The organism is Bifidobacterium pongonis (genome assembly GCF_019331805.1).
Classification (GTDB): domain Bacteria; phylum Actinomycetota; class Actinomycetes; order Actinomycetales; family Bifidobacteriaceae; genus Bifidobacterium; species Bifidobacterium pongonis.
In genome coordinates this window covers 1-57236 of sequence record NZ_JAHBBE010000014.1, presented here as the reverse complement: position 1 = coordinate 57236, position 57236 = coordinate 1, and the positions used below count along the sequence as shown (strand labels likewise).

General features: G+C 63.5%; 43 protein-coding genes, 3 tRNA genes, 1 other RNA gene and 1 pseudogene. 6 read left to right on the top strand and 42 right to left on the bottom strand.

The genetic code is table 11. The annotated features are described in order from the left end of the window. From KIH75_RS04925 to KIH75_RS04850, 16 genes and pseudogenes are all read right to left on the bottom strand, one after another. Positions 1-239: pseudogene (locus KIH75_RS04925) on the bottom strand (DNA polymerase III subunit delta'); the annotation flags it as partial. Positions 240-252: 13 nt separating this feature from the next. Continuing rightward, positions 253-891, bottom strand: a complete 639-nt coding sequence (tmk, locus tag KIH75_RS04920; RefSeq protein ID WP_219055660.1) for a dTMP kinase — start codon at positions 889-891, stop codon at positions 253-255. A 14-nt stretch (positions 892-905) separates the two neighbouring features. Next, entirely contained in the window at positions 906-3917 is a 3012-nt protein-coding gene (gene topA / locus KIH75_RS04915; RefSeq protein WP_219055659.1) for a type I DNA topoisomerase, read from the bottom strand. A 109-nt stretch (positions 3918-4026) separates the two neighbouring features. Continuing rightward, positions 4027-5043 (bottom strand): phosphatase PAP2 family protein, encoded by a 1017-nt coding sequence (locus KIH75_RS04910; RefSeq protein WP_236028054.1) that lies wholly within the window; start codon positions 5041-5043, stop codon positions 4027-4029. A gap of 291 nt (positions 5044-5334) precedes the next feature. Continuing rightward, positions 5335-5431: signal recognition particle sRNA small type (gene ffs / locus KIH75_RS04905), an RNA gene on the bottom strand. 76 nt (positions 5432-5507) lie between these two features. Next, the gene (dapC, locus tag KIH75_RS04900; protein WP_219055657.1) at positions 5508-6698 is read right to left on the bottom strand and encodes a succinyldiaminopimelate transaminase; all 1191 of its coding nucleotides are present in this window, start codon (positions 6696-6698) and stop codon (positions 5508-5510) included. Between the two features lie 68 nt (positions 6699-6766). Then, entirely contained in the window at positions 6767-7084 is a 318-nt protein-coding gene (fdxA, locus tag KIH75_RS04895; RefSeq protein WP_033508887.1) for a ferredoxin, read from the bottom strand. Between the two features lie 33 nt (positions 7085-7117). Beyond that, positions 7118-8692: an APC family permease gene (locus KIH75_RS04890; RefSeq protein WP_219055656.1), complete on the bottom strand. Its 1575-nt coding sequence runs from the start codon at positions 8690-8692 to the stop codon at positions 7118-7120. A gap of 170 nt (positions 8693-8862) precedes the next feature. Beyond that, complete coding sequence (locus tag KIH75_RS04885) at positions 8863-10047, bottom strand: UDP-N-acetylmuramate dehydrogenase (protein ID WP_219055655.1); 1185 nt, start codon at positions 10045-10047, stop codon at positions 8863-8865. Between the two features lie 63 nt (positions 10048-10110). After that, complete coding sequence (rpmG, locus tag KIH75_RS04880) at positions 10111-10278, bottom strand: 50S ribosomal protein L33 (protein WP_033508889.1); 168 nt, start codon at positions 10276-10278, stop codon at positions 10111-10113. A 55-nt stretch (positions 10279-10333) separates the two neighbouring features. Next, positions 10334-10407 (bottom strand) — tRNA-Met (locus KIH75_RS04875). Positions 10408-10411: 4 nt separating this feature from the next. Beyond that, positions 10412-10483, bottom strand: a tRNA-Thr gene (locus tag KIH75_RS04870). Position 10484: 1 nt separating this feature from the next. Beyond that, positions 10485-10566: transfer RNA gene (locus KIH75_RS04865), tRNA-Tyr, on the bottom strand. Positions 10567-10761: 195 nt separating this feature from the next. Beyond that, positions 10762-11055, bottom strand: a complete 294-nt coding sequence (gene groES / locus KIH75_RS04860) for a co-chaperone GroES (protein WP_003827611.1) — start codon at positions 11053-11055, stop codon at positions 10762-10764. Positions 11056-11271: 216 nt separating this feature from the next. Next, a complete protein-coding gene (locus KIH75_RS04855) occupies positions 11272-12270 on the bottom strand; it encodes a hypothetical protein (protein WP_219055654.1) in 999 nt (332 codons plus the stop codon). A 229-nt stretch (positions 12271-12499) separates the two neighbouring features. Beyond that, positions 12500-13180 (bottom strand): GNAT family N-acetyltransferase, encoded by a 681-nt coding sequence (locus KIH75_RS04850; RefSeq protein WP_420829177.1) that lies wholly within the window; start codon positions 13178-13180, stop codon positions 12500-12502. A 136-nt stretch (positions 13181-13316) separates the two neighbouring features. On the opposite strand from KIH75_RS04850, the gene KIH75_RS04845 reads away from it, so the two are divergent. From KIH75_RS04845 to KIH75_RS04830, 4 genes are all read left to right on the top strand, one after another. Beyond that, on the top strand, positions 13317-13988 hold the full coding sequence (locus tag KIH75_RS04845) for a 5-formyltetrahydrofolate cyclo-ligase (protein ID WP_219055653.1): 672 nt from the start codon (positions 13317-13319) through the stop codon (positions 13986-13988). Between the two features lie 49 nt (positions 13989-14037). Continuing rightward, on the top strand, positions 14038-14217 hold the full coding sequence (locus KIH75_RS04840) for an FmdB family zinc ribbon protein (RefSeq protein ID WP_219055652.1): 180 nt from the start codon (positions 14038-14040) through the stop codon (positions 14215-14217). 188 nt (positions 14218-14405) lie between these two features. Beyond that, positions 14406-15074 carry an SAF domain-containing protein gene (locus tag KIH75_RS04835; protein WP_219055651.1) on the top strand — a complete coding sequence of 223 codons (669 nt, stop codon included), beginning with the start codon at positions 14406-14408 and terminating at the stop codon, positions 15072-15074. A gap of 112 nt (positions 15075-15186) precedes the next feature. Continuing rightward, complete coding sequence (locus tag KIH75_RS04830) at positions 15187-18453, top strand: metallopeptidase domain-containing protein (protein WP_219055650.1); 3267 nt, start codon at positions 15187-15189, stop codon at positions 18451-18453. 189 nt (positions 18454-18642) lie between these two features. Here KIH75_RS04830 and KIH75_RS04825 read toward each other — a convergent pair whose 3' ends face one another. From KIH75_RS04825 to KIH75_RS04800, 6 genes are all read right to left on the bottom strand, one after another. Next, positions 18643-18879, bottom strand: a complete 237-nt coding sequence (locus tag KIH75_RS04825) for a hypothetical protein (RefSeq protein WP_219055649.1) — start codon at positions 18877-18879, stop codon at positions 18643-18645. Continuing rightward, a complete protein-coding gene (locus KIH75_RS04820; RefSeq protein WP_219055648.1) occupies positions 18876-22475 on the bottom strand; it encodes a helicase in 3600 nt (1199 codons plus the stop codon). The genes KIH75_RS04825 and KIH75_RS04820 overlap by 4 nt, the downstream gene beginning before the upstream one ends. Before the next feature lie 8 nt (positions 22476-22483). Further along, on the bottom strand, positions 22484-24151 hold the full coding sequence (locus KIH75_RS04815) for a variant leucine-rich repeat-containing protein (RefSeq protein ID WP_219055647.1): 1668 nt from the start codon (positions 24149-24151) through the stop codon (positions 22484-22486). Between the two features lie 177 nt (positions 24152-24328). Beyond that, positions 24329-24709, bottom strand: a complete 381-nt coding sequence (gene rplL, locus KIH75_RS04810; protein WP_219055646.1) for a 50S ribosomal protein L7/L12 — start codon at positions 24707-24709, stop codon at positions 24329-24331. A 108-nt stretch (positions 24710-24817) separates the two neighbouring features. Next, a complete protein-coding gene (gene rplJ, locus KIH75_RS04805) occupies positions 24818-25339 on the bottom strand; it encodes a 50S ribosomal protein L10 (protein WP_219055645.1) in 522 nt (173 codons plus the stop codon). A 282-nt stretch (positions 25340-25621) separates the two neighbouring features. After that, entirely contained in the window at positions 25622-26263 is a 642-nt protein-coding gene (locus tag KIH75_RS04800; RefSeq protein WP_219055644.1) for a hypothetical protein, read from the bottom strand. A gap of 292 nt (positions 26264-26555) precedes the next feature. Between KIH75_RS04800 and KIH75_RS04795 the strand changes: the two genes are divergently transcribed. Further along, entirely contained in the window at positions 26556-27482 is a 927-nt protein-coding gene (locus KIH75_RS04795; protein ID WP_219055643.1) for a metal ABC transporter solute-binding protein, Zn/Mn family, read from the top strand. A 190-nt stretch (positions 27483-27672) separates the two neighbouring features. Here the strand turns inward: KIH75_RS04795 and KIH75_RS04790 are convergent, their stop codons facing one another. The 17 genes from KIH75_RS04790 to pdxS all read right to left on the bottom strand — a co-directional run bounded on the left by KIH75_RS04790 (position 27673) and on the right by pdxS (position 50630). Then, entirely contained in the window at positions 27673-29061 is a 1389-nt protein-coding gene (locus KIH75_RS04790) for an NCS2 family permease (protein ID WP_219055642.1), read from the bottom strand. Between the two features lie 869 nt (positions 29062-29930). After that, on the bottom strand, positions 29931-30710 hold the full coding sequence (pstB, locus tag KIH75_RS04785) for a phosphate ABC transporter ATP-binding protein PstB (protein WP_003827576.1): 780 nt from the start codon (positions 30708-30710) through the stop codon (positions 29931-29933). Between the two features lie 41 nt (positions 30711-30751). Continuing rightward, the gene (gene pstA, locus KIH75_RS04780; protein WP_420829176.1) at positions 30752-31744 is read right to left on the bottom strand and encodes a phosphate ABC transporter permease PstA; all 993 of its coding nucleotides are present in this window, start codon (positions 31742-31744) and stop codon (positions 30752-30754) included. Beyond that, the gene (gene pstC / locus KIH75_RS04775; RefSeq protein ID WP_219055641.1) at positions 31741-32691 is read right to left on the bottom strand and encodes a phosphate ABC transporter permease subunit PstC; all 951 of its coding nucleotides are present in this window, start codon (positions 32689-32691) and stop codon (positions 31741-31743) included. The genes pstA and pstC overlap by 4 nt, the downstream gene beginning before the upstream one ends. Positions 32692-32806: 115 nt before the next feature. Beyond that, positions 32807-33928 (bottom strand): phosphate ABC transporter substrate-binding protein PstS, encoded by a 1122-nt coding sequence (gene pstS / locus KIH75_RS04770; RefSeq protein ID WP_219055640.1) that lies wholly within the window; start codon positions 33926-33928, stop codon positions 32807-32809. A gap of 245 nt (positions 33929-34173) precedes the next feature. Then, positions 34174-34878: a response regulator transcription factor gene (locus KIH75_RS04765; RefSeq protein WP_219055639.1), complete on the bottom strand. Its 705-nt coding sequence runs from the start codon at positions 34876-34878 to the stop codon at positions 34174-34176. A 64-nt stretch (positions 34879-34942) separates the two neighbouring features. Further along, entirely contained in the window at positions 34943-36226 is a 1284-nt protein-coding gene (locus KIH75_RS04760) for a sensor histidine kinase (RefSeq protein ID WP_219055638.1), read from the bottom strand. Positions 36227-36361: 135 nt separating this feature from the next. Then, positions 36362-37072: a 5'-methylthioadenosine/S-adenosylhomocysteine nucleosidase gene (gene mtnN / locus KIH75_RS04755; RefSeq protein WP_219055637.1), complete on the bottom strand. Its 711-nt coding sequence runs from the start codon at positions 37070-37072 to the stop codon at positions 36362-36364. Between the two features lie 163 nt (positions 37073-37235). Further along, positions 37236-38465: a 3-deoxy-7-phosphoheptulonate synthase gene (locus KIH75_RS04750; RefSeq protein ID WP_219055636.1), complete on the bottom strand. Its 1230-nt coding sequence runs from the start codon at positions 38463-38465 to the stop codon at positions 37236-37238. 82 nt (positions 38466-38547) lie between these two features. Beyond that, positions 38548-39927: an Nramp family divalent metal transporter gene (locus KIH75_RS04745; RefSeq protein WP_236028051.1), complete on the bottom strand. Its 1380-nt coding sequence runs from the start codon at positions 39925-39927 to the stop codon at positions 38548-38550. 92 nt (positions 39928-40019) lie between these two features. Next, positions 40020-40760 (bottom strand): HNH endonuclease family protein, encoded by a 741-nt coding sequence (locus KIH75_RS04740; protein WP_219055635.1) that lies wholly within the window; start codon positions 40758-40760, stop codon positions 40020-40022. Positions 40761-40831: 71 nt separating this feature from the next. Beyond that, complete coding sequence (locus KIH75_RS04735; protein ID WP_219055634.1) at positions 40832-41701, bottom strand: aldo/keto reductase; 870 nt, start codon at positions 41699-41701, stop codon at positions 40832-40834. Positions 41702-41865: 164 nt separating this feature from the next. Then, positions 41866-42918, bottom strand: coding sequence for a LacI family DNA-binding transcriptional regulator (locus KIH75_RS04730; protein ID WP_219055633.1), 1053 nt, complete (start codon positions 42916-42918; stop codon positions 41866-41868). Positions 42919-42975: 57 nt separating this feature from the next. Then, on the bottom strand, positions 42976-45093 hold the full coding sequence (locus KIH75_RS04725; RefSeq protein WP_219055632.1) for a beta-galactosidase: 2118 nt from the start codon (positions 45091-45093) through the stop codon (positions 42976-42978). 225 nt (positions 45094-45318) lie between these two features. Beyond that, complete coding sequence (locus KIH75_RS04720) at positions 45319-48909, bottom strand: thiol reductant ABC exporter subunit CydD/CydC (RefSeq protein WP_219055663.1); 3591 nt, start codon at positions 48907-48909, stop codon at positions 45319-45321. Positions 48910-49049: 140 nt separating this feature from the next. Next, positions 49050-49670: a pyridoxal 5'-phosphate synthase glutaminase subunit PdxT gene (gene pdxT, locus KIH75_RS04715; RefSeq protein WP_219055631.1), complete on the bottom strand. Its 621-nt coding sequence runs from the start codon at positions 49668-49670 to the stop codon at positions 49050-49052. A gap of 84 nt (positions 49671-49754) precedes the next feature. Continuing rightward, positions 49755-50630 carry a pyridoxal 5'-phosphate synthase lyase subunit PdxS gene (pdxS, locus tag KIH75_RS04710; RefSeq protein ID WP_219055630.1) on the bottom strand — a complete coding sequence of 292 codons (876 nt, stop codon included), beginning with the start codon at positions 50628-50630 and terminating at the stop codon, positions 49755-49757. Between the two features lie 324 nt (positions 50631-50954). Between pdxS and KIH75_RS04705 the strand changes: the two genes are divergently transcribed. Continuing rightward, entirely contained in the window at positions 50955-52778 is a 1824-nt protein-coding gene (locus tag KIH75_RS04705; RefSeq protein WP_219055629.1) for an AMP-dependent synthetase/ligase, read from the top strand. A 251-nt stretch (positions 52779-53029) separates the two neighbouring features. On the opposite strand, the gene KIH75_RS04700 is transcribed toward KIH75_RS04705, so the two are convergent. The 3 genes from KIH75_RS04700 to KIH75_RS04690 all read right to left on the bottom strand — a co-directional run bounded on the left by KIH75_RS04700 (position 53030) and on the right by KIH75_RS04690 (position 56803). After that, the gene (locus tag KIH75_RS04700; protein WP_219055628.1) at positions 53030-54574 is read right to left on the bottom strand and encodes a PspA/IM30 family protein; all 1545 of its coding nucleotides are present in this window, start codon (positions 54572-54574) and stop codon (positions 53030-53032) included. A 215-nt stretch (positions 54575-54789) separates the two neighbouring features. Beyond that, the gene (locus KIH75_RS04695) at positions 54790-56256 is read right to left on the bottom strand and encodes a tyrosine-protein kinase domain-containing protein (protein WP_219055662.1); all 1467 of its coding nucleotides are present in this window, start codon (positions 56254-56256) and stop codon (positions 54790-54792) included. 112 nt (positions 56257-56368) lie between these two features. Next, on the bottom strand, positions 56369-56803 hold the full coding sequence (locus tag KIH75_RS04690) for a hypothetical protein (RefSeq protein ID WP_219055661.1): 435 nt from the start codon (positions 56801-56803) through the stop codon (positions 56369-56371). Between the last annotated feature and the right edge of the window lie 433 nt (positions 56804-57236).

Genomic DNA, 57236 nt, shown 5'->3' with positions numbered 1-57236 from the left:
CTCACGTCGGGGTGCGTTCCTGCGAGCACCTGGGAGGTGACGCGGGTCGGCTCGTCGCCAAGGCCATGATCGGGGCTTTCCAGCGCGGCCGCGAACGCGCGTGCCAGATTGGAGCGGCCGGAACCCGGAGGTCCGCAGATCAGCCATGATTGCGCAAGCTTGGACGGGTCGCCCGTCGCGATTGCGGACAACATGTCGCATACCGGCTTCTGCCCGATGATCTCATCCCAAACGCTCATGAATCCGCCCTTCTCACGGGTTGTGCGGCTCCGCCAGCAGACGCTCCACATCCGCGCGGATGGTCCGCCCGATGCCCTCCACCGTACCCGAAGCGTCGATCACCCGGAAACGGCCAGGTTCGGCGTCGGCAAGATCGCGGAAAGCATGGCGCGTACGGTTCTGGAAATCATCGCCCGCCGATTCCATGCGATCCTCGGCTCGGCCGAGACGCTTGTGCGACAGCGCGGGGTCCATGTCCAGCAGGAAGGTGCGGTCGGGCAGCAGCTCGTTCGTCGCCCACATGCTCAACGAGCGGATCTCCTCGGCGGTGAGCTCGCGCCCGCCCGCCTGGTAGGCCAGCGAGGAGTCGATATAGCGGTCGCTGATCACGACCGCGCCGCGTTCCAACGCCGGGCGGATCACTTCGGCCACATGCTGGGCGCGATCGGCCGCGAACAGCAGCGCCTCGGCACGCGGGGCGATGTCGGCGGAACCGTCGGGCACGCCCTGCAATAGCAGCCTGCGGATGGCCCCGCCGAGCGGCGTGCCGCCCGGTTCACGGGTCACGACGGTTTCACGCCCCATCGATTCGAGCCAGTCGCGCAGCCGTTCGACCTGCGTGGTCTTGCCCACGCCGTCAACGCCTTCGAAGGTGATGAATACGCCTCGCATATGCCCGAAATCCGTCACTTCCTCGCCGAACCCTTGGGTACCACGGCCGGGCGCTCATAGCCTTCGTTCTCGACCAGCCAAGTGATGTCGGATTTCACCGTGGACGGTGTCGAACCGAGTTCCACGGCGATACGCGTGTTCGCCCACCCCTGATCGGCCAGCTCCTTCACCTTGGCGCGACGTTCGGCACGCTTCGCCTCGACGCCGTTCGCCGTTCCCGTCTTCTTGGACGTGGACTTGGCCGAAGATCTCTTGGCTGAACCCTTGGCGGCGGTCTTCTTGGTGCCACGGCGCCCGCCGCGCTTCTTCGCCGGTCCCATCGCACGCTTCTCCGCAAGGATGCGGTAGGCGTCCTCGGGGCTGATCGTCGCGGGATCGTACTGCCTCGGCAGGGTACGGTTCGTTTCGCCGTCGGTCAGGTACATGCCGAACCGGCCTTCGCGGATCACCACGGGCTTGCCGCTTTCCGGATCGGTACCGAGCTCACGGACGGGCGGCTTGGCGGCACCGCGGCCACGGCCACGGTACTTCGGCTGCGCGAACAGGCTCTTGGCCGTCTCGATGTCGACGGTGAAGATCTCGTCCTCGGAGTTCAGCGAGCGCGTCTCGGTGGACCCGTCCGCCTTCGTCTTGGTCAGATACGGGCCGTAGCGGCCGTTGTTCGCGGCGACCGTGGACGTGGTGATCTCGCCGGTTTCGGCGTTCGTTTCCTCGTAGGAGCCGACTTCGCGCGGCAGGCTCAGCAGGCGCAGCGCGTCGTCCAACGTGATGGATTCGGGGCTCATCGTCTTGAACAGGCTGGCCATCTTCGGGCGCGGGGCGTCGGACTTCTTCGACCCCTTGGCCGGTGCGGCCTTCGTTTCGGTTTCCGCGCCTTCAACGGGCAGCAGGGCCACGTACGGGCCGAACCTGCCGTTGCGCACTTCGACCATGCCGCCGGTCTTCGGGTCGCGGCCCAGTTCACGCGGGCCGCCCGCATGGTTCTCGATGAGATCGCGGGCCACCTCGACGGTGAGTTCGTCGGGCGCGATGGTGTCGGGCAGCGCGGCGCGCTTCGGATTGCCGTTCTCGTCGAGATGCGCCGTGTCCTCAAGGTACGGGCCGTACCTGCCGACGCGCACATGCAGTCCGTCGCCGATTTCGATGGTGTTGATGGCTCGCGCGTCGATTTCGCCCAGCTGCGCCACCTGACGCTGCAGACCCTCATGCACTTCGTCGGCGTTCGTCGCGGCGGCGTCGCCATCACCGAAGTAGAAGCGGGTGAGCCATTCGCGGCCGGTCTGCTTGCCGTGCGCGATCTCGTCGAGCCCGGCTTCCATATCGGCAGTGAACTGGTAGTCGACCAGCTTGGGGAACTTCGTCTCCAACAGCTTGACCACCGCGAACGCCAGCCAGCTGGGGATGAGCGCACGGCCGCGTTCGTACACGTAGCCGCGGTCGATGATGGTGGAGATGATCGACGCGTACGTGGACGGACGGCCGATCTCCTTCTTCTCCAAATCCTTGACGAGCGAAGCTTCGGTGTATCGTGCCGGAGGCTGCGTCTCATGGCCGTCGGCCTGAACGTCCGTGGCATCCAGCTGCTGACCGGTATGCATCGGCGGCAGGGATGCGGACGCTTCGCCCTTCGCGCCGTCGTTCCTTGAGGCGCGGCCCTCGCCGGTGGCCTTCATGAAGCCGGGGAAGTCGATGACCGTACCGGAAGCCTGGAAAATGGCCTCGCCCTCATCGCCTGCGGGCGCGGAGATCTTCACCGTGGCGGTGGAACCGGTGGCGTCGGCCATCTGGGAGGCCAACGTGCGCTGCCAGATCAGCGTGTACAGCTTCAGCTGGTCGCTCGGCAGTTTGGTCGCGAGCTCGTCGGGATCGTGGAAGCGCGAACCTGCCGGGCGGATGCATTCGTGCGCCTCCTGCGCACCGGCCGTCTTGGTGACGTACTGCTTGGGCGCGTCGGACAGGTAGGACTTGCCGAAATGCTCTTCGATGGCGGTGCGGGCCGCGGCGATTGCCTCGCTGGAAAGCACGACGGAATCGGTTCGCATATACGTGATGTAACCGTTCTCGTACAGCCCCTGCGCGGCACGCATCGTGGCACGCGAGCTCATGCCGAGACGGTTGCCCGCGGTCTGCTGCAGCGTGGACGTGGTGAACGGGGGCAGGGCGTGGCGGCGGTACGGCTTCGATTCCGTCGACATCACGGTGAATTGCGCGTGCTTCAGCGTTTCCGCCACGGCCGCGGCGCTCGCCTCGTCCAACTGGCGGACCTCATTCGTCTCGGCGGATGCGATGAGCTTGCCTTCAGGGCTGAAATCCTTGGAACCGGCCAGTCGCTTGCCGCCCAACGACACCATGCGCGCGTCGAAGTCGACGTCGGAACCTTGCGCGTCCGGCGCGACGAGCTTGGCGACGACATCCCAGTACGAGGCACGAATGAAGGCCATGCGTTCGCGCTCGCGCTCGACGATGAGTCGCGTGGCGACGGACTGCACACGGCCCGCGGACAGGCCGGGGCCGACCTTGCGCCACAGCACCGGCGACAGCTCGTAGCCGTACAGGCGGTCGAGGATTCGACGGGTCTCCTGGGCATCGACCATGTCGGCGTCGACGTCGCGGGTCTGTTCGAGGGACTGTTTGATGGCGTTCTTGGTGATCTCGTGGAATACCATGCGCTTGACGGGCACTTTCGGCTTGAGCGTCTCCACCAAGTGCCATGCGATGGCTTCACCCTCGCGATCCTCATCGGTGGCGAGGTAGAGTTCGTCGGCCTTCTTCAGGGCGGATTTCAATTCGGTGACGGTTTTGCGCTTCTCGTTGCCGACGATGTAGTACGGCTTGAACCCATCTTCGACATCCACACCGAACTTGCCGTATTTCTCTTTGTCCGCCGCGGGTATCTGACTGGGCTGCGCGAGGTCACGAATATGCCCCACCGACGCCATGACGGTATAGCCGTCCCCCAGGTACCCGCCGATCTTGCGCGCCTTGGTAGGAGACTCTACGATCACAAGCTTGCTGCCGTCTGCCATTCCCTCTCCTTATTATTCTGCTTTCGTGAAGCCATAATACTCACGACATGTGGTCAGCCCGCGCACCATGCTTCCCGCGACGTTCGGCCCATGCCGTTCGTTCCGCGTGTCAGCCGCGGCTCCTCGGCGGCGCCGGGGGCTCGCCCACCAGGCCCGTCCGGCTCAACGGGGATGCGGTGAGCTGGCGGAGCGCCAACACCATGCCATGCACCACGGCGTTCATGCCGGCGATGAGCAAGATGGCGGAGTATACGGCGTCGGTTTTGGCCCAGGCCGCGCTGATGGTCAGGCCCGGAATCACCTGCCAGATGATGTACCCGGCGAACAGGCAGGCGAACAGACCAGCGGTGATGGCGATGCTGACGATGACCTGCACACCGGCGGAGGAACGACGCGTACCCAGGGCATCCATGCCGGATGTGCGCGTGAACGCGAGCATGATCAGGGCGACGCCGCCCACGATCAGCATGGACATCACCGCGTCGGTCGGACGGTGCCATTTACCGCAGACCACCGCCAATCCGACGAACAGCCCCCACGCCATGGCGACCAGCGACGCCACCCAACGCCATGCCACGGGAACGGCGCAGACCAGCATCACGCCGCACACCATACCCATGATGGTATGCCCGGAAGGCGCGGAATTATGCGCGTTGTCGATGACGGTTTTGATGATGAACGGGCGCGGCAGCACGTATTTCAGCAGGGATGCGCATCCGCAGATCGCCGCGAACACCACCATCTGCCCGACCAGCCACCAGCGCCTGCGCACCGCCGCGATGGCCAGCGCGGCCACCGTGATGATCACGGAGACGATAAGCACCATGAGATGCGTGCCGACGCCCAGCACGGACGAAACCCAGCCGGGAACGATCGTGGCGAACGCGCTTTCGACCATATCGTCGTAGGATTGGCCGGATTCCGTGCGCACGCCCAGCCACCATGCCACGGCGGCGAGAATCAGCATCAGCACGCCGAATACCGCGCACAGCACCCTGCTGGAGGTGCGCGGGCGGACGTTCAACGGATCGACGTACCCGATGGCTTCCAGTTCCTCGGGCTCGTCGTCCAGCCCGCCTTCGTCCTCGAAGTCGGACAGCGACAGCCCTGGCGCCGATGCCTGCATTCCGGGGGCGGGAACCGCGGGTCCGGTCTGCCCGAAACCGCCAAGCATGTTCAGGGGCGCTTGGGGATCTCGGATTTCTGGCTGCATTGGGGTATGTTCGTCGGTCATGGTTTTAAGAGTAGTGCATTAGCGGAACAGTGCACGCACCCGATTGCGGGGACGACTGTGCGACACAGTGTGAGATGGCTGCTGGACGGCATCGCGCGACATTGCGGGACATTACAGGACATTAACAGGAATGCATACGAACGCACGGGCACGTATGCGTGATTCGCCTATACGCTTTCAGACAAAAGAAAACCCCTACGCACCCGCCAGAGGCCACTTACCCTTGCTGCATTCCTGCCCTGGGGGAGTTCGGTGACGTAACGCCGCGTAGAGGCTCAACCTAGTTTACACCATGACCGGACTTCGGCGATTCGTGGCCCGGCCGGCCGGCCGATCGCCGCCCGATCGGCGTGCGATCAGCGCTTGGCCGAGGCGAGACGCGCACATGCGCCGTTGATGGCCTCGTCGCTGGCCGTGGCGGAGAAACGCAGGTATTCCGGGGCTCCGTAGAATTCGCCGGGGCTGGGCACGATGCCCAGTTCGGCGAGCTCGGCCATATCCGCCCAGCAGTCGCCGTTCAGCGCCTTGACCCACACGTACAGCGCGCCGTCAGGCATGGACGCCTGGTAACCGTACGCCCGCAGCGCCTCCACCAGGCGCGAAAGACGCTCATGATAGCGTTTGCGCTGCACATGCACGGCCTCCACGTCACGCAGGCCCGCCGCCATGGCCGCCTGCACCGGGCCGGGGATGATCTGGCCGATCTGCTTGCGGTAGTCGCTCATGCGACGCACCAGATGATGGTCACCGGCGATGAACGCGGTGCGGTAACCGGCCATATTGCTCTGTTTGCTCAACGAATACAGCACGAGGATATTGTCGGCGGTGCCTTCGCAGACCGACGGTTGCAGGGCGCACGGCGTGCAGGACAGTCCGCGTTCGGTCTCCCGGCCGCTCTCCCCCGCGCACTCGTGCAGGACTTCGGAACCTGCCTGACGCCAGTCCATCAGCGCATAGCATTCGTCGGACAGCACCACGGCCCCGATGCGACGCGCCGCCGCGACGATGCCCGCGAGCCAATCGGCGCCCAGCACCTCACCAGTGGGATTGCACGGCGAATTGACCCAGACGGCCTTGACGCCGGGAACATCCACCCAGGAGTCGACGTCCGCGACGTCGTCGACCTTCAGTACGGTGGCTCCGGCCAGCTGCGTGCCAATCTCGTAGGTCGGGTAGCTGACCTTGGGCTGCACGACCACGTCGCCGGGTCCGAGCCGCAGCAGGCTCGCCATAAGCGCCACGGCCTCCTTGGAACCGACCGTGGGCACCACGCCGGCGTTCACCGCGCCCAAATCCACGCCGCGCAGATCACGGAACCACGCATGGATCGCGTCGCGCAGGTCGGCGCTGCCGACGGTGACGGGGTACCCGTGCGCGTTCGGCGCGTCGGATGCCTCGGCGAGCGCCCGCTTCACGCTTGCCGGAACCGGGTCGACGGGAGAGCCGACGGACAGGTTGATCATGCCGCCGTCCGCTTCGGCGGCGGTCGCTTTGTACGCGGCGATGCGGGACCAGTCGTAGGGCGAGGAGAATTCGTGAAAACCCATGTGTTTCCTTCCTTGGGTAGCAGAACGCCTTTCCCGAAGGAAAGGCGTTTACGATTCGTGGAGCCGAATCACTGGTTCTGCGGGGGCAGAGCCGCGACCTGCTCGGGATCCTTGCCGATGGCTTCGCCGCCGGCGCCGCCACGGTCGCCGACCTCGGCGAAGAAGCTCACCGCGGCATCCTTGTACCAGGCCCACTCGTCCGGCAGATCATCCTCGTAGAAGATGGCCTCGGTGGGGCACACAGGTTCGCATGCGCCGCAATCGACGCATTCGTTCGGATTGATGTACAGCGAACGGGAACCCTCGTAAATGCAGTCGACCGGGCACTCGTCCACGCATGCCTTGTCCTTGACATCCACGCAAGGCTGGGCGATAACGTATGGCATGGCTACCTCCTTGGAAAAACGCTATTTTCTAGGTTACTCCCCGGCTTGGGCAAGTTCCGGCGCCTTCGCGCCCCCGTTGCCGGTTTCGTCGCTTCCTGCGGCCCCGGCGTCCGCGCCGTCGACCGCAGCCAGCTCGCCGGTGCCGAGACGCGCATGGCGGTAGCCGTACCCGAAGTAGATGACGAAGCCGACGAGCAGCCAGACCACGAAACGGATCCAGGTGAGCACGCTCAGATTCACCATAAGCCAAAGATTCGCCACCGCGATGAGGATCGGAACCCACGGATTGCCCGGCATCTTGAACGTGCGCTTGAGGTCGGGGCGCTTGCGGCGCATGATCGGCACGGAGATGGCGACCAGGGTGAAGGCGGACAGCGTGCCGATGTTCACCATATCGGCGAGCACGTCCACGTCGGAACATGCCGCGATCAGACCCATGACCACGCCCACGCCGATCTGCAGGCCCACCGGGGTGCCCTTGCTGCCGGTCCGGCTCATCGCGCGCGGCAGCAGGCCGTCACGACTCATGGCGAACACGACGCGGGTGACGCCCAGCAGCAGCACCATGACCACGGTGGCCAAGCCGATCACAATACCGAAGCTGATGATCTTGGCCGCCCAGTTCGCGCCCACCATCTCGAACGCGGTGGCCAGCGACGGGCTGTCCTGCTTGGCGAGATCCTTGTAGGAGACCATGCCTGTGGTGACGATGGCGACGAGGGTGTACAGCACGATGATCATGCCCATGCCCACGCCGATGCCCAGCGGCACGTTCCTGCGCGGGTTGATGGCCTCCTCGGAAGTGGTGGCGACGACGTCGAAGCCGAGGAACGCGAAGAACACGAGCGCCGCGCCCGAAAGGATGCCGGTCACGCCGTAGATGGTCGGGGTCATGCCGGTGACCCACTGCCACAGCGGCTGGTTCATGACGGCGCTGACACCGGAGGTGCCGTCGGTTGCGGCAGGTTCGCTCGGGGGGATGAACGGGGTGAAATTATCGGCCTTGATGTAGAAGAAGCCGACGACGACCACGAACAGCACGATCGCGATCTTGAGGATGGTCAGCGCGCCGTCGACGCGGGCGCCGATCTTGGTGCCGAATACGAGCAGTACGGTGAAGAACGCGACGATGACCAGCGGCGCGAGATCGATGTGGAACGATCCGATGGCGATATTGGTGTTGATGTTCCACCCCACCAATCGGAAGAAGTCGTTCAGGTACACGCCCCAGTATTTCGAGACGACCGAACCGGCCATGAGCATTTCCAGGATGAGATCCCATCCGATGATCCATGCCACGACCTCGCCCACCGTGGTGTAGGTGAAGGTGTATGCGGAACCGGCCACGGGGATCATCGAGGCGAATTCGGCGTAGCACATGACCGCCGCGCCGCACACGATGCCCGCGATGAGGAAGCTGATGATCACGGCCGGACCGGCATGGAACGCCGCGGCCTGAGCGCCGATGGAGAAGATGCCCGCGCCCACGGCAACGGCCACGCCCATGATGGCCAGATCCCACCAGGTGAGGTCGCGTTTCAGGCTATGCCCCGACTCCTCGGTTTCCGCGAGCGTCTGCTCGACGGACTTCTTACGAAATATGTTCACTGCCGGCCTCTTTTCCGAAACTCTTTCCCTCATCGTTCCGATGCGAACGGATAGTGACTGTAGCACCACCGCGTAACCCGGTGGCGGCTGCGTTCGCAACATTGCGCCGCGGCCCGCCACCCGGTCCGTTACCCCGGTCCGTTATCCCGGTCCGTTACCCCGGTCCGTCGTCAGCGCAGCGAGAAGCCCACGACCACCGGTTCGGGGACCAACCGCACGCCGAAGGCGCGTTCCACGCCGTCCTGCACGGTTCTCGCCAACGTTTCGATGTCGTGCGAGCCCGCTCCTCCCCTATTGGTCAGGGCGAGCGTGTGCAGCGTGGAAAGGCCTGCCTTGGCGCTTGGCGTGACCTTGAAGCCCTTGTGGAACCCGGCGTGGTCGATGAGCCATGCGGCGGAGGTTTTGATCCCGGACGTTCCGTCCGGCAGCGTCGCGTCGAAGCGCGGCGCGTCGTCCGGCAGGGTGGCCGCCTGTTCGGCGGTCAGGATCGGGTTCATGAAGAAGCTGCCGCAGCTGTGCCTGTCGGCATCGGCGGCGCTTCCCTGGGCCTGCAGGGCGACGCCGACGAGTTCGTCGCGCTTGGCGCCGCGCATGGCGGGTTCGGTGTAACGTGTGGCATCCTCCAACATGCCCTTGGCGGCACGCACCTTCAACACGGCGTTGCGGATATCCTTGGTGGCCATGCGATCGCCGACCTCGACACCCAGTGCCTTGGCGAGTTGGCCGTACCCGACCACGCCGGTGGGGCTGTGCTTGAGCGCGAAGGTGACGGACAGGACCACGTAGCGCGGCGTGGGGAAGAAAGCGTCCGCCGGCACCGCGGGCGCCCGGTACATGCTTTCCTTCAGGGCGCTCATACGGTAGCCGAATCGCAGATCATCGGCATGCAGTTCCTTGGTGGTTTTCTCGGCGCGATCCCACACCTCCACCGATTCGACGCTGGAGCCGACCTCCTGGCCGTATGCGCCGATGTTCTGCACCACGGACGCGCCGACGGTGCCGGGGATACCGGACAAGCCTTCGACGCCTTCCAAACCGAGATTGACGCAGAAATCGACGAAATCATCCCAATTGCAGCCGGCTTCGGCGTTGACGTGCACGGTGCGGTCGTCGCCTTCGACGGGAGCCGCCTCGTCCGGAACGGTGATCGTACGGCGCGCATCACGCACCACAACGCCGTGGAACGCCTCATCCGAGACGAGAACGTTGGATCCGCCGCCGATCACGAACAACGGCAGGCCTTTGGAATCGGCGTCCTCCACGGCTTCGATGACGCCGACACGCGTGGTGGGTTCGATGAAACGGTCGATTTCGCCGCCGACCGCGATGGTGGTGATGTCTGCAAAAGAAGTCATGTCTGCCAGCATACAAAAAGACCCGACCGAATCGGTCGGGTCTTTGAAAAGCATTGTGTGTACTCAGCGGGTTTCGCGGTGCACGGTCTGCTTGCCGCAGCGAGCGCAGAACTTCTTCAGTTCAAGGCGATCAGGAGTGTTACGACGGTTCTTGGTCGTAATGTAATTACGCTCCTTGCACTCGGTGCATGCCAGCGTGATGCCGGGACGGATGTCGGCGCTCTTAGCCATGTTCATTCACCTCTGTAGTCATTAGTAGCGCCCGTCGGTTAACGGGCGCAATTTGTAGCGAGGAAGAGGCTCGAACTCTTGACCTTACGATTATGAGTCGTACGCTCTAGCCAGCTGAGCTACCCCGCCAGAGAGCCCCGAGTGAGAATTGGACTCACGACCTCTTCCTTACCAAGGAAGTGCTCTACCACTGAGCTATCGGGGCGTGGCGGATAGTGGATTCGAACCACTGAAGCACGAAGCGGCTGATTTACAGTCAGCTCCCTTTGACCGCTTGGGAAATCCGCCAGGTCTTGCTCCCTGTCTTGGCTGAACCTCAACAGGCAACTCGAATAATATGCCATGTCTCGCAGACTTTCGCAACTTGGCGCGTCTTTACGGCGTGTTGCAAGCAATTCCGCGGCCTGAGCGGGTGTGCGAATGCGCCCTTCAACGGAAAAACCCCGCAAAAAACTGCGGGGTTTTCTCGAAAAAATCCTTATCTCAGCCGAGGATGGCCAGGATATCGCGAGCGGCGACGATCAGGTAATCCTCGCCCTCGTAGTGCACCTCGGTGCCGCCGTACTTGGAGTACAGCACCTTGTCGCCGACCTTGACGTCCACCGGGATACGCTCACCGGCATCGTTGCGGCGGCCCGGGCCGACGGCCAGGACTTCACCCTGCTGCGGCTTCTCCTTGGCGTTGTCCGGGATGAACAGACCGGACGCGGTCTGGGTCTCGGCCTCAGCCTGCTTGACGATAATCTTGTCTTCCAACGGTGTGAGCTTAATCGACACTGTGGGTCACCTCGTATTCGTTAGTAGTTCAGTGTTTCTGCGCCAGGAAACGGACCCAAGAGGCTGACGATCACCTGAGTGGTTTCAAGCACTGGAACATATCGTAGCGCGATTTTTAGCACTCTGCCAACTCGAGTGCTAACGCTGTGAGAGAAATTCCGTGCACACCGCCGGCGACTGCCCGCCTAACGGCCCAACAGGCTCCCGGCCTACCGGTCACTTGGCGGCGACGCGACGCGCGAGGATCTCCTCAAGACCATTGCCCAGGGAATCGGACGTGGCGGCGGGAACGGCGACCTGCGCCTCCTGCTCGGCCTTATGGAAGGAATCGATGGCGGAGGTACGGTTCTCGGCGGATTCCGCATCATCCGACTTATCCGCGGCATCCGAATCAGCCTTCTTCGCCTCGGCGGCGGGAACGGTCTCCATCTTCGCCTCTGCGGCCAGCGCCTTGCGCTCCGCGGTATCCACGGGCTCGGCCTTGGCCACCTGACGGGCGGACTTGATCTCCAAGCTCTGCGGATCCTCGGTCGCTTCGGCATCGTTCACGTCGGATTCGCGCGGCGCACCCAGCGAGAAGGAGATGAGGTCCTGGGACCCGGCCTCGCGGGTCACTTCGGATTCGGAACGGGGCTCGGGCAGCGGCTTCTCCGCCGCTTCGGCGACGGGCACCACCTGGGACTGGACCTGCTGCTCCACATGCTGTTCCGGCGCCTGCTGCTCCGGATTCCTCTGCGCGGCATGTTCCTGCAACGCCTTGCGCTGCTCCATCTGCGCCTTGCGCAGGACCTGACGAATCTCGCGCTGCTCCATCTCATAGGTCGGAGGCTCGTTCTCAGCGGTCTTCGACTCCTGGTTCTCCGCGGCACGCTGCGATTCATGATCCGCAAGAGCCTTCTGCTTCGCCTTGCGCTCGGCTACGGCCTTATTGCCGGCCGCACGCTTACGGGCGAGCGACAATTCATGTTCCCATTCACGGGCCTGCTTGGAAGCGTGGGCACCCAGCGCCAGCACGACGCCCAGCACGGCCGCGGGGATCAGAGCATACAACGGGCTGAACCGCAGTACGATCGCGCAAACCAGCACCACCGCCGTAATCAACGCCAACGTGACGACGATGATGCGACGGCGCCTGATCGCCGCCCGACGCAGACTGCGCACCTGAGCGATACGTTCCGCCGTCGGCACGCCCGGCTGCCTCGTGTTCGGCTGCATCCCAACCCCTTCCATATGTGTCCGGCCATCGCTGAACCGTGTTCCGCTGTGCTCATCCACAAGATGCAACGAAGTCGAAAACTTGTCCGCACGATGTTCCAGCACCTGCTTCATGCTGGTGGACGTTCGTAAGGGCAGCCAGACCGCGATTCCCAAGAGTACGATTACCGCCACGATGACCGTGCTCAGCGAATCGTATTCCATAACCTTTAAGAATAGGACAACGCCGTCACAATATCCGCGTTTCCCATTCGGCATGTCGTGATATGAGACGTGATTCAAAGCCATCGCCCAGGTCTTCGGCGAGCAGACTGAAGGTCCGATGCGTGCGCCAACTCCCGTCCACGTACATGTAGTTGGCTTTCTCCCCCTCATCACGCGCACCCACCTTGCGCACCACGGCGAGGGAACGCTGGTTTTCGGGAAGAATGGCGATTTCCAGCCGATGCAGCTGCGGACCGTCCGGACTGCCGATGGCCCAATCCGCCAGCATGGCGAGCGCCATCGGGGCGATGCCGTGACCGGCGTAATCCTCCGACACCCAGTAGCCGACCACGCCGCTGCGCATCGCGCCGTAATTGATTGCGCCGAGCGAAATCTGGCCGATCATACGCTTGTGATATTCGATGAGGAACACCACGCCGCCACCGCACGCCTCGTCGCGGCGCTGCCGACGCACCCACTGTTCGAACGTCATGCCGGCACCGTGCATCGGATCGCCCGCGGCCCACGGTCTGAGCCACTCGGTGTTATGCCAGCGCACGCTGTTCCATTCGTCGGCATCGTCCATATCCATGGTGCGTAGGGAAATCGGTACACCGCCCATAGGCGCGTGCAGTTCGATCGGCACGTGGATGGCGTTCGGCGACGTCGCCCCGAAAACGCCGCGCAGGGTCTGCAGTATTGACACGCCCCTATTGTGCCATCGTTCGCACGACAAACGGCGTCGGCGGTCGGAAGACGAACGGCGGGGACTGCGGGAAGGGCGGAGCGGAAAGACCTAGGAAGATCTGGGAAGACCTCGCACCGCCGGTATGCTGACAGGCATGGGAACGAACGAAACGAAACGGATGTTGCGCAGGAACGCCATCGCGCGACGCACAACGACCGATGCCGCGCAACGGTTGCACGCCGGTGAAGCCCTCGCGCGGCATATCGGCGAGCTGCCGCTGCCCGACCATCCATGCACCGTGGCCGCCTACGTCTCCATGGGTTCGGAGGTCGAGACGAGGCCGCTGCTGCATGCGCTCGCCGAACGCGGGCACCGCATACTGCTGCCGCGGCTCGGCACGGGGCTTGACATCGGCTGGGGCGAGTTCGGCGATACGCCGCTTGAGGATTATGGCGAACGCCGACCGCAGGAGCCCGCTGGGGCTACGCTGAACGCGAACATCCTGGGCTGCGCGGCATTGGTGCTGCTGCCCGCCCTGCTCGTCGACGCCTCGGGAACCCGCTTGGGCAGGGGCGGCGGCTGGTACGACCGCGCACTGGCGCATTGCACGCCCGGAACGCCGCTCGTCGCCGTGTGCTGGCCTTGGGAAACGGGCGTTGCGCAGCTCCCGCACGAATCGCACGATGTTCCCGTGACCGCCACGCTCACCCCGCTCGGCTATGCGCCCATCGCCGCTCCCGCCGCTGTTCCCGCCGTTCGCGCCGCTGTTCCCACCGCCGGAGAGAACGGCGGAATCGATGGCGGCACGTGTCAGGACAACGACTAGGATATGAACGGTTGCAACCCGAGTAAGACGTCTTTCCAGGAGGAGTGACATGCCTACCTATCATTACCGCTGCAAGAACTGCGGCTACGACTTCACGAAGTACCAGTCCTTCACCGACGATCCGATCACCGTCTGCCCCGAATGCAGTGAGGAGCAGGTCCGCAAGGTGTATTCCGCCGTGCCGATCGAGTTCAAGGGCTCCGGCTTCTACCACACCGACAAGAGCTGAGCGCGGCTCCGGCCTGTTATTCGGTTCGTTCGCGGCTTTACGGTTATAGGGTTTTGCGGTTTTGCGGCCGTATCGCTTATGGGCCACTTGTAGGCCTGCTGTGAACGAACGGTGAAGAAACGGGAGGGAGTAATCCACAACGGTCGTTCGGGCTTGCGCCCGCGCCGCCCCTCCCCGACCATGGCGGTATGAAGAACGTCAACGCACCGCCATGGTCCCCTCTTACCGCCCCCACGCTGGGGGCTCGCAGGCGACGCGCAAAGCTCGCGCGGATCGCCACCATACTCTGTATCTGCATGGCCGTATTCGGCTTTCTGCACGCATTGGACGCCATCACAGGCACGGACACGGTCGTTACGGCCGTCTCATCCATCGCACGCGGCACGACCATCCGTCAAGGCGACGTCGCCCTGACCCGCGTTCCCGCATCCCCCATCGTCAACGGGGCGCTCCACAGCGCCGCCGAAGCGGAAGGCAGCATCGCCCAATCGCATATCGAAGCCGGCCAACTGCTGTATGGCAGCAGCGTGGCCAAGGCACCCACGGTCATGCCGGGGCATACCGTGCTTGAAATCGCCGTGGCGAACAACGTCGAAGCGCTGATACCGGGAGACACCGTGTCGCTCGTGTCCTCATCAGGCTGCGAGCCGGCGAGCGGGACCGATGCGGGTTCGGCGGAACCCGCCGCCTGTACGCTGGCGGAACGCGCGACCGTGATGGAGGTTGGGCGAAACGACGATGAACAGATCGGGCGCGAGCGCGGCCGGGAGACACTGTCGCTCATCGTGGAGCCCGACATCGCGATGCGGGTGATGACGGCCGCGGAAACGGGGGTGATCGTCGCGGTGCACGAGTAGCGAAACGTGGCCCATGTGCCGCATGGGCTACCATGGTGCCGTATCCAACCCGGAGCGCCTTCCAGCAATGATGATTCGAGGGGATGCAGGGAAACCGAAAAGGGGGAATTCCATGGGAACAGGGAATAGTACGGGCGCCGCACGCCTTAAGCGCATCGCGGCGATGATCGCGACCACGGCGATGCTGGTATGCGGGTGTGCTCTGACAAGCGTGCCCGCCAGAGCGCAGGATGGCACGGACGGCACCACGTCGAATGATGCGGCCGCCGCCGCGCAGGCGACACAGTTGGCGCAGGAGGCCGCGGAACAGAGCGCGGCGGAACAGGGCGGCGATAATCAGGCCGCGGCAAACGGCACCAGCCAAAGCACAACCGGGCAGACGGCAACGGACCAGTCGAGCGTATCGATGCTGACGAACGACGCGCCGCTCAACACGTCGCTCGACCCGCAGGATCCCAACGAGAAAAGCCCCGAACCCATCGGCATGGGCCAGCGCGTCGGGCTCGGACGCACCGGCGTGGCCAAGGTGGTCGCCCTCCGCGTGGACTTCCCGGATCAGCAATTCGCACAAGGCGACAGCCTGGAGGCGCTGCAGTCGCTTATCGACGGCACGAATCAGGGTTCCGCCCCCTACGACAACCTCAACTCCTACTATCAGCGCTCCTCCTACGGCAAGCTCAGCTTCACCGGTCAGGCATTCGACTACCATGCCACGCGCAACCGCAGCGAGTACGGCAGTGCCGAAGAAGTGATATTGGAGGCATTGCGTGCCCTCGATGCCACCGTCGATTTCAGCCAGTTCGACGGCAACGATGACGGACGCATCGATCTGGTGTACATGCATTTCGCCGGGCCGAACACCGGTTGGCACGGCATGTGGTGGAGCTACGAGACCAACGCCAGCGAAGGTCTGACATTCGACGGCAAGGAATTGTGCAACATCGCCACGTTGCACCAGCCTTCGAACACGACAGAGGGGGCGAAAACCATCATCCACGAGACCGGCCATGCGCTCGGCCTTGCCGACTATTACGCCAGTCCCACGTCGACAACAACCCCCAATAAAGGCATGGGCACCGATGACATCATGAACAACAACATCGGCGATCATTGCGGATTCTCGAAATGGCTGCTGGGCTGGATCGACGACGACCATGTGACGCGCATCGTGGTGCGCCCGGACGGCGTGACGGTGAAACGTGGCAACGCCGACGTCGAGCATATGGCTTCGGTGAGCCAGGCGGTCACCTCGCTCAATTACAACGACATGCGCCAGCAGGGCAGCATCGTGGCGATTTCCGCCGACCCGGCACTGCTGGGCCCCAAGGGCAAGTTCTCGTCGTATTACGTGCTGCAATACGACGACGCCGTAGGCAACCAGATCGTCATGAAGCATTCGGCGCTGCGCCTTTACCGTGTGCAGGCCGAACTGGGCGATAATGGAATATTCACCCATTCCAATATCAGTTCCACCGAAGCGCACAACAAGCTCATCGAACTTGTCGATATGACCGAGGCACCCGATCACGGCGACTCCGGGAATCTACGTCAGGGCGACCATATCAACGGTTCGACCATGCCGTCGACGAATTTCCAGGAAACGGCGGCCGCGGGCTTCACCGGCATTGACCTCACCGTGACCAATATGACCGCGCTTGGTGCAACCGTCAGCATCACCTATAACGACAGCGGCCAGACCAAGCCGGACGAATTCGCCATCACCGACACACTCATGAGCAGAGGCATCATCGGTGCCGACTCCTACCAGCTCAAGGCCAGCGCACGGGTGGTGAAGGCGGATCCGTATTCCCGGGCGACCATCACCGTCGACGGCAAGGATTTCGACACCAGATTCAGCGTTGACGGCGATACCATCACGCTTGATTACCGACTGCCCGCCGGAACGCTCTCCACAACATCCTCATGCTCCTTCACCTTCCCCGAAGGAACGTTCATCATCGGCACCGAGGACGGCAAATCCATTACCTCCAAGAGCATCACCGTGCCGGTCAAGGTAGGCCCGGTGGAGAACATCGAGAAAACCGGCACCTACGCATGGCGAGGAAAGCATTCCTACGACATATCCACCACGTCGCACATGTTCTCCGACGATCAAGGCAACCAGTATATGGCGGTCCGCATCGACGCGACGCTATATATCGTGAGCTTCAGCGACACGGATCTCGCCGCCCCCACAGTCAAGGAGATACCGCTCGCCGAAGGCAGGTCGCCGGTCAGTGATTTCTCCCATATCAGTCTGCGGAACAATATCCTCGAAGCGACCTTCGACACGTTCAGCCCCACGGCCGTCTACCTGACCTATTGGATCGACATGCCTTCAGGCAAGGTGATCGCCCACTCCGGCACCGCGCAGCCCGCGCAATCGTTCCTGCGCGTCGGCGACAGCATACTGTATGTGACGAAATACGATTACACCGGTTCCGAAACGGTGATGCAGACCCCGCAAAGCGACGGAACCGTGAACATCACCTCTTCCAAGGGCGTTGCGCAGCTGCTTGAGACCCAGAACGGCATGCCGGCCATCGTGCCGCTCACCGGAACCGGCGCAGGGTATGACACCGATCCCGTGACGGGCAAGGAAGGACGTTCCATCCTGTTCGTGCAGAGCGAGGCGCTGGAACGCGCGATCCTGTCGCGCGGCAATGAATCGTCGACCGCGCAGGAACCTTGGACGTACGATATCGTGCCGTCCACGCGCTCGGTTTTCATAGCGCAAACCTATGACGTTCAAGCGGCAATCGCCACGGATGATGCGACGTACGCGGTCACGCTCGAACCCGAGAACGCCATGCCACGGTATTTCATCACCCGGTTCGACACCAATGGCAAGCAGACCAAGCGCCTGCAATTGAACGACCCGAGCCTGTCTGACGAGAATTATTCCAACACGCTCAGCCTTCAAGCGTCGTCCAACGGTTACCTAGCGCTGGTGAACCAGCAACGCAGCGATCTGACCAGCGAACGACGGACCATCACCACGCTGCTCTCCCCGGATATGGCGACGATGAGCGTCTCCGGCACCGACTCCTGGCAGCAGGCAACCGGATGGCTTTGCGGCCGTTGGGCGTACGTCGCCCTCGACACGGACGAAACCGGAGCTCAACTCGACTACGCCATGACGAAGATCCTCGACACCTCGTCGCCCGTAACCCCCAGCGACCCCGGCAAACCAGGCAAACCGTCAACGCCCGGAAGCCAGCCGCAGGGCAATGCCGCAAACGCCGCACACACCGCCAAAACGCTGACGAGAACCGGCGCCGCAGCACCCTTCATGCTGGCGGCGGCGCTCGCCTTGGCGGGAATCACGGTCTTGGCCGTGGCCAAGACCGGCGTCTCGCCACGGCGTCAACGCGAGTAGGTGAGAACCCGTTTGCGGTCCATCAGACGATTCGCCTGATGGACCGCTAATGCCAGTAATGATGCGGCAAACCCACAACAACATGAAGCCTCCCGTCCCTTTCATCCCGAAACACCGGAATCGAAAGAGACGGGGAGGCTTCATGCATATACCATGAACATCCACTTCACGCGGTGAAGCGAAGCGAACTCAGTGCCCGCGCTCGCTGAACTGCGCCCAATGCGGCGGCAGTTCGGTGAGAATGCGCTTGTCATCATCCGCTTCGCGCTGACGGTCAGTCATCATGTCGGAAGGTTCCAGCTTGACGCCATCCGCATCGAACAGTTCCGTACCCTGCCTCACCACGCGCTTATGTTTGCGCGGCGTGCGGCGGGATGCGCTGTATGCCTGGGGCGCATCCCCGGTAGCCTGCGTATCCCCGCTCATTCGATGCCCCGGTACAGGTCGGCGAGCTGCGACACCAGTCGGTCGACTTCCTTCTCCGGGTTGACGAACGCGCCCACGCTCCACACGGAGGCGACGGACCAGCCCAGCGTCATCAGGTCGGCGGACAACATACGGTGACGTTCACGCGTGGACTGGATCGACATGAAATCGACGTCATCGGTGAGCACCGCCAGCGCGAACGGCTTGTTCTTCAAGCCGACCACCATCGGAATGGTGATGCCGCGCTTGAACCCGTAGTTCACGGCGACGTTCAGGCCACGGTTGCGGATGCGATCCGCAAGATCGTTGAGCAGCACGTTGCGGCCGTATTCGGATTCGGTCGGACGGATATCGTCATCATCCAAACGCTCCGCCCAGGTCAGCATGGTCTTCAACAGCTTCACGCCGGGCTGGTGGATGCGTTCGTCATCCATATCCGCCGGGCCGAAGGCGCTGACGATGTCGACGTTGCGGTCGGCCAACGCCAACGCGTCCAGCAGCATGCCGCGCCCGCCGGGCTCCTCCAGCGCGCCGAACTGCTGCAGCAGACGCCCGTGCGCGGTTTTCGCGTAGCACAGCGACAGAATCACATCCGTGGCCTGCGCTCCGGCGACCTCGTGGATGCCGATCAGGCGCACATGGCGCAGGAACGTGCCCATGGCCTTGTCTTTGGCGGCCAGCGCCTTCAATTCGGCGCCGAGCCTGATGCGGAAGGAGTCGGTGAGCGTCACCACGGTAAGCATGTACGTGGTCGGCACGATGGCGAAGCTGGCCGCACGTTCGGTGATGATCCGCACGACTTCGGCGATCTCCTGCTGGCTGGATTCCACCAAACCGGTGTTGAGCACCGGAGTGCCGTTGGCATCCAGACCGTGGTAGGTTACATGGCCGCGGACCGGTTCGGTGCACGCATCGTAATGCACTTCGCCGTAGCCTTCGGATTCAAGGAAGGCCGCCAATGCGAGGGAACGCTTGGTCGGATGCGACTTGACCTCGATCTGGGGCAGCACGTCGATCAGCTGCTTGAGGCTTTCGCACGTGACGGTGTTGCGATGCGCGATGATCACGATCTGCTTGACGCGCGAGACGATGCTCAACAACTGGATGGCGGGGATGTGCGCGCACGCGTCGACGATGGCGACATCGGCGAGCACGGTCGGCTCGGTCAGGGAGGCGAGCGTGTCGGGCGTGGCCATGAGGATCGGCTTCGACGCGGCGAGAATCTCGGCATGGCTGCGACGCATGTTGTCCAACGTCACCTTGGTCTGGCTGGCCAGCTGCGTGTGCAGCATGTTGGCTTCCTGCGTGCGGGAGAACAGCAGGTCGCACAGCCTGCGCATGGATTCCTGGGCGATCATCGGGCCGATGGAACGCACATGCTCCACGTCGACCTGTTCGAAACGATCGGTCACCGAGGCGAGCGAGGAGCCATCCTGGTTGGAGATGATCGGCGAGGAGTGCACGATGTCCTCGAACACGGTGGTCCACCATGCGAGCTGCAGTTCGGCGCCGACCGCGTCGATGCCCACCTGACGTTCGCTCAGGTCGGCCACGAGATCGTTCAAACCGGCCGCTTGGAATTCGTTTTCGAGGCAGCAGCGTTCCGGCAGGGTGTCGAGGGACATGTGGTCGTCGTACAGCCCCTTGAGCCGCTCCTCGACGTCGTTGAAATCCTTCGCCTCAAGTTCGCCGCCGCGCGGCGTGGTGCTCAGCACGGTGTCGAGGGCGGTGATGTCTTCGGACATGGTCTCCTGGATGGAGATCATCTGGTCGAGACGCTGCGGCAGCACGGGCCAGCCGCCATGCGGGACCAGCGCATGCCACTGCTCGCCCTGCTTCTTCACGACGATGAGCGCGTCATGCAGGTTCTCTACCTGTGCGCCCACGCGCAACAGGGACTTCGCCTCGCGCACGTGGCGGCGGCGCTCCCAGAAGCCCATGCTCGTGCCTTCGGCCTTGCGCTGCTCCTTGGACTTGCTCGCCTCGATCATCGCGTCGATGTCGCGTTCGAAGATCTCCGGCTGGAACACGTCGAGCACGCGCCTCAGGTTCTTGAGCACCGTGATCTGGCGCGTCCATTCGCGGGCCGTGGTCGGCACGGGGAATCCGCAGGTCTGCGCGGTGATGCTGACATGCTCGCGCACCGCGGGGAACACTTTCTGCAGCAGGTCGACCACGCGCTGATATGCGTTCACCGCGTCCTGCTCGTTGGTGATCGAAGCCTTGTACCAGGCGGTGTCGTCCGGTCCGAGCGTGTATTCGCCGAGTTCTCCGGCACGCTGGAGCTTGGCCGCCCACTCGTCCAGGTTCCCGCCGATCTGGCGTGCGGAGGCCTCGGAAAGGCGCACATGCGTGGTGGGATGGGTGGGGTACATGGAGATCGAAGCCAGATTCTGGATGGTCTGGTAGGCGGAGACGCCCCACTTCTCGTTGACGCCGTGCAGGTCGCCCAAGTAGCGCGTGAGACGGGAGCGCACGCCGACCAGCTCATCGGACAGCTGGTCGAAATGCTGGCTGGCCACGCCGGCCTGGAATCCGACCGCGGCGATCAGCTGACGGTCGATGCTGGTGTTGGAATCCTCATCGGCGATATCCAGCACCATGCCCGTCATCTCGTTGGCGTGCATGGACTGCAGGAAATGCCGCTTCTGTTCCGCCACGCCCGGCACGTACAGCACGGAACGTCCGTTCATCACGCAGCGCGAGGCGATGGCCGCCGCACGTTCGGCGGTGTCGTTGCCGGATGCGGAGTCCACGACGATGCTGCGGCCTGCCGCCGCCAGCTGCGCGGCATAGCGCACGGTGTTGTCGACGTCGCCCACCTCGTATTCCGAATGCGGATCGGCATCGAACGGGCTGTATTCGGGGATGGATGCCTTGCCCAGTTCGGCGCGGGAACGTTCGTCGTCCGCAAGGGCGTCGAGCAGCACGTTACCGCTCGGACCGCCGCCGAGCCTGTCGATGATGCGCTGCGTTTCCGCGAGGATCAGGGCGGAGGGCTCCATGAAGCAGCCGAGGATGATGCGGCGTTCGATGGAGAAATCGTCGATACGCGCCTTGGCGTCATTGGTGATGGAAGTAAAGATGGCCGAGGTTTCCGGGGAACCGGAACGATAGTTGGAGCTGTCCAGCAGACGGTCCTCGTCGATGTAGACGCCGGACGCGTGCAGTCTGGAGACGAGCGCCGAGTTCAGCGACACCTTGCCGGTGAACCTCAGGGACGAGTGACCAAGCTGTTCGCTACGGGTCACTTCGACCGGGTACAGCAGCACCGGCAACGCACTGCCCTTCCACGTCGCGACGCCGACGATCAGCGACAGTTCCGCCACGCCGCTCACGCGCTTCTTGGCGGCCTGGCTGTCCAGCACACGCCCCAAACGGCGTTCGGCCGCGCGCAGCATGCCGTTGTCGCGGAACATCGATTCCAACGTCACGTGACCGGCCGCGAACAGTTGGGCCACGCCCGAAGGATGCGCATGCGTCATGTCGAGCTGGGCGCTGAGCTGGTTGATGTCCTCCAGCGGGGACGGCGCCAGGGAGGCACGGTAATCGTCATGCCATTTCTGGAACTGGTCAAGCATGGATTGCGTACTCATGTATCCGATCACTTTCCTACTGCTTTGCGGTAATCCTGATAGCCCGGATTGTTGGCAAGCGCTTCATCGATGTCCTTGTCGCCCTGAGCCGCGAGCCACGCGTACAGGTCGTCGTACAGGGAGGGGTTCATGGCCAGGAACGGCAGGAGTTCGGCGTGACGGGCCATTTCGAACTGCTTGGTCATGTCCGGCGTGCGGCGCGCCTCCTCGGAGCTCAGACCGTCGACTTCGACGACCGGCTCGGCGGCCTTGTCGAATTCGCCGCGGGCGACCTTGTCGAATACGGATCCGGGTTCGAACGCGGGGGTGAATCCGCCGTTCGCGTCCATCTGCCCCATGTTGCCGGCGAAACCGGTGGCGTCGCGCCTGTCGCCGCCGTCCGACATCGGGGTGAACACGACGGGGCGGGCCTCACGGAACATCGCCGTTTCGGGTTCCGGCTCGGGGCGACCGTCGCGGCCATACGTCGGTTCCGACTGCGCGGCGCTGGCGTATGGCGCTCCGGCGGCGGTGGCATTGGCGTTGCCGTTGCCGTTGCCGCCGTGATCGGGAAGCCCAGCTCCCCATGCGGGAGCGGTGTTGCCGCCGCGCTGCTGCGGTTCGGGCTGGTTGATGCCGACGCCTTCGAACAGGTTGGGCACCGGGCGGTCCCGCTCAGGCGTGCCCGCCTCGGGGAAGAGCGGTTGTACCGGTTCCGCGGATTCCGTCGGTTCCTCCGGCTTCTCCTCGTGGTATGCGGGCTGCTGCGGTTCCGCCGGCTGTGCATCCTGCAGGTCGTAACGCTGGTCGTATTCCTGCGCCCGATGCTGGCCATACGGCGAATCAAGCTGGGCCTCGTACTGCGCCTCAAGCTGCGCATCGGACAGTTCGGACGGCTCGGACGGTTCCGGCTGCTTGGCCGATTCAACCGAGTCGACCGATTCGGAGGATTCGGCGGGTTTGGCCTGCTGCGGCGCCTCGACGGGCTGGCTCTGCGCCGGCATCCGCACGATGGGCTTCGGTTCGGCGGACTGCTGCGGTTCCACCGCGTTCACGTCGACCGGCTGGGTGCTCCACTGCTGATCCGGCTGCACCGGGTACGGCGACGGGTATTGCGGCTGCTCGGGCGTAGACGCCGCGGCCTCGCTGCCGTTCAGCACCGGCTTGCGCTGCGCCTTGGGACGCTGCGATTGGAAGGTGGTCGTCGGCTCTCCGGCACGCAGGTCGAGGATCTGATCGACGGACATGTCGGTCGCGTCCGGTTCCTGATGCGTGGCCATGGGTGTCGAATAGTCGAAAAGATTCGAGACGGGGCTGTCGGGCTCCTGTTCGGGCGCATCCACGCGCTCGAAATCCGCCGCGACGTCGCCGAATTGAATGCGCATCGGCGAATACGGAAGAATATAGTCGTCGTCCCCCGGCAGGCGCATCAGATCGCCGCCGTCGCGCACGACGTACGTGCCGTTGGTCGAATCGAGATCATGCAGGATGGCCTGACCGTCGCCACGCACCGAAAAACGCGCGTGACGCTTCGACATGGATTTGGTGGGATCCGGCACTTCCATGCGCTTCGTGCCGTCATCCGGCAGTGGCCTCAGTGGTTTACGTCCAATCTCAACGTTTTCCCCAGGATGAACAGTGATCTGTTGGCCACCGTTGACCGTTACCTGCCAGTGGCACGCCGTTTCAGCACTCACCGCATAGCCTCCTTCTTCGCGATTAGACACTCTTCCTATTGTGTCATGCCGCAATCCCATTTGTGGGATTAATGTTCAGGAATTAACAACTTCTCCTATTAACGGCGAAACCCCGCCACCTGGAACCAGGTGCGGGGTTTCGCGGAAAGCTGTGAAGTGCGGCTTATGCCGCGCGAATCACTTGAGCTCGACGGTAGCGCCGGCTTCTTCCAGCTGAGCCTTGGCCTTCTCGGCGTCGTCCTTCTTGGCGCCTTCCAGAACCGGCTTCGGAGCGCCGTCCACGAGAGCCTTGGCCTCGGCCAGACCCAGGGAGGTGATGGCGCGCACGGCCTTGATGACCTGGATCTTCTTGTCGCCAACGGCGGACAGGATGACGTCGAACTCGTCCTTCTCCTCGGCAGCCGGAGCAGCGCCCGGAGCGGCAGCGGCGACGGCGGCGACCGGAGCGGCAGCCTCGACGTCGAACTTCTCTTCGAAGGCCTTGACGAACTCGGAGAGCTCAACCAGGGTCATCTCACCGAAAGCTTCGAGCAGCTCATCGTTGGTGTACTTAGCCATAATGGCTTCCTTTCAATCTTGGTGACGGGCTGTAATTGAAGAGGTGACCGTCACCTGAAAATTTATTTTCTTTGCAATTTTTGATTCATGCGGCAAGCCGCAAGTGAATCAGGCAGCCTTTTCCTGCTTCTCGCGCAGCGCATCGATCGTACGCACGGCCTTGGTCGGCAGAGCGTTGAACAGGTACGCGGCCTTGGACATCGTAGCCTTGATGTCGCCGGCGAATTCCGCGAGCAGTTCCGGGCGAGACTTGAGGTCTGCCAGCTGCTTGGCACCTTCGGCATCGTACACGGTTCCGTCTGCGAAACCGCCCTTGATGACGAGGGCCTTGTTGTCATTGGCGAAGTCACGGATGACCTTGGCAGCCGCAATGAAGTCACCATGCACGAAGGTGATGGCGGTCGGGCCGGAGAGAATCTCGTCGAGACCCTCGATGCCCGCTTCCTTGGCGGCGATGCGTGCCAGCGTGTTCTTTGCCACAGTGTAGGAAGTATCGCGGCCTAGCTTTTCGCGCAGATCGGAGATCTGCGGAACGGTAAGCCCGCGGTACTCGGTCAGGTAGACAGCGTCAGCGGAACGGAATTCGTCCGTCAGCTGAGCGACCACCGCTTCCTTTTCGGGCCTCTTCATGGCGTTCCTTCCTAAGTCGGCCGTTGACTTGAGGTTCGTCGCCATGCTGGGCAATAAAAAAGCCCTGCGCACAGGCAGAGCAACATAAGGCCGTTTCCGGCAGCCCGCAAATGGGCTTATATCTCTCAACCTGCGCTGGCTTGGCGAACCAAACTTCGGAGCGGCGCTTTCGCGCAGCTCAACCAACGGTCTGTGGTTTACGAGTTGCCAGAATACGCACCCGCCCCGACTTGGGGCGTTTCGGCGTGTCGCGCGGGGCGGGCGGTGCCGGAACTGGCTGGATTACAGCGTGGCCGCGTACTGGGCGACGGATGCGGTGACTTCCTTGAGGTAGTCAAGGGAACGGCGCCAGTGCCCCGGCACTTCGATGGAATGGTTGGCGTCCGGGTATTCGTGCACGTGGGACGTGAGCTTGTAGGCCTTGGCGCGATCGTAGAAGGGGTCGGCGGTGCCAGCGCAGATCAGCGGGTCCGGGCCGGGGTAGGCCACGTCGCCTTCGGCGCTTTCGATGGGGATGATCTGGTCGGTCGGATCGAAGTCGGCCGGATTGATGACCGGCGTGAGCAGCACGAACGGCAGGCCGTGCTCGCGCGCCACATGCGGGTAGGTCAGGGTGGTCAGGGATTTGCCGATGAGCATCAGCCTGCCGGACCGATCCTCCTTGCGCACGCGCTCCACCCATCCGTCGATCGCGTCGTTGATCACCGGCGTGACCACCGACAGGTCGTCCGAGGCGTTGCGCACGTTCATGCGATCCACGCGCCATCCGGCCTCCACCAGGGCCTGCGCCGACCAGTACAGCAGCGGTCGGTCGCAGTTGTAGCCCGTGCCCGGCATCAGCAGCACGCGCCCATGTTCGCTGCCCGCGGAGACGCGGTTCTTTCTCCATGTGGTGATGCTGACTTCGACCAACGGCTTGGTCATGTTCTCTCCCCCGTTCCTTCCTATCCGGTTCGTGATGGCATTCACTCTAGGCCGCGCCCCCAACCGTCGCTTCGCCGCGCACATACGGCGGACACGCACCGGCACGCCAATTAGTGATAATTATTGATAATTATTGATAACGGTTCTCATTTTGTGTTATGGTGGCATAAGCGAATGCGTGGGGCGCGAAACCGGCACCGCAACCATGCGCCGGAAATCGCGCCACAGGAACCGCGGCGCAAGAACCATGCCGCCGCAATCACGCATCACAGGAACGAGGAAACGGAGAACCATGACCCGCATACGCAAGACGCTCGCCGCCATCACCGCCTGCGCCGCACTGCTACTGACCGCAACCGCATGCGGTTCGACCAACGCAGACGGCGGAAACGGCGGAAACGGCGCGAACAACGCGAACAGTGCGAACAGCGACGCGATCAGCGTCGTGGCGTCCGTGAACCAGTGGGGCACGCTCGCCAAGGAACTCGGCGGCGACCTGGTGGACGTGAACAGCATCATCAACTCCACGAACGCGGAGGCGCACGACTACGAACCCACCACGGCCGACGTGAACCGGCTGCACAACGCCGCCGTCGACATCGTCAACGGCGCCGACTACGACGCCTGGGCGGTCAAAGCGGCCGCGAACGGCAACGCCACCGTGGTGAACGCCGCCGAAATCGGCGGCAAGAAGGACGGCGACAACCCGCACGTATGGTTCTCCGCCGAAGTCCGCACGAAAACCGCCGACGCGATCACCGCCGCCTACCGCAAGGCAATGCCCGGCAAAGCCGACGAATTCACCAAACTCAACAAGTCCTGGCACGCCAAGGAAACCGAACTCGAAGAACGCATCGCCAAAGTCAGGGAAGCGACCAAAGGCATGACGTACGGCGCAACCGAATCCGTGGCGCGATACCTCGCCGACGACCTCGGCATGACCGACCGCACGCCCACCGGCTACGCGCGATCCACCGCCAACGACAGCGAACCCACGCCCAGCGAAATCACGCAATTCATCAACGCGCTACGCAAGAAGAAAATCTCCATGCTCATCCTCAACACGCAGGAATCCAACGCCGCCACCGAACAGATCACCACCGCCGCGAAGAAGGCGGACGTGCCCATCATCGAAGTCAGCGAACAGATGCCCAGCTCCTACAGCAGCCTGCTGGACTGGATGAGCGCCCTCGTCGGCGCCATCGGCCACACCAGCTGAAATACGCGAACCGAACCCTCCAAAACACAACAACGCGGCGCGCCCGACTCCCCCACCAAGGGAATCGGACGCGCCGCGTCTCGTATATGGGAACCGGAACCGCTCCCCCGCACGGACCGCGCGAATCATACGAATCATACGAATCACGCGGTGTGCACAACCGTGCGGGAGGCGAGCCGGCCGGCCGCTATCACAGGATAGCGGTCACCACGAAGTCCAGGATGAACAGGATCGCCACGACCCAGATCACCGGATGGACCTCCTTGGCCTTCTTCTTGCAGGTCATCACGATGCAGTAGGTGATGAAGCCGCCGGCGATGCCATAGGAGATGGAGTAGCTGAACGCCATGAACACGGACGCGAAGAACGCCGGAATGGCCTCGGAGATATCGCCCCACTCAATCTCCTTGAGCGAGGACGCCATCATGCAGCCGACGACGACCAGCACACCGGCGGTGGCGGCGGACGGCACGGCGGAAATCACCGGGGACAGGAAGATGGACAGGGCGAAGCAGGCGGAGACAACCACGGAGGTCAGGCCGGTGCGGCCGCCCGCCGCGATGCCCGCGGAGGACTCCACATACGTGGTGGTGTTGGAGGTGCCGCAGATGGCGCCGATGGACGTGGCGATGGAGTCGGCGAACAGGGCCTTATCCATCTTGGAGGAGAAGCCGGAGCCGTTCTCCAGGGCCTTCTCATCCTCGGCGGAGAAGATGCCGGTGCGACGGCCGGTGCCGATGAAGGTGCCGATCGTGTCGAAGGTGTCGGACATGGAGAACGCGAAGATGGTCAGGATGATCATCGGCAGCTTCGACATGTCGGAGAACAACGCGGGGAAGCCGTCGGCCGTGAAGATCACGCCGAAGGTCTGCGGGAACTGGGCGAAGGTGTCGGCGATGGACACGGAGTTCGCCATGGTGGTCTGGCCCATCGGAATGCCGACGATGGCGGTGACGACGATGGCGAGCAGCATACCGCCACGCACCTTGAGCACCGTGAACACGACGGCCAGCAGCAGGCCGATGAGGAACAGCCAGATGGTCGGGTTGTTCATCACCGCCAGACCCGGGGTGGCCTGCACGGTGTCGCCGTTCTTGGCGTCGGACTTGGTGGTGAAGGTGAAGAAGCCGACGTTCAGGAAGCCCACATAGGCCACGAACAGGCCGATGCCGCCGCCGATGGCGTTCTGCAGCACCTCGGGGATGGCCTTGATGATCATCTTACGGATCTTGGTGACGGTGATGATGATGTTGATCAAACCGCACAGGAACACCATGCACAGCGTCTCCTGCCAGCTGAAGCCAAGACCGAAGCAGACCGTGTAGGTGAAGAACGCGTTCAGGCCCATGCCCGCAGCCTGGGCGTACGGGACATTGGCGAACAGGCCCATGACGAGGGTGCCGATGATGGCCGCGATGATGGTGGCCAGGAAGACGCCGCCCCACGGCATGCCGGTGCTCGACAGGATCTGCGGGTTGACGATGATGATGTAGGACATGGCGAAGAACGTCGTCAGACCGGCCATGACCTCAGTGGACACGGTGGTGCCGTTCTCCTTCAGATGGAAGAACTTTTCCATTGTTTTCTTATCTCTATCTCTGTTTCTTGGGTTGATAGGACGACGGCGATGCGCCGACGCCCGGCGAGAATCGCGACTCGCCGTGGAACGTAAGTTCCGGACGCGCCCACACTAGCACCGGTATGGGTCATGGAGGTTGCCTGGATGGCCGCGCCCCCGCGCAAGGCGGCCCGAACACCGGTTTCCGGCCCGCCAAAGGGCATCTGATATGCGCGGACTCGCCTAACTCGCTTATATATGGCGGATTTGGCCTTCCTCAAACAACCAGGTGGCTTATATATGGCACTTGCAACGGAATATCGCAAGTACGAGCCGCTGAATTCCAACGACGATACTTCGAATATCCGCCTATGAGTGCCATAGATAAGCCACCTGGCAAAATCCACCCCGCCGAATCCGCCACAGATAAGCGAAGTAGCGGAGTTTTTGGGCTCGAGAAGGGCGTCCGCCCGGGCGAGGTGCGCAGCGGTGCGGGATTCGGGATGGCAGAGTTGTGGAACAGAGATGAGAACAGAGATGGGAACAGGCGAGAAACAGACGAGGATACGAATCCCCGCGCAATGTGCGGGGCGGATTATGACAACACCAGGCTGTCGCTACGTTTTGACTGATAAATCAGCCGTCACGTCCAATTAAGGGACCCCGCGCGGTTGCGCGGGGTGCATTCCTACTGGCCGACCCCACAGGGGCCGGCTTGCGACAGCCCACAGGGCTGTCGCCACGTTTTGACTGATCTTCGATCAGCCTTCACGTCCAATTAAAGAGCCCCGCGCGACACGCGGGGCACCTCTTTCTGGTCGGCCCCTTACGGGGCCGACGGCGACAGCCCACTGGGCTGTCGCTACGTTTTGGCGGATCGGCTGCGCCGATCAGCCAAAACGTCCCGATACATATCGCTCGGCTTCTTCGTTCTGGGGATTGTTGAACATCGTGGTGGTGTCGGTGAAATACTCCAGATGGCCGGGCTGGCCCACGGCCTTCAGATTGAAGAAGCCCGTGTAGTCGGCGATACGGGCGGCCTGCTGCATGTTGTGGGTCACGATCACGATTGTGTAATCGTTCTTCAGCTCGTTGATCAGATCCTCGACGGCCAGGGTCGAAATCGGGTCAAGCGCGGAGCACGGCTCATCCATGAGCAGCACCTGCGGGTGCACGGCCACGGCGCGAGCGATGCACAGACGCTGCTGCTGGCCGCCGGACAGGCCGACGCCCGGATTATCCAGACGATCCTTGACCTCATTCCACAGGTTCGCGCCACGCAGCGCCCACTCGACCAGATCGTCCGCGTCGGACTTCGAGATCTTGCGGTTGTTGAGCTTCACGCCGGCGAGCACGTTCTCGCGGATCGACATGGTCGGGAACGGGTTCGGGCGCTGGAACACCATGCCCACATCGCGGCGCACGGCCACCGGGTCGACGTCCTTGGCGTACAGGTTCTTGCCTTCCAGCAGCACCTCACCCTCGCAATGTGCGCCGGGAATGATCTCGTGCATGCGGTCGAGCGTGCGCAGCACCGTGGACTTGCCGCAGCCGGACGGGCCGATGAACGCGGTGACCTTGTTCGCCTCGATGTTGAGGTTCACGTCCTCCACGGCCAGGAAGTTGCCGTAGTAGATGTTCAGATGGTTGACATCAATGCGTTGTCCCATGTGATTTTCCTTATGAGTTTGTTGGGTTACGACTTCGAGGATCAGCGTTCGGTCTTGACGGCGAACACCTTCGCCACCAGACGGCCGATGAGGTTGAGGATGAGCACCAGCACGATGAGCACGAGGGCGGCGGCCCAGGAGCGTTCCATCGGAATGGTGGTCACGCAGGAGGCGTCCGCACCGACCGGGCAGTTCGCGTTCAGCTTGGAATACTCCTGGTAGACGTACACCGGCAGGGTGGTCATCTGGCCGGAGAACAGGTTCACGTTCGTGGAGGCGATGAAGCCGGCGGTCATGAGCAGCGGCGCGGTTTCGCCGATCACACGCGCGATGGCCAGAATGCAGCCGGACACGATGCCGGGCAGCGCGGTCCTCAACACGATCTTGGTGATCGTGCGCTGCTTGGTGACACCCAGCGCGTATGAGGCTTCACGCAAGTCGTTCGGCACGATCTTGAGCATTTCCTCGCTGGATTTGACCACGGTCGGCAGCATGAGCAGCGACAATGCCACGGAGCCTTCGAAACCGTTGATGGTGCCGGGGCCGATCAGCACGGTGAACATCGAGAAGGCGAACAGGCCGGCCACGATGGACGGGATGCCGCTCATCACGTCCACCAGCAGGGTGATGGCGCGCGACAGCTTGCCGCGGTTGGAATATTCCACCAGATACACGGCGCACATCAGGCCGATCGGGATGGAGATGACCATGGCGCCCAGCGTGATCTCCAGCGTGCCGATGATGGCATGCTGCACGCCGCCGTAACCGCCGGAGGGGGTCGGGTTGCCGCCGACCACGCCGGTCATGTTGTAGCTCAGGAAGTTGAGGTTCAGCCTCTTGACGCCGTTCGCGATGGTGGTCCACAGCACGGAGATCAGCGGGGCGAGGGCGACGATGAAAGCCAGCGAAATGAGCAGCTGCATGGCCGCATTCTTCCGCTTGCGCGCCGCGATGAAGGAGCGCGTGGGCTTGAACTTGTCGAAATCGATGACGGGTGCGCCGCTCATGGGCGATTCTTCAGCTGCGGACATCATGCGCTCGCTTTCTCGGTGATCTTACGTGCGATGAAGTTCACCACGAAGGTGATGAGGAACAGCACCAGGCCGGTGCCGATCAGGACGGAAACGCCCAGGGAGTTCGCTTCCGGGTACTGCGCGGCGATGTTGGCCGCGATGGTCTGGTTCTGCGAGGCCTGCAGCAGTTTGAACGAGTAGTTGAGGCCCGGGGACAGGATCATCAGCACGGCCATCGTCTCGCCGAGCGCACGGCCCAGGCCGAGCATGGACGCGGACACGACGCCGGACTTGCCGAACGGCAGCACGGCGAGCTTGACCATCTCCCACCGGGTCGCGCCGAGCGCGAGCGCCGCCTCCTCCTGCAGGCGCGGGGTCTGCAGGAAAATGTCGCGGGACATGGAGGTGATGATCGGCAGGATCATGACCGCCAGCACCACGGCCACGGTGGCCACGGTACGCGACGGGTTGGCGGCGGGACCCGCGAAGAGCGGAATCCAGCCGAAGGTCTTCGACAGCCAGTTCCAGAACGGGTAGATGGCGGGAACGAGGACCAGACCGCCCCACAGACCGTAGATGACGGACGGGATGGCGGCCAGCAGATCGATGACGTAGCTCAGCGCGGTGGCGAGCTTCTTCGGCGCGTAGTGCGAAATGAACAGGGCGATGCCCACGGAAATGAAGAATGAAATCAGCAGGGCCAGCGCGGAAACCAGCACGGTGCCGAACAGCAGCGGTCCGACGTACTGCCAGAAGCTGGTCGCTTTGCCGCCGGTCAGATTGGAAATCGCGTCGCTGTTGGCTTTCTGATCGCCGCCGACCAGCGGCCATGCGCGAAACAGCAGGAACAGCGCCACTGCGGCCAGCACCAGCAGAATGAGGATGCCACAGCCATAGGCGACGCCTTTGAAAACCTTGTCGGCGGTTTTGCCGCTGTGGCGTTCGGCCGTGTTGTCTTGCGAACTCACAAGCTCTCCTTGGAACGAATGGGTGTACTCAGCAGAGTGAGCGAAGCCGGATTCCTCCCATCCTACATGGGGATCGGAGGGCTCCGACTTCGCTCGGAACGTCAGGCTAGAGGCCTCACTTGGTGGAGATCGCCTTGATGGAATCAGCGATCTTGGAGGTCAGGCTGCTCGGCAGCGGCGCGGTGCCGGCGGCCTGCTGGGCGGTCTTCTGGCCTTCGTCGCTGGTGACGTAGGTCAGCCAGGACTTGGCGAATTCGGCGGTCTTGGTGTCCTTGTAGGCCGGGCAGACGATGTCGTAGGAGACGAGCACGATCGGGTAGGCGCCGTCGGCTTCGGTCTTGTGGTTGATGTTCACCACGACACGGTTATCGCCCTTGACGTCGGCGAGTTCGGAATCCTCGATGACCTTGGAACCGGCATCGGCGGAGATCTCGGTGTACTTGGAGCCGACCTTGACGGCCACGGTGCCCAGCTCGCCAATCTGGGAGAAGTCGGCGTAGCCGATGGTGCCGTCGGCCTGCTTGACGGTGTTGATCACGCCGGAGGTGCCCTTGGCGCCCTGGCCGACCTCGTTCGGCCAGTTTTCGGACAGGTCGTAGGTCCAGTCGTTCGGGGCGACGTCCTTGAAGTAGCTCACGAAGTTCTGGGTGGTGCCGGACTTATCGGAACGGTGCACGACGGTGATGTCGGTGTCGGGCAGGTCGAGATCCGGGTTCTGGGACTTGATGGCGCTGTCGTTCCACTTGGTGATCTTGCCGTCGAAGATCTTGGCGATGGTGGAGGCGTCCATGTTGACGTGCTTGCCTTGGTCGGACACACCCTTGAGGTTGAACACGACCGCAATCGGGGAGATGTACACCGGCACGTCGAAGGCGGTGCCTTCGGCGCACACGCTCTTGGACTGTTCGACTTCGTCGTCGGCGAGCGCCTTGTCGGAGCCGGCCCATGCGGTGGCGCCCTGCAGGAAGGTGGTCACGCCGGCGCCGGAGCCGGAGGGGTTGTAGGCGATGTTGGCGTCCGGGTTGGTGCCTTTGAAGCCTGCGATCCAGGCTTCCACGGCGGCCTGCTGGGAGGAGGCGCCGGCTCCGGCGTAGTCGCCGGAGATCTTCACGCTGTTGTCCTTGGTGGAGGTGGAGTCGGTGGTGGCCGCGGTGTTGTCGCCGCAGGCGGCGAGGGATGCCAGCATTGCGAGGCCGGAAACGGCTGCCAGCGAACGAACGATGAGATTCTTGTTCATGATCTTCTATTTCCTCATGTCATCTGTCTTGACGGTCCAGCCTGGAGGGCGGCCGTGCTTAGGACACTTACAAGCCTAGGGAACCGCCAGGGGCGTTCACGCCAAAAAAGATGAACGGAAGATGAACACTTCCCGTCCTTCCGAAGGTGGCCCGGAATCCGTGCGAAAGATGGGCGGAATCCGTGCGGAAAGACGCCTGCGGGAGCCCTTTGGGAAGCGTTCGCATGGCCGCACGGCCAATGCCGTCAGACGGCGGGTTCGTCGATCTTGTAGCCGAGTCCGCGCACGGTGCTCAGATACTTCGGATGCCCCGGCTCCTCCTCGATTTTGGCGCGCACGCGCTTGACATGCACGTCCAGCGTCTTGGTGTCGCCCACATAATCGGCGCCCCAAATGCGGTCGATCAGCTGGTGGCGTGTGAGCACGCGGCCCTTGTTCTGCATCAGGTATTCCAACAGCTCGAACTCCTTGAGCGGGAAGAACACCGATTCGCCGCGCACGGTGACCTGATGACGGCCCACGTGCATCACGATGTCGCCGCAGGTCAGCGGCACGTCATCATCGCCCACGGGTCCCTGCTGCTGGGCGTTCTGGTTGCGGCGCATCACCGCGCGGATGCGGGCCAACAGTTCGCGGAAGGAGTACGGCTTGGTCACGTAATCGTCGGCGCCGATCTCCAACCCGACCACCTTGTCGATCTCCGTGCTTTTCGCGGTCAGCATGATGATCGGCACGCGGCTCTGTTCGCGGATGCGGCGGCATAGCGCGGTGCCGTCGATGCCGGGAAGCATCAGGTCGAGCAGTACCAGGTCGATGCCACCGTGGGTGAACAGTTCGAGCCCCTCCTCACCGGTGGCCGCGGCGGAGACCTCGTAGCCTTCGCGGGTCAGCTGGTATACCAGCGGTTCCCGGTAGGATTCCTCGTCCTCCACGATAAGAATGCGCGTCATGGTCGGTTCCTTCTCTCTTTCCTTGGTTGTTCGCCGTTTCTGCCGGTTTCGCAGCGTTTGCCGGTCACCGTCGCGCCGTCACGCCGTCCGCCGTCTGCGCGGCCGCCACGGCCGGCAGTTCGATGGTGAACGTGGATCCTTCGGACTCGTGCGACCATACGGAGATCGTGCCGCCGCAATCCTCCACGCAATGCTTGGTGATGGCGAGTCCCAGGCCGCTGCCGCCCGTTTGCCGTGAACGGGCCGGGTCCACGCGGTAGAAGCGTTCGAAGATATGCCCGATGGCCGATTCGGGGATGCCGATGCCCTGATCGATCACGCGGATGCGCACGTCGTCGCCGTCATGGCTCACCACCACGCGAACCGTGGTGTGTTCGGGCGAATAGTGGATGGCGTTCTCCACCAGGTTCTTCACGGCGGTCACGATCGCGTTCTCATCGCATTCGATCCACGCGTCGGGTTCGCCTTCCGCGGGTTCCGCGCCCAGCACCACGCCGCCGAACGACAGCACGATGTCGATATGCCTGCGGTCGGCCTGCACGCGGTTCGCGTCGATGGCGGCCCTTGCCACTGCCAGCGCGGACAGGCGTTCCGGTTCGAGCGTGCGCCCGGCGTCCTGCATTTTCTGCAGGTCGATCAGGCGGCGCACCAGTTCGGTCAGACGCGCGGATTCCTTGCTCACCCGGCCGGAGAAATAGCGTACGGCGTCCGGATCGTCCGCCGCGTCGGTGATGGTTTCGGCCAGCAGCGCGATGGCACCGGTCGGCGTTTTCAGCTCATGCGCCACATTCGTCATGAAATCGCGGCGCATCTCCTCGAAATGACGGCGTTCGCTCACGTCGACGACGAGCAGCGCGTACAGGCCGTCGGCGATGCGGCTTACGCGCACGCTCAGGTAGCGGTCGCGCGTGGGAACGGTCTGGCCGGCGCGCACGCCTTTGCCGGATTGCGTTCCGCCCGCGCCGGAGGGGGCAATCGTCAGATGGATCTCGCGTTCGCGCGTCACGCCGTCACGCTCGACCTGGGCGAGCATGTCGAGGATTTCGTCATCGCGCACCCGGCCGGCCGTGACGAAACCGTACGATTCGATATCGTCGCGCATGTACCGCACGGCACCATTGCCGTCCGTCAGCGCCACCGATTGGGGCAACGTGCGCACGAACGATTCCTCGCCCGCGCGTACCGAACCGTCCGTAGTGAACAACGGCTCGTCGGCGGCGTCATGCGCGGCCTGTTCCGCACGCTCGTCACGGGCAAGGCGTTCGCCGCGCTCCCTGCCGGCACGGTACGCGGCGAAGCCGGCCACCGCCGCCACCGCAACCATGAGAAGAATCTGCCACCACTGCATACGTTGCTTTTCGCCTCTTCGACCGTCGGAGTTTGCCCAAAGGACACGTTCGCTTCACCACAGTAGCGAAGCCAAGACGGCGATATCGCGTTATATGCCGGAAGTTCAGCTATTGTTCACCTACGGACGCGCCGTTCACAGGCGCTTGAGCATGTCGACGGCGAGATCGGCGGCGGTGTTCGCGTACTCGCTCACGTCGAAGCCCTTGAACTCCTCGTAATCGGTGTCCGCGTTGTCGGACAGCGCGCGAATCACCAGCGAAGGCACGCCGTTACGCGCCGCGGTCTGGGCCACTGCCGTGCCTTCCATCTCCACCGCGTCGGCACCGGTGGTCCGCACGACCTCCTCGACCTTCGCCGGATCGTCCACGAAATAGTTGCCGGAGGCGATGACGCCGGTGATATGCGTGATGCCGGCCGCGTCCAATGCCTGATCGGCCACGTCCAGCAGATGCTCGTCGCCTTGGAATTCGTCGATGGGCTCCTGTTCGGTGCCGGGCTTCCACTGGCCCACGAGACGCATGTCGGTGTCGAGGTAGCGCAGCGTGCCGCCGAGCACCACGTCGTTGATATGCAGGTTCTTGTTGAGGTTGCCCGCGATGCCGGAGAAGATGACCGATTCGGGCTGGTAGACGTCGATGAGATGCTGCGTGGTGGCGGCTGCGGCGACCAGGCCCATGCCGCCCACGGTGGCCGCCACGGCGATCCTCTCCCCCGCGTTGGTGACGAGCGTGCCGCTGATCACGTCGAGGCTTGCCGCCTCGGTGTGCGTGACGTCGTCGAGCGCGTCGGCGATGTGTGCGATCTCCTCGTTCAATGCGCCGATGATGGCGATCGTTCTGGTCATAGATGTTCCTTTCGTTGCGTGCCTGCGTGATCGGATCCACGCAAGCGGATTGCACGGTCAGTCTGATTGCGCAGTCGGCCTGATTGCGCAGTCGCCCTGCATGGCCGTATTGCCCGCGCAGCCGCATGATTCACGCAGCCGTATCACACGGCCATGCGGTGAATCACTTCCAGCGGCGCGCTGCCACGGCCTGGGCGAGTTCGCGCAGCAGCCGTTCGGTGTCATCCCAGCTCAGGCAACGGTCGGTGATCGACTGGCCGTACACCAGCTGGTCGAGCGGGGCCGCCGGCTGGTTGCCGCCTTCGAGGAAGCTTTCCATCATGATGCCGGTGATGCCGCGCTCGCCTCCCGCGATACGCGAGGCGATGTCGCGCACGACCTGCGCCTGCTTGTGCTCGTCCTTGCCGGAGTTGCCGTGCGAACAGTCCACGATGAGCCCGTGCGCCGCGGCGGAGTCGGCGGGCATGCGCTTCCTGATGGCGTCCAGCGCGTCGGCCACGTCGCGCGTGCCGTAGTTCGGACCGCTGGTGGAGCCGCGCAGCACCACATGGCAGTCGGGGTTGCCGAGCGTTTTGACCACGGCGGCGCGGCCGAGATGGTCGATGCCGAAGAAGGTGTGCTGTTGGGCGGAGGCGAAGCAGGAGTCCGCCGGGGCCGTGATGGACCCGTCTGTGGCGTTCTTGAAGCCGATGGGCATGGATAGGCCGCTGGCCAGCTGGCGGTGCACCTGGCTTTCGGTGTTGCGGGCGCCGATCGCGCCCCAGCTGACCGCGTCGGAAATGTATTGCGGGCTGGTCGGTTCCAGGAATTCGGTGGCGCAGGCGAGCCCTTCGCCCAGCACGTCCAGCAGGGTGTGGCGTGCGAGCAGCAGGCCTTTGCGGATATTGCAGCTGCCGTCGATGTCCGGATCGTTGATGAGGCCCTTCCAGCCGACCGTGGTGCGCGGCTTTTCGAAGTACACGCGCATGACGATGAGCAGCTGTTCGTCCAGTTCGTCCTTCAACGCGGCGAGACGGCGCGCGTAATCCAGCGCGGCGGCGGGGTCGTGCACCGAGCACGGGCCGACGATGACCAGCAGACGATCGTCCTGCCCGTACAGGCAGGCCCTGATCTCGTCGCGCGAGTAGGCGACGATCTCCTGCGCCTGTTCGCTCAACGGCAGTTCGGACAGCACCTGCGCAGGGGTGGGGAGCACTTCGAATTCGAGGACGCGGCGGTTCACGATGCGGCTGACGCCCACCTGATCCTCCCAACGCGGCACGTCGGTGGCCGTCAGCGGGTTCTTGCCCTCATCCATCGCCTTGCGGATCGCCCGCATCTCCTCCGGACGGTTCAACGGTTTGGCCGCGCCGGGCGCGTTCAACGCCTGCGGCGCCCCATCCTGTTGCTGCATCACATGCCTCCTCGAAAACTCTTCTCCCACACACAATAGCCGAACCCGCAACTGAGCCGTCTGCGAGCCGACCAAACACCATTCACGCTTCGCCGCACAGCACGAGCACGACCAGCAGCACGTTCAACGCGATGATCAGCACGGCGATCAGCAGGAAGCACGCGTGGCTGACCGGACCGTCCGCCCATTCGCCCATCAGACTGCGGTCGTGCGTATACCGCATCAGCGGGATGATGGCGAAGGGAATGCCGATCGACAGGATCACCTGCCCGATCACCAGCGCCTCGGTCGGGTTCGGCGCGAACCACAGGACCACCAGCCCCGGCACCAGGGTGACCACACGGCACGCCCACATCGGCGCTTTGATCCGCAGCAATCCGTGCATGATCTCCGAACCGGCGTACGTGCCCACCGACGTGGAACTCAACGATGAGGCGAGCAGGCCGATGGAAAACACGGTGCCGATCACCGGGCCGAGCACGGTGACGATGGCGTGCTGCGCGCCGTCGATGGAATCGGTGCCGGACATGCCGTGCAGCGAGTTCGCCGCGAGGATAAGCAGGCACAGGTTCACCGTGCCCGCCAGCAGCAGCGCCCACGCCACATCGATTTTCGCGCCGTGCAGCAGGCGTGGGACCGGCGGCTTCTCCCTGCCGCCCGCGTAATGGTCGTTCACCAGCGTGGAATGCAGGTAGATCGCGTGCGGCATGACGGTCGCGCCGAGCATGGATGCGGCCATCATCACGGAATCGCGATTGGTGAATCGCGGCACGAGCCCTTGCATGACGTGCAGCGGGTCAGGCGGGTCGATGAACAGGCCGGCGATGAATCCGAAGGTGATCACGAGCAGCATGGCGATGACGACCTTCTCGAACAGACGTTGCGTGCGGCCGCCTTCGAGCAGGAGCAGCACCGTCGACACCGCGCCGATGATAAGCCCGCCGACGAACAACGGCAGGCCGAACAGCAGGTTCAAGGCGATGGCCCCGCCGATGAGCTCCGCCAGATCGGTGGCGATGGCGATCACTTCGGCCTGCATGAAGAACATGAACCGCCCCGCGTCGCTCATGCGGCTACCCAGCAGTTCGGGCAGCGACCGCCCGGTGACCACGCCGAGTTTGGCGGATTGGTATTGGATGAACACGCTCATGATATTGGCCAGAACCAGCACCCAGACCAGCAGGTAGCCGTACCGTGCGCCGGAGGTGATGTTCGCGGCCACATTGCCCGGATCGACGTAGGCGACCGCGGCGACGAAGGCCGGCCCGAGAATGCCTGCGAGCGCGTGGCCGCGTGGTTCCCCGCCGCTTTGCGATTCCGTACCGTTTTGCGATTCCCCTCCGCCGTGCGAGCCGTTCCCGTGCGGCGCATTCCGACCATTCCGACCATCCCGGCCATCCCGCCGCACCGGCGCCCCTAATGCGCCTGACGCGCCCGCTCCGTCTTCCTTCTCGCGTTCCATACCGCCTCGATTCGCATCGCTTACGGTATAGCGCCGTCATGTTAACGCGGCGCCGCCGGAATCGCGGGCGACGTTACATGCGCGGCATCCCGTCAGGATTGCGGGACCTCCTGGGCCGGGCAGGTGTGCAATACGGCGAGCATGGCCTGCTTCTCGTTGGAGGTGACGCTGAGCGAGTATTTCGCTTTCACCCCGATCTGACGCGCCACATACTCGCACCGGTAGGCACTGTTGGTGGGCAGCCAGTATGCGGCGGACGCCGACCCCTTCGACTGGTTGGCCGGGCCGTCCACGGCGAGCAGATTGTACGGGTCGTTCGCGAAACCGTACCGTTTGCTCGTATCCCAAGCGTGCGCGCCGGACCGCCAGGCGTTCTCCAACGCCACCACATGGTCGATCTGCACGGCGGAACTGGTTTTCACGCCGCGCGTGAACGTGATGGTCTTGCCGGTGTACGGGTCGTGCAGCACGCCGCTGGCCACCGTGCACGAACCCCGGTATTTGTAGGTCACGTCCGTCAGGTCACGCGCGAGGATATCCTCGCGCACATCGCAGCCGTCATTGTTGGCGTCCACTTTGCGGAAGCCGAACAGGTCGCGGTCGTAGCCGCCCGGGTTGGCCGCGTCGCTGACCTCAAGGGTGGCGAGCACATCCGCCGCCTGACCGGTGGCCGTATGTTCGCCGGTGATTTCGGCGACACCCGGACTCACCTTGGTGAGCAGCACCGCGATGCAGATGCCGAGCACGGCGGCCGCAAACAGCATCACCAGCACCCGGAACCCGCCCGAAGTGGTGTTGATCAGACGTCGGGGAAAACGTGAACGTCGGTTCATGGCGTCCTTTTCGTTCGGATACGTGCGGTTATCGATGTCGTTCAGGGTCGGGCGCCGTGCAAGCGCTCCAATCAGGCGTAGGTGAAGGTCAGCGGATCATGGCCGGCACGGGTCGGCCCGTCCAGCGCGTCGATGGCCGCATGTTCGTCGGTGGTGAGCTCGAAGCCGAACAGGTCGAGGTTCTCCCGCTGACGTTCGGCGTGCACGGACTTGGGGATGATGATCGTGCCGTTCTCGATATGCCAGCGCAGAATCGCCTGCGCCGGGGAGACACCGTGGGCGGCGGCGATGCGTTCGATGGTGCCGTCACCCGCATTGAGATCGGCGCCGCGGGCCATCGGCGAATACGCCTCCACCGCAATGCCATGCTCCTTGCAGTACGCGACCACTTCACGCTGCTGCCAGGTGGGGTGCAGTTCGATCTGGTTCACCGCCGGGTATTCGCCGGTCTCCTCATGCAGGCGATCCAGATGTTCGGGCAGGAAATTGCACACGCCGAGCGTACGCACGCGGCCCTCCTCGCGCAGCCTAACGAACGCCTTCCACGTCTCGCCGCTGCGCCAATCGAACGGCGTGGGCCAATGCAGCATATACATGTCGACATAGTCGAGGCGCAGCAGCCCAAGCTGACGGTCGAAGGCCTGCAACGCGGAATCATAACCCTGCTCGGAATCACGCAGCTTGGTGGTGACCCACAGGCTCGCGCGGCGCTCGCCGGTGTTGTACCCGGTCGCGGCGAGCGCACGGCCCACACCGCCCTCATTGTTGTACCCGGCGGCGCCGTCGATATGACGGTACCCGGCTTCCAACGCGCTTTCGACGACCGGCGCCACGCCTTCGTCGTCGATGCGCAGCACGCCGAGCCCGACCTGCGGGATGGCGTTGCCGTCGCTCAGGGTGATGTCCGGTACGGCGTTCGGATTGGGATGCTGGTTCGTCATCGTTGCTCCTTCGTTCGCAATGGGATGCGTATGGGATTCTTGCGGCGGGATTCGCTCGCATACCTGGTCGTGATGCGCGACCGGCGAGGCGTGTTCGTCCCGTTCCTCGTCTCGTTCTGTTGTGCAGTGTATGCCACAGCCGGGAGGATGCCCGGCCCGGCCGTTCACCGTGTGGTGGCTCTGGCGATCACGCGCGAGGGGATGCGGATGAGTTCGGGGGCGACGTCGCGCCCGGCGATGCGGATGAGCATGCGCTCGCCCACGGTGGGCACGATGGCGTCGAACCGCGGATCCATGGTGGTCAGCGGCGGCTGCAGATAGGCGGCTTCCTCGATATTGTCGAATCCGATCACCTGCACCTGGCCCGGCACGTCGATGCCGTTGGCCGCGAGCGCGGAGAGCACACCGATGGCCAGCTGATCGTTGAACGCCACTACGCCGTCGAATTCGCGACCGGCGTCCAGGAGCTGCTGGATGGCCTTGTAGCCGCAGCCGATGGCCCAGTCGCCGCCGTCCACCACCAGGTTCGGGTCGAGTCGTGTTCCGTGGTCGTGGCAGGCTTCGATCACACCGCGCAAACGCAGCCCGGCGTTGCCGTCCGTGGCTTGCGCGGCCTTCGCCTCGTCGTAGACGCCACGGCTGCCGATCACCGCCAAATGCCGCGAACCGCGTTCGAACAGGTATGAGGCCGCTTCGCGCGAGGCCTGCACATCATCGCAGGTCACGTGGTCGCACACGCCCCACACGTCGCGCGCGCCGACCGCGACCAGCGGGTAATCCACCTTCAGGTCCTCCGCGTTCAGGGTTTCGTCCTCCGACATGGAGAGGATCAGTCCGTCCGACACCGTGGTGTTGAAGCCGCGCAGCAGTTCGCGCGCGCCGCCAGCCATTCCCCCGGCGTAGGTGACGACGTAGACCAGGTAGCCGTCGGATCGCGCCTGGTCGATCACGCGGTTGGCGAGTTCGGCCAGATAGGGCGGCGTGAGTTTGGGCACGGCGAGAGTGATGACACCGGTGCTGTTGCGGTTCAAGTTGCGCGCCGACATGTTGACCCGGTAGCCCAGCCGGTCGATGACCTCCTGCACGCGGGCGCGGGTTTCGACGGACATGCGCCCGGCGTCGTTGATGACGTTGGAGGCGGTTTTGAGGGAGACGCCGGCTTCCTGTGCGACGTCACGCAGGGTGACGCGTTTCCTGCCGGGTTCCGTCTCGCTCACAGCCGCCTCCGAATTCGTCTGATGCCGGCCTCCTGCCGGCAACTGGTACTGCCGATTCTATCGTTTGATGACGAGCACGCCGTTGCGGTGGATGACGTAGCTTCCGGGTTCCGCCCCCTCATCGCAGCGGAAACGGTATACGGGCTCGCCTTCCACGCCGCTGACCGTGGCCTCCTGCTTGCCGCGGGGCAGGTAGAAGTCGAAGGTCGTTTCGGCGTTCGCGCGTTCGGTGTGCAGCGTCGTGACCGGATCGTACCGCGGCCCGTCGTGCTGCGAATCGTTCCGATCATCGCGCTCGGCGGGCAGCAGGCCGGTCGTGATGAACGCGGCGATGTCGGCGACGTTCAGATCGCAACCGACGAAGTAGGCGTTGCCTTCGCCGTATGCGTGGCGGGTGATCGCGGCGGTGCCGTCCAGATCCCACTCGTCGGCTTCCGCACCGGCGTAGGTGGCCAGTACGTCCACATCGTCGCCGTCCACGTTGATGTCGTTCTGCCACAGGCGTGTGGTCATGCCGTTGGACAGGCGGATCTCGCTCGGCTCGCCCGCCGCTTCGGCGCCGAGGATGTTGAATTCCTCGCCGCGAATGCCCAGCATGTCGCGCAGCACGCCGTCGCCGGCACCCGGGTACCCGCCGAGCCACGTGTGGAAGTTCTCGTCGATCAGGCCGGTCGCATAGCCGACCACCACGGTGCCGCCGTCGCGCACGAACCGTTCCAGCCGCGCCACGTCGTCGCCGCTCAGCATCAGCACGGTCGGCAGCACCACGGTCCGGTAGCCGCTCCAGTCGTATTTCAGGGGCACGATGTCGGCGCGGGTTCCGGCGTCGAGGAACGCACGGTACCAGTCGCGCACGTCATGCCAATGGTTGAGCTTCTTGCTCGGCAGGGTTTCGCTGCGCGTCGCCCATTCGGATTCGGCGCTGAACAGGATCGCCGTGTCGGAGGCCACCAGTTCGGTGCCTTGCACGCCCGCGTCGCCAAGGGTTTTCAGCGCCGCGCCCAGCTCGCACACCTGGCGGTAGAGCCTCGTATCCTCGCCGGCGTGCGGCACCATCGCGGAGTGGAACGATTCCGCGCCGAACGCGGAGGCACGCCACTGGAAGAAGTTGATCGCGTCGGCGCCCATGGCCACGTGGGCGATGGAGTCGCGCACGGTTTCGCCCTTGCGCTTGCGCGTGTTGAGATCCTTCCACTGCACGGCGGAGGTGGAATGCTCCATCACATACCAGGGCTTGCCGAGCGCCAGCGCGTCCATCAGCGCATCGGAGCAGAACAGTTCGTCGATATGCGATTCGCCTTCATGGAAGTAGTGGTCGTTGGAGACGAAATCCACTTCCCGCGCCCAATCGGCGTAATCCATGCAGCACTGGTCGGTGGAGACCATGAAGTTGGTGGTGAACGGCTTGTCGGGGCAGATTTCGGCGATGGCGTCACGTTCGGCCTTGTAGAAGTCGAGCAGCATGTCGTTGCCGAAACGGTCGAAATCGAGCTTCTGACCGGGGTTCACCATGGAGTCGGCGCCCATGAAGCGCGGGATGAGCACTTCGTCGAAGCCGTTCATCTCCTGACCCCAAAACGTGGTGCCCCACGCCCGGTTGAGCGCGTCGATGGTGCCGTATTTGCGCTCGCACCATGCGCGGAAGGCGTGCAAGGCGTTATCGCAGTAGTCGTAACGGTTGTTCCAGCCGTATTCGTTGCCCATATGCCAGGCGGTGACGGTGGGGTTGCTGCCGTAGCGTTCGGCGAGTTTGCGGCACAGCGTGAGCGCGTATTCCTTGAATACCGGGCTGGTCGGGCTCCACGACTGGCGCGATCCGGCGTTGATGGGATGGCCGAATTTGTCGTGCGGCAATACTTCCGGATAGGTTTCGTACAGCCACAGTGGCGCGGTCGCCGTGGCGGATGCCAGGTCGACGGCGATGCCGGCCTTGCCGAGCTTGTCGATGATGCGGTCGAGCCAGCCGAATTCCCAACGGTGCTCTTCGGGCTGGATGCGGTCCCAGCTGAAGATGGCGAGGGCGACGGTGTTGACGCCGGCCTGCCGCATCAGCCTGATGTCCTCGTCCCACACATCCTCCGACCATTGGTCGGGATTGTAGTCGCCGCCGAATGCGATGCCGCGACCACCTTCGGTCAGCAGCGACGGCCAGCGGAAAGCTCTACGATTTGCCATGAGTACGTTCCTTTGCAATCTCATTGCGCCCAAGTGGTACAACTGTGTATCAATCGGTAATGATACACAGTTGTACCACTTGCTGTCAAACCGCCCGCCATCAACCGCAACGACCACAACGACCACGTCAAGCGCATCAGGCACATCAAACGCAACGAGCCGGCCCCGCCACCTCGGCGGAACCAGCTCATCTACGCACCCATCGACATGTTCGCATTGCATCCGTTACATTTTGAGCACCTTGTCGGCGATGCGCATGGCGGACGCGCGATGGGATACGAGCACCACGGCCTTACCGCCGCCCGAACGCCCACGCTTGGAGGAATGCGACTGGGACGAACCGCCGTGGGCAAGCTCATCGATGGATTGCAGGATGATCGCCTCGTTCAACGCGTCAAGCCTGCTGGTCGGCTCATCGAACAGCACCACGTCGGCCTCGCGCAGGAACACGCGGGCCAGACCGATACGCTGGCGCTCGCCTTCGGACAGGCGGTCACCAAGCTCGCCGACCTGGGTATCGAGCCCTTCGGGCAGCGAATCGATGAAGTCGAGTACGGAAGCCTTACGGCAGGCCTCGCGCAGACGATGCTCCAACGCCTCGGACGGGTGGCCGTTCCCGTCGGGCACCGCGACTCCGGCGGGAAGCGCCATCAGCAGATTGTCGCGGATCGTCCCGTCGAACAGATGCGTCTCCTGGCTCATCAGCGCCTGCACGCGGCGGCGATGATGCGCGTCGACCTGCGGCAGGCCGCAATCGGACAGCCGCACTTCGCCGGATTGCGGATCCCAGTAGCGCATCAGCAGTTTGACCATCGTCGACTTGCCCCTGCCGGAAGCACCCTGCACGCCGAGCACGCCATGCTTCGGCACGGTGAGCGAGAACCCGTCGAGCACCGGGCCAGCGCCCTGCGCATACGCGAAGGTGACGTTCCTCATGCTCATGCCCTTGTACTTCGGCTTCTCGCTCCCCTCCTCCACCACGGCGGGAGCCTCGTCCATCAAAGCGAACAGGCGGCGCGCGGAGGCGAAGGTCTGGCTGAGGTTCGCAGGCAGGGCGGCGAGCGCCAACGTCGGCCCGAAGGAACTGGCGATAAGCACGAACGCGGTCATCACCAGCTGGAGGCCCGCGCCTTGGGCGATCATGAGCAGCGCCACGCCCGCACCCGCCAGGGTGAACAGCATGACCATGACCCCGCCGATGCCGGAGAACATGCCGTTCCTCCGGCTGAGCTTCGCACGCTCGCGCCACAGCTTGCGCGTACGTTCCTCAATGCGCGAGGCGCGTTCCTCGCCACGGCCGAAGCGGATGATCTCACCCAATCCGCGCATGTCGTCGAGCATCGCCTCGTCGAGTTCGCTCGCCTGACCACGGATGCTCGGGCCGAGATTGCGCACGCCGGCAGAGAAGAACCGCGGCACCGCCACGCCGACGACCAGATGCGCGGCGAGCAGCAGCAACGCCATCCACGGATTCAGCGTGAGGGCGACGACCACGGTCACGATGGTGGTGACCACCGCGATCACCACCGGGGAGATGGTGTGGGCGAAGAAGATCTCCAGCAGTTCCACGTCCGTGGTGAGCATGGCGATCAGATCGCCCTTGCCACGGCCCGCAAGCTTCGCGGGGGCGAGACGGCGCAGCGCGGCGAACGCCTTGGAACGGAACAGTGCGAGCAGACGGAAGGCGACATTGTGGTTGAGATACTGTTCCACATACCTGAGCACGCCTCGCGTCAGCGCGCACACCGCCATGGCGATGACCGCCACCGTCGCACTCATGCCCCAGACGGGCTTACCGGCAAGATCGAACAGGGCGACCACGCCGAATACCGGCAGGAAGGTGGCCGCAAGATGGCCGACCGTTCCGGCCGCGGAGGCGGCGGTCATCAACCCGGCGAGCGGCCTAGCCTCATGCAGCAGACGCGACACGACCTTCGAGGTGGGCAGTTCAGGCGTCTCCGGTTCGTTCGGCTCGTCGCCGCCAGCGGCGGCACGCCTGCGAGCCCCGGCACCAGCGAAATCGGATGGCGCGGCGATGGCATCGTTCTCGGCGGAGCTCACATCCGCGAAGCGTTCCACCGAACGTTGCGCCTCATGCAGCTTCGCATACGCGCCGCCGACCGCCATCAGCCCGACATGGCTTCCCGATTCCACGGCATGGCCGCGTTCGAACACGACCACATGGTCCGCGCGTTCGGCGTTGACCATGCGATGCGTGATCATGATCACCGTCTTATGCTGCCCGTGCGCCAGATCGTAGATGGTTTGGAGAATCAGGTTCTCGCTTTCCACATCCACACTGCTGGTCGCCTCGTCGAAAACGTACACCGGGCTGTCGTGCAGCAGCGCACGCGCGATCGCGATGCGCTGGCGCTGCCCGCCAGACAGGTTCGCCGCATCCGGTTCGATGACCATATCGAGTTCGCCCGGCTGCCCGTGCACGAACGCGGCCACACGCGCCTCGACCAGCGCACGCCACATCGCCGCGTCGTCGGCCTTCGGATTGGCCAAAAGCAGGTTCTCGCGCAACGTGCCCGCGAACAGGTGGCTGTGGGCGCCGACCAAGGTGACCGTGCGGGACAGCGTTTCCGCGGACAGGTCGGCGAGCTCGGTGCCGTTGATGATGATCGACCCCGTGTAGCCGGAACGTGCCCCGGCGAGCAGCGCCGCCGCCGTGGATTTGCCGGAGCCGGACGCGCCCACGATGGTGGTGAGCTGGCCGGGGGCCGCGTAGAAGGAAGCTTCGTCGAGCGCACGTTTCGCGCCGCGCCGGCCATCGTCGTAGGTGTAGCTCACGGAGTCGAAGGCGATGGCGACGATGGATTTGCCCACACCGGCGAGCGTTCCCTCGCCATGCTTGGGTTCCGGGGCGTCGAGCAGCGCGAAGATGCGCTTGCTGGACGTCATGCCGTTCATGGCCACATGGAAGTACGATCCGAGTTGGCGCAGCGGGATGAAGAATTCGGCGGACAGCATCGCGATCAGCACCACCGATGCCACGCTCAGCGACTTGGTGGTCGCGAACTGCCACAACGCCACGCCGATGCCGGAAGCCGCGCCGACGTACGCCACCAGATCCATCGCGGACAGCGAGCGCAGCTGGATCTGCAGCACCTTCATGGTCATGACGCGGAATCGTTCCGCCTTTTCGTCCAGATCGCGGGCGGCGCCGTCGTCGGCATCGAAGGCCTTCAACGTTTCCAGACCTTGCAGATCGTCGAGGAACGCGGCGCCCATATCGGTGTATTTGCCCCAGTATTGCTTGAAGGCACGCGATGCGCTCATCGCCACCATGCCGACGATGAGTACGATAAGCGGCGCGCATACGAGCAGCGTCAATGCCGCCGGCGTGTTCAGCGTGGAGACGAAGAAGAACAGGGTGATGGGCGCGAGCACCGCGTAGAACACCTGCGGCAGGAACAGTTCGAAGAAGCTTTGTATCTGTTCGACGCCTTCGCCCGCGGATTGCACGATGTCGGACGTGCTCACGCGCGTGGAATACGACGGCCCGAGTTTCAGCATTTTGCGGTACAGCTGGCCTCGCAGGGCGAGTTTGACGCGTTCGGACGCCTCGGTGCCCAGATGCGCGGCGACGGTCGTGGCGATATACCGCAGCACGACGCAGATCGTGAGGATCCAGGCGAAGGGCGGGTTATCCGTGCCCTGCAGCCATGGGGCGAGCACGTCGCCGAACAGCGCCACCACCGTGATCATGAACACGATGTTGCACACCAATCCGATCCATAGGCAGGCGACCTTGCCGGCGATCAGCCGGCCGATGCCCGGGACCAGTCGAAACAACCGCTTATCGAACATATCCACCTATTTTCCGTTGTGACGGCGCCACCTGTGATGGCCGGCAGCCGTATCGTCGTCATGAAAACGCAGCGCCCGTCTCCGACTGTAATGAAGACGAGCGCTGCGGGCAAGAATCCGCTTTTGGATTCACAAGCATCTCACAAGCCTAGGAACAGCTCGTGAATGCGGGTATCCTCGGTAAGCTCCGGGTGGAACGCCGTGGCGAGGATCTTGCCTTGGCGCAGACCGACCACGTTGCCGTCGACTTCGGTTTCGACGGTGGCGTCCGGACCCACGGACACCACGAACGGCCCGCGGATGAAGACGAGCGGGAAGTCCTTGATGTCGCCGAAATCGGCGGTGGCGGCGAACGATCCCAGCTGGCGACCGTACGCGTTGCGGCGTACCACGGCGTCAAGCGCGCCGAAGTAGACGTTGCTGTCGTTGTCGAGCTTCTTGGCCAGCAGGATCATGCCGGCGCAGGTGCCGAACACCGGCTTGCCTTCGGCGATATGCTTCGCGATGGGCTCGAACAGCCCGGTGGAGCGCAGCAGTTTGCCTTGCGTGGTGCTCTCGCCGCCGGGCAGGATCACGCGATCGACGGATTCGTCGAAATCCTCGGCCGCGCGCAGCAGCTTCCACGGCGCGCCCAGCTTGTCGAGCATGGCCGCGTGTTCGGCGAACGCGCCCTGCACCGCGAGGATGCCGGTCACGCCATGCTTGACGGATTCCACGTTTTCGGATTGTTCCTTGGAAATGTATTCAACAGCTACAACCATGCGTTGCTCCCGATGTTGCTTAGGTAAGACGAGCGGGCAGCGTTTCCGCTGCCCGTCCTCGCGAGAATTGCCGTGGACGACGCGTCACTCGCCGCGTGCGGCCATGATGGTTTCGATCTCGTCCTCGTTGATGCCGACCATGGCTTCGCCCAGGTTGGCGGACAGCTCGGCCAGCAGATCGGCGTCCTGCCAGTTGGCGGTGGCCTTGACGATGGCGGCGGCACGCTTGGCCGGATCGCCGGACTTGAAGATGCCGGAGCCGACGAACACGCCTTCGGCGCCGAGTTCCATCATCAGGGCGGCGTCGGCCGGGGTGGCGACGCCACCGGCGGCGAAGTTCACGACAGGCAGACGGCCGTTGTCGTGCACGTACTTGGCCAGGTCGTACGGAACGGCCAGCTGCTTGGCGGCCTCGTACACCTCGTCGTCACGCAGGGAGACGAGTTCGCGGATCTGCTTGTTCATCGTGCGCATGTGACGCACGGCCTGGATCACGTCACCGGTGCCCGGCTCGCCCTTGGTGCGGATCATCGCGGCACCTTCGGCGATGCGGCGCAGCGCCTCGCCCAGGTTCTTGGCGCCGCACACGAACGGCACGTCGAACTGGTTCTTGTCGATGTGGTACACATCGTCGGCCGGGGAAAGCACTTCGGACTCGTCGATATAGTCGATGTCGATGGCCTGCAGGATGCGGGCTTCGGCGATGTGGCCGATACGGACCTTGGCCATCACCGGGATGGACACGGCTTCCTGGATGCCGCGGATCATCGCGGGATCGCTCATACGGCTCACGCCACCGGCCGCACGGATGTCGGCGGGGATGCGCTCCAGAGCCATGACCGCGCAGGCACCGGCGTCTTCGGCGATATGCGCCTGCTCGGGGGTGGTGACGTCCATGATCACGCCGCCCTTAAGCATCTGGGCAAGATTCTTGTTCAGTTCGTTTCGGTTTTCGGCCACAATCGTTCCCTTCGATTCCTGAATGGCTGTCCTTCCTCATGCTAGGGGAAACAATGCCCCTAGCAAGCATCACGACCACATTGTAATTCGCAAAGGCACCGTTATGTTACGTGCACCCGCCCCTTGGGCACGCACGGCGGTCCCCTCGCCCATCCGCCGCCATAGCTCCAGGTCCACACGCCCGCGCCGCATATTCCATGCCGCACCGCACAAAAGGAGAAGCCGGTTTTTGGAGCGCCCTACAACGTGTCGCAACCTACGCGAGCGTAACCTTGAAGGAAGTGCGGCAAAATCGCCTATGACACAAAGAAAGTGCGGCTATCTATGCTCTCCGAATACACCACCCCCGGCGTCTCCATCGAACTGGACGACGACCAGACCATCTACTCCCTGCTCACCCGGCGCATCGAACGCACCGGCGAAGACACGGTGATCGCGGCGAAGAAGCTCGGTCCCGGGCGCTGGCAGGACGTCACCGCCGGCGAATTCCACGCGTCCGTCGTCTCCGCGGCGAAGGGTCTGATCGCGCTCGGCATCGCCAAGGGCGACGCCGTGACGCTGTTCTCCTCCACCCGCCTCGAATGGGGCATCCTCGATTTCGCGCTGGCCGCCGTCGGCGCGGTGAGCGTGCCGATCTACGACACCGATTCCGCCTCCCAAGCCCAGCGCATCATGAACGATTCCATGGTCAAGCTCGCCATCGCGGACAACCGCGAGCGCTACGACCGTCTCGATTCCGTCAAGGACAACTGCCCGAGCCTGCGTCAGATCCTCATGATCGACGGCAACGCCTTGGGCGCGCTGGAAGGTCTTGGCGTGGCGGTGTCCGACGAGGAACTTGCCGAACGTGCCGCCTCGGTGCATGTCGACGATCTGGCGACCATCGTGTACACGTCCGGTTCCACCGGTCTGCCGAAGGGCGCCGAGCTGACGCACCGCAATTTCGTGAGCATCACGATTTCCGCCAGTCAGGCGCTGCATGAGATGATCCTCGACGATCACCCCCGTCTGCTGCTGTTCCTGCCGTTGGCGCACTGCTTCGCCCGTTTCATCCAGTACGCTTCCATCGCCTCCGACGACGGCGTGGTCGGCTACCTGCCGGACACGAAGTCGCTGCTGCCCGACCTGCGCAGCTTCGGCCCGACTTACCTGCTGGGCGTGCCGCGCGTATTCGAGAAGGTGTACAACGCCGCCTCGCATAAGGCCGGCATGGGGTTCAAGGGCCGCCTGTTCCTGAAGGCCGCCGAGGCGGCGCGCACGTGGAGCCGCAAGGAGCAGGCCGGCGAATCGCATACGATCGCCGAAATCGCGGAACATGCCAAGTATGAGGCGCTCGTGTACCACACCGTGCGTGGTGCGCTGGGCCCGAACATCCGCTATGTGGCTTGCGGCGGCGCTCCACTCTCCCTCGATCTGGCGCACTTCTACTCCGGCATCGGCCTGCCGATGATCCAAGGCTATGGCATGACCGAAACCGCGGCGCCGTTCGCCGCCACCCGCGTCGACGACAATGTGATCGGCACGGTCGGCCAGCCCGCGCCCGGCTCCTCCGTGCGCATCGCCGATGACGGCGAACTGCAGGTCAAGGGCCCGAACGTGTTCCGCGGCTACCATAATCTGCCGGAGAAGACCGCCGAGGTGTTCACCGAGGATGGTTGGCTGCGCACCGGCGATCTGGCGAGCATCGACGATGCGGGCCGTATCATCATCACCGGTCGTAAGAAGGACATCATCATCACCGCTGGTGGCAAGAACGTCTCCCCCATTCCGCTGGAGGAGGAGATCGCGAAATGCCCGATCGTGGAACATGCCGTGGTGGTGGGCGATCAGCGCCCGTTCATCGGCGCACTGGTCACGCTCGACCCGGAGGCCTTGGCGCAGTGGCTGCCCAAGCATGACCTTTCCGCGGATACGCCGCTGGACCGCCTGGCGTTGAACGCAGCCGTGCACGACGAGATCCAGGCGTATGTGGACAAGGCGAACGCCACGGTTTCCCGCGCCGAATCCGTGCGCAAGTTCGTGGTGCTTGACACGCAGTTCACGCAGGAGAACAAATGCCTGACGCCGAGCCTGAAGATCGTGCGCCCGGCGGTGAACCGCGTGTTCGCCGAGGTGATCGACCGCGACCTGTACGGCGGCAAGCGCTGAACGCCGCATACCCGAACATTAAGCATTGATCCGCCGATCCCGCCGGCTGCCATACCGGCCGGATCGGCCCGCGTATGACTCGCGCCCCGGTCATCGTACCCGCGTAATGCGGTTCGATGGCCGGGGCGCGATGCGTTACTGTACATGCTCTACTGGCTTATTCATTTGGGGCGGCAACACGGCGCTGCGCTGCCGTGTTACTACGCTGCCGCGTTGCCGGATTGATTCCCGGGCGGCACACCGCTTGCCGGTTACTGAGCAGTACCCTGATCGCCGGTGGAGCCGGTGCCCGTACCGCTGTTGCCGGTACCGGTGCCGCCGTTGCCCGTATTGCCGCTGTCGGTGCTTCCACCGGTGCCGGTGCCGGTACCTGCGGAGTTGCCGGACGACGGATGATTCGCCGTATCACCGTTGGAGCCAGACGCGTCGGTGTTTCCGCTGTTCTGCTGGCTATTGGAGTTGGAGGCATCGCTGTTCGGTGTCGTCTGCGTGCCGCCTTGGTTCGTATTCGGATAGTAGTAATAGCCGTTTGTCGAGTTGTACGTACCGTTCGTGCCGTTCGTACCGTATGTGCCGGAATCGTCGCCCGTGCTCTGCGAATCGGCATTCATCGCGTCCTGCACCTTGCTGCTGGCGGATTCGAGCGCGGACAGCGCGTCCGTGATGGCCTTGTCGTCCGTACTGTTGCCGTCGATCAGCGTGCTCGCGGCGTCGATGGCCTGCTGCAACGCGTCACGCACGGATTCGTCGCTTACGTTCCCGTTGCTGCTGTTCAGCAGATCCTGGGCGGTGGCGACCGCATCCTTCAGCGAATTGAAATCCCTGGCCGTCTTGCTGACGTTCACCGAGGAAACCGCCTTGCGGATCGCTTCGGCGCTCCTGTTCATCTCGGCGGTCTGCGTTTCCATGGTCTTGGCGCCGTTCTTCAGTTCGGTCAGCGAACGGCTCGCCGCGCAGCTTTGCGCCGCGCCGAACTGCCCGGCATTATTCACCTGCTGCTTCAGCTGCTCGATGGTCGTGGCGTCCGTAACCTGCGACGCGGTGATCGTTTGGGCGCTTTCGGCGCTCTTCAACGCCGCATCCAGCGCCTTCTTCGCCTTGCCGTACTGTTCGGAAGCTTGGGAACAGGCGGCCACAGCGTCCTCATGCTTTCCGGACTGCCCGCCCTTCCACAGCATGAAGCCTCCGATTCCGGCCACCAGCACGATCGCCAGCACCACGATGGCGATGATGGTCTTCTTCTTACGCGCCTCGGCACGCTTGCCGTTGGCGGAACGCCGCGAGCCCGAACCGGAGTCCTCCGGCTCGCTCGTGTTCTGCGATTCCTCGGCATCGCCGCTCACCGGCGGCAACGTGACTGTCTGTTCGCCGCCGGAAGCTTGCGCTCGGTCCGACCGCTGATCCACGGCCACCGGCGTTGCGGGCATGTAATCGAAAGGATGCGTCCCTTCCTGGGATGCCGTTTCCGGCAGGAATACGGTGGTGTTCCCCTGCGAATCAGGTTCCTCATCGGTATTGCGGTTCTCGGATTCGTTCGTACCCGACGAGTCCGCGTTATCTCCGCCGAGCGCGCTCAGGATATTACGCTTCGGAGCGGCATGACGCGGCCCCTTCTCCGCTTCCGCCGCGAAATCCGGGAAGGTGAGCGGTTCGAAATCCCACGAGCTGTCGACGATATCGCCCGGGAAAATAGGGGAAGCCTGATGCCCTTCGGGCGCATCGGCGGAAGCCGCACGTCCCTGTGCCGCCGGAAAACTGAGATTCAGGGAATCATCCGTGAATTTCTGCTCGTCCATGTATCGCCTTGCACCCTCTTCTCAATCACATCTCATGGTCACTGCTCATGGCATATAGCGTGGAATAGTCTACTTGAACGTCACGCCCATTGCCCGCCCAATGGCATTCTCTTCACATATCGGAACTCGTCGGGCCGGCACATAAGCCTCAAAACACCCATCAACGCGAAGACGACGCTCGCGTGGGCGGGCGTCGTCTTATGCCGGCAGCGGAATCAGTGCTTCCTTCCGCTCCTTCGAGGAGTGCTACGTCTCGCACCGTCCTCGTAATAGTAGTAGTACGCGTTCTTGTGCTTCTTCTTCGGGTTGGCGAAGTTGAACACGAAGCCCAGCACCGGCACTTTGGCCGTACGCAGCGCGTCCATCGACTCCTCAAGATCCTTCTTCCGGCAGATGCCGTTCGCGGTGACGAGCACCACGCCCTTGGCCCAATTGCCGAACACGACGCCATCGTTCGATACCGCGAGCGGCGCGGTGTCGATAAGCACATAGTCATACTGCGTCAGCGCCTGCTCGACCAGCATCTTCATCATGTCGGAATTCAGCAGCAGGCTGGCATTGGCCGGGCGCTTGCCGGCAGGCAGGATATGCAGGTTCGGCTTCCAATAGCTTTGCACCACATCGACCGGCGTCATCTGGCCGGACAACACGTGCGCCAAGCCGACATTGCCTTCGATGCCCAAGTAATGGGCCACGGAGGGGTGGCGAAGATCGGCGTCGATAAGCAGCACTTTCGCACCGTTCTCGGCCAGCACCGCGGCGACGTTGATGGCCGTGGTGGTCTTGCCTTCGCTCGGCGAAGTGGAGGAGATCACCAGCAACTGGCCACGGCCGGGGACCTTGTCGGCCTGCAGGAACTTGATGTTCGTACGGATACGGCGGTATTCCTCGGCCACCGGACCGTTGGGCTCGGCGATGATGACGGGTCGGGTTCCCGTCAGAACATCGTTCTTCGGCACGGAACCGAGAGCCGACGCCTTGACGATGCCGCGCACGTCGGAAGCCTCTTCGACCTTGGTACTCAGCAGTTCCTTCAATACCGCGGCGAAAATGCCGATGACAATACCGAGCACCACGCCGATGGAAAGGTACAGTCCCTTCTTCGGGGAGCTCGGGCTTTGCGGAACCGTGGCTTTCTGCACGACGGTGAGCTTGATGGGCGACTGCCCCTTGCTCCCGCCATACAGGTCATCCTGCACGACGGATCGCAACGATTCGGCAACCGAATTGGCGATGTCGGCGGACCTCTTGGCGTCCCCGTCCTTCGCCGAAATATTGACAAATGCCGTATTGCTTGGATTGGTGACGACCAACTGCCCCGCCAAATCAGCAACGGATTCATTCAATCCGAGCTTTGCGATGACCGGACTCAACACCTTTTCGGTCGTCGTCAACGTCGGGTAGGACTTGATCTGGCTGGAGATATACGTACCGCCGGTGTTCTGCTGCGAGATATCGGTCGATTCACCGTTCTCCTGCGCGGCGTTGAACGTGGCGATCACCTGCGCCGTCGCAGTGTATTTGGGCGGTGCCAGAAAAACATATGCGCCTACGCAAACGACCACAACCGCAAAAGCGGCAAGAGCTGCCACGAGATGTTTCCGGACCGTCGCCAGCAAATCCGCAAAGGTGTATATCTTTCTCTCCTGATTATCAGAGGATGAAGGCTGGCCTTCCGTCATCTCTTCAGAATTCACTCTTCCCCCTTGCTGACTTCTCTATCTGCAATGAGCATAGCAATGTCCCCGAACCTATGGGACGTTCCGGGACATTGCAGGCTCATCAGATGGACGCTCAGGCGTTCTTCTTGCGGCCGCGCTTCTTCATGGTGCCGGACGTCGCAGCATCGACATCGAAGATGATGGTCTTCTCTTCGATATGCACGGTACCGGGCACGGACTGGTAGGCGACTTCGCCTTCGGGGGCTTCCGGCAGCGTGAAGTACTTGTGCAGCGCTTCGAGCACCACGGCGTCCTTGATGTTCACGGACGTGGTCTGCTTGCCTTCCGGCTTGCTGAACTTCACTGCGTTGCCGCTCTTGGCGGTGCAGGCCTGCACCGCGATCTGCCTGGTCTTGTCGTTGATGAGGATCTTGACGCATGCCGGGTAACCGAGATCGGCGGCGGTGGCCTTATTGAAGCGCACAACGGAATCGGTGACCGTCATCGTCGACTTTCCCGTCGGCACGGACATGTTGATTTCCTCAAATCCCTGAAGCAATGCCATGATTTTTCCTTTGCTTTGACGTATAACTTTTGCATCGCGTTATGCAGCCGCATAGCGCAGTTTTACGCAAACTTTTTCCGTTTGTATTTAACAACACCGTATGCATATAAATCAAATTCTCTACTTGTGAAATTCGCATCACAATCCCGTATTTGCCGCAATACATGAATTCAACAAGGAATTATCCGTATATAAACATGGGCCCGTGCCTCCCCTGAAAGGAAGAGACACGGGCCCACGCCGCATATGCCTGCTACCGGTGCATGATCACTGCTTCGAACTCACCGCGCAGCCGGGCATCACCCCGGCGATGACCTGGCCGCTGGCCACGGCCATGCTCGAGCCGGACGCCCAGTAACCGCGCAGCGAACCGTCCGCGGCCTTGCCGTTGCCGTCCCAGGACGTGCCGTTCGTGAACGACACCTTCACGGCCTTG

Excerpts from the sequence above, each read along its gene's own strand:
- tmk (WP_219055660.1), bottom strand. The coding sequence starts at position 891 with ATGCGAGGCGTATTCATCACCTTCGAAGGCGTTGACGGCGTGGGCAAG.
- topA (WP_219055659.1), bottom strand. The coding sequence starts at position 3,917 with ATGGCAGACGGCAGCAAGCTTGTGATCGTAGAGTCTCCTACCAAGGCG.
- KIH75_RS04910 (WP_236028054.1), bottom strand. The coding sequence starts at position 5,043 with ATGCAGGCATCGGCGCCAGGGCTGTCGCTGTCCGACTTCGAGGACGAA.
- dapC (WP_219055657.1), bottom strand. The coding sequence starts at position 6,698 with ATGGGTTTTCACGAATTCTCCTCGCCCTACGACTGGTCCCGCATCGCC.
- fdxA (WP_033508887.1), bottom strand. The coding sequence starts at position 7,084 with ATGCCATACGTTATCGCCCAGCCTTGCGTGGATGTCAAGGACAAGGCA.
- KIH75_RS04885 (WP_219055655.1), bottom strand. The coding sequence starts at position 10,047 with ATGACTTCTTTTGCAGACATCACCACCATCGCGGTCGGCGGCGAAATC.
- rpmG (WP_033508889.1), bottom strand. The coding sequence starts at position 10,278 with ATGGCTAAGAGCGCCGACATCCGTCCCGGCATCACGCTGGCATGCACC.
- KIH75_RS04855 (WP_219055654.1), bottom strand. The coding sequence starts at position 12,270 with ATGCAGCCGAACACGAGGCAGCCGGGCGTGCCGACGGCGGAACGTATC.
- KIH75_RS04845 (WP_219055653.1), top strand. The coding sequence starts at position 13,317 with ATGGGAACGAACGAAACGAAACGGATGTTGCGCAGGAACGCCATCGCG.
- KIH75_RS04840 (WP_219055652.1), top strand. The coding sequence starts at position 14,038 with ATGCCTACCTATCATTACCGCTGCAAGAACTGCGGCTACGACTTCACG.
- KIH75_RS04835 (WP_219055651.1), top strand. The coding sequence starts at position 14,406 with ATGAAGAACGTCAACGCACCGCCATGGTCCCCTCTTACCGCCCCCACG.
- KIH75_RS04830 (WP_219055650.1), top strand. The coding sequence starts at position 15,187 with ATGGGAACAGGGAATAGTACGGGCGCCGCACGCCTTAAGCGCATCGCG.
- KIH75_RS04825 (WP_219055649.1), bottom strand. The coding sequence starts at position 18,879 with ATGAGCGGGGATACGCAGGCTACCGGGGATGCGCCCCAGGCATACAGC.
- KIH75_RS04820 (WP_219055648.1), bottom strand. The coding sequence starts at position 22,475 with ATGAGTACGCAATCCATGCTTGACCAGTTCCAGAAATGGCATGACGAT.
- rplL (WP_219055646.1), bottom strand. The coding sequence starts at position 24,709 with ATGGCTAAGTACACCAACGATGAGCTGCTCGAAGCTTTCGGTGAGATG.
- rplJ (WP_219055645.1), bottom strand. The coding sequence starts at position 25,339 with ATGAAGAGGCCCGAAAAGGAAGCGGTGGTCGCTCAGCTGACGGACGAA.
- KIH75_RS04800 (WP_219055644.1), bottom strand. The coding sequence starts at position 26,263 with ATGACCAAGCCGTTGGTCGAAGTCAGCATCACCACATGGAGAAAGAAC.
- KIH75_RS04795 (WP_219055643.1), top strand. The coding sequence starts at position 26,556 with ATGACCCGCATACGCAAGACGCTCGCCGCCATCACCGCCTGCGCCGCA.
- KIH75_RS04790 (WP_219055642.1), bottom strand. The coding sequence starts at position 29,061 with ATGGAAAAGTTCTTCCATCTGAAGGAGAACGGCACCACCGTGTCCACT.
- pstB (WP_003827576.1), bottom strand. The coding sequence starts at position 30,710 with ATGGGACAACGCATTGATGTCAACCATCTGAACATCTACTACGGCAAC.
- pstA (WP_420829176.1), bottom strand. The coding sequence starts at position 31,744 with ATGATGTCCGCAGCTGAAGAATCGCCCATGAGCGGCGCACCCGTCATC.
- pstS (WP_219055640.1), bottom strand. The coding sequence starts at position 33,928 with ATGAACAAGAATCTCATCGTTCGTTCGCTGGCAGCCGTTTCCGGCCTC.
- KIH75_RS04765 (WP_219055639.1), bottom strand. The coding sequence starts at position 34,878 with ATGACGCGCATTCTTATCGTGGAGGACGAGGAATCCTACCGGGAACCG.
- KIH75_RS04760 (WP_219055638.1), bottom strand. The coding sequence starts at position 36,226 with ATGCAGTGGTGGCAGATTCTTCTCATGGTTGCGGTGGCGGCGGTGGCC.
- mtnN (WP_219055637.1), bottom strand. The coding sequence starts at position 37,072 with ATGACCAGAACGATCGCCATCATCGGCGCATTGAACGAGGAGATCGCA.
- KIH75_RS04750 (WP_219055636.1), bottom strand. The coding sequence starts at position 38,465 with ATGCAGCAACAGGATGGGGCGCCGCAGGCGTTGAACGCGCCCGGCGCG.
- KIH75_RS04745 (WP_236028051.1), bottom strand. The coding sequence starts at position 39,927 with ATGGAACGCGAGAAGGAAGACGGAGCGGGCGCGTCAGGCGCATTAGGG.
- KIH75_RS04740 (WP_219055635.1), bottom strand. The coding sequence starts at position 40,760 with ATGAACCGACGTTCACGTTTTCCCCGACGTCTGATCAACACCACTTCG.
- KIH75_RS04735 (WP_219055634.1), bottom strand. The coding sequence starts at position 41,701 with ATGACGAACCAGCATCCCAATCCGAACGCCGTACCGGACATCACCCTG.
- KIH75_RS04725 (WP_219055632.1), bottom strand. The coding sequence starts at position 45,093 with ATGGCAAATCGTAGAGCTTTCCGCTGGCCGTCGCTGCTGACCGAAGGT.
- KIH75_RS04720 (WP_219055663.1), bottom strand. The coding sequence starts at position 48,909 with ATGTTCGATAAGCGGTTGTTTCGACTGGTCCCGGGCATCGGCCGGCTG.
- pdxT (WP_219055631.1), bottom strand. The coding sequence starts at position 49,670 with ATGGTTGTAGCTGTTGAATACATTTCCAAGGAACAATCCGAAAACGTG.
- KIH75_RS04705 (WP_219055629.1), top strand. The coding sequence starts at position 50,955 with ATGCTCTCCGAATACACCACCCCCGGCGTCTCCATCGAACTGGACGAC.
- KIH75_RS04700 (WP_219055628.1), bottom strand. The coding sequence starts at position 54,574 with ATGGACGAGCAGAAATTCACGGATGATTCCCTGAATCTCAGTTTTCCG.
- KIH75_RS04695 (WP_219055662.1), bottom strand. The coding sequence starts at position 56,256 with ATGACGGAAGGCCAGCCTTCATCCTCTGATAATCAGGAGAGAAAGATA.